Genomic DNA, 57,311 nt, shown 5'->3' with positions numbered 1-57,311 from the left:
GCTGGAGGCAGCGGGCGTAGAAGCCGGAGCCCTCGACCCGGATCGGGTTGCCGTCCTTGTCCTGGCCGGTGACGGCGGCGTAGTCGGGGCGGGCCAGCTCCATGTAGGCGGTGGGCACCGAGAGGCAGCCCTCCGGGGAGTCGTCCAGCTGCCGCTGCCCGGCCGGCAGGTCCTCCAGCACGGGGTTGATCACGTGGCCGACGTGCCGGACACCGTCGTCGTCCGGGCAGTCGTAGACGAACACCTTGGCGTCCACGCCGATCTGGTTGGCCGCCAGGCCGACGCCCTCGGCCGCGTACATCGACACGAACATGTCGTCGATCAGCGAGGCCAGCTCCGCGTCGAACTCGGTGACCGTCTTGACCTCACGGTGCAGCACGGGGTTGCCGACCACGGTGATCGGGCGGGCGGTGCCCTTGGAGAGGTCGGGCAGCTCGCCGACCACCTTCGGCTCCGCGGCCTCCTCGGGCGCGTGGTCGTGCGCGTGGTCGTGGTCGTGCGCGTGGTCGTGCTGATCCGCCATCGTTGCTTCCGCTTTCTGGGTCTGCCGAAGATCTACCGGGTAAAGAGTACGGCGCCCGGCATACCGCAGGCCCTTACTAGCAGACCTCTTCGAGGTCCCGGTAGGCCCGGGTGGCGGGTGAGACGGCCACCCAGCGGTCCAGCAGGCTGCCGACCAGCTGGGCCGGGGCGGCGATCCCGCACTCCCGTTCGGTCAGCCAGGACAGGCCGGAGCCCGCCTGGCTCAGGTGGCTGAGGTGGCCCGGGTGGGCCGCGTCGCCGTCGTCGTGCGGGTCGTGGTGCACGGTGCGGCCGTCGTCGGCCGCCATCCGGCTCTCCGAACAGGTCCGGCAGAGCAACCGGACCGAGGAGGTCCAGTCCTCGGCCGCGTACCCCGCGTCGGCGACCAGCCGCTCCAGCGCGTCTCGGTCGGCCGCGGTGGCCGCCTGCAGCAGCACCACGTAGGTCGGCACCGGTGAGGGCGCCCAGAGCTCGATCTCGTCGAAGACCGGGTACGCCACCCCGTCCGCGACCCGCTCACCGTGCGGGGCGCCGTCGTGCAGCACCACCTCGCCCCAGCGGCGGCCCGAGGAGGGCAGCGGGATGGAGAGCACCTCGATCCGGGCCGGGTCGAGCCGCCGGCCCCAGACCACCTCGGCCTCGCCCTCCGGGGAGAGCCGGACGGGGGTGGTGCCCAGGTCGAGCTGGACGGTGCCGTCCTGGGCGCCGCCGGGCAGCCGCAGGCCGTACGCCTGCCAGGCCCGCCGGGCCAGCGCCCAGTCCTGCAGGGCGGTCGCGGTGATGCCGAGGTTCCACCAGTCCGGGGCGCCCTGTTCGCGGTCCAGCAGCGCCACCGCGCGCAGGCCGGCCGCTCTGGCCTGGTCCCAGTCCCGGCGGAACTTGTGCAGCAGGGCAAGGTTGAACCAGGAGTCGGAGAGCCAGGGCTCCAGGTCGGCGGCCATCACCAGCAGCGGCCCGGCGTCCTCGTAGCGGCCGTCACCGATCAGGGTGAAGGCGCGGTCGGTGGTCTGCCGCCAGGTCGCCGACGGCCGGTGTCGTGCGCGGTGGAAGATCCTCACGTTCCGTCCCTGCCGTAGTCGTCCGCCGGTGTGCCGTTCCCGGTCCGTCGGGGCTTCATCCCCGGCTTTCCACGCTATGACCGCATCCAACCACGCCGCCCGTCGGCCGCGCTCCTCGCACCCAAGACCGACCGGCCATTGGGGGGTGGGTCTGGGTTCAGTCGGGTCGGGCGACGACTGCGGCGGATCGGGCCAGTACGTCCAGCACCCGGGGGTCGTAGAGCCGGCCGGACTCCGACCGGAGCAGTTCGAACACCTCCTGCCGACCGGCCTGCTCGGTCAGGCCCCGGCGGCGGGCGGCAGCCGACAGGTCGTCAAAAGCGTTCGCCACCCGGATGATCCGGGCCGCCAGCGGCAGCGTCCGGTCCGCGTCGCCGTCCGGGCCGCGGCAGGGATCGGCCAGCCTGGCCACCTGTCCGGCCACCTGCCGGGGCACGCCCGTCCGGCTGATCACCTCGCTGCCGAGCCGGGCGATCCGCTGCTGCTCCGGCTGGGGCAACAGGGCGGTGGCCCCGTCCGGGACCGGCTCCACCAGCGAGAGCTGACCGATGTCGTGCATCAGCGCGGCGTACTCCAGCAGGGCGAGGTCCCGGCTGCCCAGGCCCAGCTCGCGGCCGAGCGCGCAGGCGGTGTCGGCCACCCGGCGGGCATGGCCCGGCGGGGTGTACCCGGCCACCTCGGTGGCCCTGGCCAGCGTCTCGATGGTCTGCCCGGTGGTGGCCCGGACGGCCGCCGCCCGCCGGAACGCGGCCTGGGCCAGCAGCAGCGGGGCGCAGAACAGCGGCAGCGCCCAGAGCCCCACCTCCCCCGCCAGCAGGCTGATCAGCATCCCGGTGGCGACGATCGCCGAACCGATCCCGAGCAGCGAGCGCAGCTCGTCCTCCAGCGCGGCGGCGAACCGCAGCCCTGTCCTGGCCCGCCGCTGGACCGCCGCCAGGGTGGCGTCGCAGAGCGCGGCCAGCGCCGCCACCCCCGTCAGGAACACCCCGTACGCGGGTCCGGCCAGCGGCAGCTGGTCCAGCGCGCCGCTGTTGTAGAGCGGCTGGAACAGCAGCGCCGCGAACCCCACCGTGAGCAGCCGCCGGACCGCCCCGTCCACCCGGCCCGGCTCCGGGCGGCACCGCCGGTGCCGGTGGCGACTGTGCAGCGGCGCGAGCCCGGCCAGCGTGCCGATCCCGGCCACCGCCACCACCTGCGAGACACCGTGCGTGGTGGGCAGCCCGTGCAGCGGCCCGAGCAGCGCGTACGCCAGCGCGACGGCGGTACCGATCGGGGCCTGCTCGCGATCGCCCGGGAGAGTGACCCGGACCCGCTCGCCGACCGCGATCACCGCCCCGAAGGCCGCCGCCACCAGCGGCGCGGAGATGCCGTGGGAGAGCGCGTCGGCGCAGCCGAGCAGCAGGAGCAGGGCCGCGGTGACCCGGAGTGCCCTGGTCACGGCGCACCGGGCAGCAGGTCGCCGGCCGGGCGGCGGGCCGGTTCGGGGACGCCGAGCGGGATGTCCGGGACCTCCCCGGCCCAGCCGCCGGGCGGCGGCAGCGCGGGCTCCCAGCCGTGCAGCCGGACCGCCTCGACCAGAGCCAGCACCATCGCCGGGTCGAACTGGCTGCCCGCGCAGCGCTGCAGCTCGGTCACCGCCTCGGCCACCGGCCGGCCGCGCCGGTAGGAGCGGGTGGAGGTCATCGAGTCGAAGGCGTCCGCGACCGAGATGATCCGGGCGAACTCCGGGATCCGCTCCCCCGCCAGGCCCTTCGGGTAGCCGCGCCCGTCCAGCCGCTCGTGGTGGTGCAGGATGCCGTCCCTGGCCTCGCCGAGGAAGTCGATCCCCCGGACCAGCTCGAAGCCGAACACCGGGTGCACCTCGACCGCCCGCCGCTCGGCCTCGGTCAGCGGCCCGTTCCGCCGCAGCAGTTCGGTGGCCACCCCGAGCTTGCCCACGTCGTGCAGGGTGCCCGCGAAGTGCAGGGTGCGCAGCCGGTCCTCCGCCATCCCGAGCTGACGGGCGATCAGCACGGCGGCCCGGCCGACCCGTTCGCTGTGGCCCCGGGTGTACGCGTCCTTGATCTCCACCGCCTGCACCAGCGCCTGGACGGTGGCCTGGTGGGCCGTCCGCTCCCGGTGCCCCTGGGCGGAGACCCAGGCCGAGATGGAGAACGGCAGCAGCGCCAGCACCGCGGCGAAGGCGCCGTACGGGCCCTGCCAGAGCACCGCGACCATCAGCCCGCCGGCCCCGTGCAGCAGCGCCGGCAGCACCGCACCGACCGGCGGGGCGCTCGGCCGGCCGGGCTCGGCCAGCCGCCGCATCCCGCCCACCAGCGCGGAGTTGACCAGACAGAACAGCAGTACGGCCGCCAGCGCGGGCAGCACCGCGACCGGGAACCGGGAGCCGAGCAGCAGCTCGGGCCCGGGCAGCAGCCGGAACAGCACGGCCGCGGCGAACGCGGAGAGCGCCAGCTGGGCGGCGTTCCAGACCCGGCGGGCGGCCTTCGGCGCGGCGGCCGGGGCGGTCAGTGCGGCGGGCAGCGCGACCAGCGCGGCAGCGGCCGGCGGGAGCATCAGCACCCCGGCGAACAGCACCGGCAGGAAGACCGGCCCGGCCCGCTCCGGAGCCGACGGCTGCCCGGATGCCCGCCGCCGCCCGAGCACTACCGCCCGGAGCAGCCGCAGACACGGGGTCGGGCCGCCCTGGGCGAGCGAGCCCCAGCAGACGTTCAGCACGGCCAGCAGTCCGACCCGGGGCCAGTCCACCGGACCGGCCAGCCAGCCGGGGCCGGTCAGCACCAGCGGCAGCAGGGCGCCGACCGCGCCGAGCAGCACCACGGCGCCGTATCGCAGCGCCGCTCCCGGCAGGGCCGGGCCCGGGTCCTCGTCAGCGATCTCCGCCTCCCCGCCACGGCCACAGTTCCCCTGGGGCACCCAAGGGCTGAGTGCTCGTCAGGAGAATAGGGCCCGTCCCGGCGGAGCGGACGCCCGATCACGGAATGCCCCGGTCGGCGCAGTGCCAACTCACTCGAACGAGTGATGACCGACCGGACGGCGAACCATTACGGGAGGGACGGAGGGTCCTACTCGGCGGCCTCGGCCACCGTCAGCGACTCGGTCAGCGACTCGCCGGCCCGCTGCCCCGCCCGGATCGAGTCGATCCGGGCCAGCACCTTGCCACGCAGGTCGGCCGGGGAGTGCTCGCTGCTGCAGGAACGCTTGACCAGCGCCTTGATGGCCTGCTCCAGGCCGTACTCCGCCAGGCACGGGGAGCACTCCTCGAAGTGCACCTTCAGCTTGGCGCAGTCGCCCTCGGCCATCTCGTTGTCGAGCAGCTCGTAGAGGTGGTCGAGTACCTCTCCACAGTCGGTGTCGTGCGGATCGCCGCAGCTCATGAGCCCGAGCCCTTCGCTTCCTGCCCTGCCCCGCTGCCGGCCGGGACGAGCCCGCGCTCACGGGCGTAGTCCTCCAGCATGCCGCGCAACTGACGACGGCCACGGTGCAGACGGGACATCACCGTGCCGATGGGAGTACCCATGATGTCCGCGATCTCCTTGTACGCAAAGCCCTCGACGTCCGCGAGGTAGACCGCGATGCGGAACTCCTCCGGGATCGCCTGCAGGGCGTCCTTCACGTCACTGTCCGGCAGGTGGTCGAGCGCCTGGGTCTCGGCCGACCGCAGGCCGGTCGACATGTGCGACTCGGCCCTGGCCAGCTGCCAGTCCTCGATCTCCTCGGCGGCGGTGCGCTGGGGCTCCCGCTGCTTCTTCCGGTACGAGTTGATGAAGGTGTTGGTGAGAATCCGGTACAGCCAGGCCTTGAGGTTGGTGCCCTCGCGGAACTGGTGGAAGGAGGCGTACGCCTTGGCGAAGGCCTCCTGGAGCAGGTCCTCGGCATCGGCCGGGTTCCGGGTCATCCGCAGCGCCGCTGAGTACATCTGGTCCAGGTAACCCAGGGCGTCCCGCTCGAAGCGGTCGCGTCTGGCGTCGTCGGTCTCGTCGACCGACACCCGGAAGGTGTCCTCACCGATCGCCTCGGCCAGCTCGTCACCGGTCAGCATCTCGCTGCCCGGCTCCGTCTCGACCGGCTCGGCCTCGTGCTCCGCTCCGACGACCGGACCCACCTCCTCGGCTTTACGAGCCGGCACCTGAGTGGGCCGACCCGACAGCGAGGATATCGGGCTGACGGGCTTCTCGCCCGCGACCAGCCACTCGGACCAGTCGGGCACTGCGGCACTGGCCGCCGCCCGCTCGTCCGGCCGTTCGGGGCACGCGATCGAACCCATCCTGCCCTGCCTTCCACCGGTACACCTTGCTGACGTCAGGTGTAAACCCGGCCGGGTGTCAGGGAATTCCCGGTGCGTCGAATGCCCGGGCGTTCAGAGCTCCAGAATCCAGTCCCCGACCGCGGCGGTGACCAGATCCAACGCCTCCTCCTGCCCGAGCGGGGCCCGCTTGGGCACGGCGAAACCGTGGCTCCCGTACGGGACCGCCACCAGCCGGTGGCCGACCGGGAGTTCAGGGAACTCCTCGGGTGTGCCGAAGGTGTCCTGCCCGGCCTGCACCACCAGGGTCGGGCAGCCGGTGCCGAGCAGCTCCTCGGCCCGGCTCCGCTCCGGCTTGCCCGGCGGGTGCAGCGGGAAGGCCAGCGCGACCACGCCGACGGCACCGGTCGGCCCGGCGGTCCGGCAGGCCACCCGGGCGCCCGCGCTGCGGCCGCCGACCACCAACGGGAGCCGCTGCCCGGCCAGTTGGGCCATCACTGGCAACCAGGCCCGGTCCAAGGTCTTCGGGGCCGGGCCGATCTTCTTCCCGGCCACCCGCCAGGGCTGTTCGACCAGCGCCACGGTGATCCCGCGCGCGGGCAGCGCGGCGGCCAGCGCCTGCAGGTCGCGGGCCTCGACCCCGCCGCCCGCGCCGTGACCGAGCGCCAGCAGGGCGTGGGCCTGGCCGTCGGCGGGGTACAGGGTGATCCGGGCGTCGCCGACAGGGGTGGGGACAAGCATGGCGCTCCGTCAGAAGAGTCCGTCAGAAGAGGGTGCTGCCGTCCGGCTCGAGCTCGCTGAGCGGTCGCAGCAGTTCGGGGCCGTTGTTACGGATGTTGCCGACCGCCGGACCTATCGGCCGGGCCAGCAGCGCGCCGGGCGGCGGCGGGACCAGCAGGCCGCGCAGCTCGTCCGGGTCGCTCAGCGCCGGGTCGAGCCAGGCGTCGAAGGACTCCGGGTCGAGGAAGAGCGGCATCCGGTGGTGGATCGGGGCCAGCGCGGGCTCGGCGTCGGTGGTGACCACCGTGCAGGTGACCAGCCACGCCTCGGGGTGGTCGGCCGGGAAGCGGCGGTCCCGCCAGAACTCGTACAGGCCGGCCAGCGCCAGCACGGTGCCGTCGGCCCGGTGCACGAAGAACGGCTGCTTGCGCGGCTTGCCCTTCTCGCTGGGTATGGTCTCCCACTCGTAGTAGCCGTCCACCGGCAGCAGGCAGCGCCGGGACGCGAACGCCTGCCGGTAGGCGGGCTTCTCGTGCACGGTGTCCGCCCGGGCATTGATCATCTTCACCGCCGTCTCCGGCGACTTCGACCAGGCCGGCACCAGACCCCAGCGCACCACCCGCAGCTGCCGGACCGGCGCCCCGCCGCCCTTCGGCGGCCGGTCCAGCACCACGAAGCCGGGGTCGGTCGGCGCCACGTTCCAGCTCGGCGCGATGGTCTCGGTCGGGTCCCACTGCTCGACCCCGAAGACCTCGACCAGGTCCTGGGGCGCGGTGGTGGAGGCGAAACGTCCGCACATGGTGATCAGCTTGCCACGGGCCTTCTCATCCGATCCGCAGAACCGGGCGGTTCCCTCCCGCCGTCCTGGCATGGGAGGGTGCTGGTCCGAACGCGGCAAGGAGGTACGGAATGGACTTCGCGGGACTGTGGGACACCGTCACCGCCACCCAGCCGGGGCCACCGCACTGGCTGGTGCTCGGCAGCGCGGCGGTCGCCCTGCTGGCGATCCTGCCGCACCCGGTCTGGCGGCTCAGCCGCAACGTGGTGACCATCGCCCACGAGGGCGGCCACGGCCTGGTCGCCCTGCTGACCAAGCGTCGGCTGGCCGGCATCCGCCTGCACTCCGACACCTCCGGCCTCACCATCTCCTCGGGCCCGCCCACCGGCCCCGGCATGATCCTCACCGCGGCGGCCGGGTACACCGCTCCGCCCCTGCTCGGCCTCGGCGGGGCCGCCCTGCTGGCCGGGCAGCACGTCACCCAGCTGCTCTGGATCGCCATCGTGCTGCTGGCCGGGCTGCTGATCATGATCCGGAACGCCTTCGGCCTGCTCTCGGTGGTGGTCACCGGAGCCGCCTTCTTCCTGATCTCCTGGTACGGCAGCAGCCAGCTCCAGGCCGCCTTCGCCTACCTGGGCGTCTGGTTCCTGCTGCTCGCGGGCGTCCGCCCGGTGCTGGAGCTCCAGGGCAAGCGACGCCGCGAGGGCGCCCGCAGCACCGACGCCGACCAACTCGCCCGCCTCACCCGGATCGGCCCGCTCTTCTGGGTCGGCCTCTTCCTCCTGGTCGCCCTCGCCTCCCTCACCGTGGGCGGCACCTGGCTGCTCGCTCTCTAGCGAGGGAGAGCCCCGTCAGGGGCTCGGGGAACTGCGACGCCATTCTCAAAAAAGGTCGCCCTTACATAAATGGTCAGGCACTTTGCCGTTCGACCCCTGCACCGGACCTCCTCACCGCTCCCCGACAGCGCAACCGGGCCGGAGGCCGACCGGCACCTAGACTGACCCCATGACCGAAGCCCTGTGGCCCGCCCCCGTTGCGACCGGCGCCGTCGACGCCACCGTGACCATCCCCGGATCGAAGTCGGCGACCAACCGTGCGTTGGTGCTGGCCGCGCTGGCGGACGGCCCGGGCTGGATCCGCCGGCCGCTCCGCAGCCGGGACTCCCAGCTGATGGCCGACGGCCTGCGCGCCCTGGGCGTCGGCATCGAGGAGACCGTCAACAACGCCAGCGGCGGCACCGGCGGCGGCGAGGCGTGGCGGATCATCCCGGCCGGCCAGCTCCGCGGCCCGGCCCAGGTGGACGTCGGCAACGCGGGCACCGTGATGCGCTTCCTCCCCCCGCTCGCCGTCCTCGCCGACGGCCCGGTGCACTTCGACGGCGACCCGCGCAGCTACGAGCGACCCCAGCACGGCGTGATCGACGCGCTGCGCGCCCTCGGCGCCCGGATCGACGACGGCGGCCGCGGCGGCTTCCCGCTCACCGTGCACGGCACGGGCGCGCTGGACGGCGGCCCGGTCGAGCTCGACGCCTCGTCCTCCTCACAGTTCGTCAGTGCCCTGCTGCTCTCCGGCGCCCGCTACAACAACGGCGTGGAAATCCGGAACATCGGCGGCACCGTCCCCTCTCTTCCGCACATCCGGATGACGGTCGACATGCTCCGCAAGGCCGGCGTCCAGGTGGACGCGCCGGAGGACGGTGGCGAGAAGGACGTCTGGCGGGTCACCCCGGGCGCGCTGATCGGCCGTGACCTGGTGGTCGAGCCTGACCTCTCCAACGCCGCGCCGTTCTTCGCCGCCGCGCTGGTGACCGGCGGCCGGGTCACCGTCCGGGACTGGCCCAAGCACACCTACCAGCCGGGCGACCAGCTCCGCGACCTGTACACCCGGATGGGCGGCAGCTGCGAACTGACCGACGAGGGCCTGGAGTTCACTGGTACCGGCAAGATCCACGGGATCGACGCCGACCTGCACGACGTGGGCGAGCTGACCCCGGTGATCGCGGCCGTCGCCGCGCTCGCCGACTCCGAGTCGCACCTGTACGGCATCGCGCACCTGCGGCTGCACGAGACCGACCGGCTGGCCGCGCTGGTCAAGGAGATCAACGACCTGGGCGGCGACGCCGCCGAGACCGAGGACGGTCTGCGGATCAGGCCGCGCCCGCTGCACGGCGGCGTCTTCCACACCTACGAGGACCACCGGCTGGCCACCGCCGCCGCGGTGATCGGTCTGGCCGTACCCGGGGTGCAGGTGGAGAACGTGGCGACCACCGCGAAGACCCTGCCGGACTTCCCGCAGATGTGGGCCGACCTGCTCGGCCAGGGCTGACGGGGAGTCGGGAGATGCGCCGTTACGGCAAGGACGCCGACGAGGACGACATCCGCAACCGCCCGGGCCGCAAGGGCTCCAAGCCGCGGACCAGGATCAGGCCCAAGCACGAGGACGCCGCCGAGGCGATGATCCTGACCGTCGACCGCGGCCGGCTGACCTGCCTGGTCGAGGCGGGCACCAAGCAGGAGCGCCAGGTGATGGCGATGAAGTCGCGCGAGCTGGGGCGCAAGGGCGTGGTGGTCGGCGACGTGGTGCACGTGATCGGCGACCTCTCGGGTGAAGTGGACACGCTGGCCCGGATCGTCCGGGTCGAGGAGCGCCGCTCGGTCCTGCGCCGCACGGCGGACGACGACGACCCGTTCGAGCGGATCGTGGTGGCCAACGCCCAGCAGCTGGCGATCGTCACCGCGCTGGCCGACCCGGAGCCCCGGCCCCGGCTGATCGACCGCTGCCTGGTGGCGGCGTACGACGCCGGGATGCGGCCGCTGCTGGTGCTCACCAAGGCGGACCTGGCCTCGGCCGAGCCGCTGCTGGAGGCGTACGCGCCGCTCGGCATCGACTACGTGGTGACCCGGCGGGACGAGCTGGAGACCGCCGGGGCGGAGGCGGTCCGGGAGCACCTGCGCGGGCTCTCCACCGTCTTCATCGGGCACTCGGGGGTCGGCAAGACCACCCTGGTGAACGCCCTGGTGCCGCTGCACCAGCGGTCCACCGGTGTGGTCAACGCGGTCACCGGCCGGGGGCGGCACACCACCGTCTCGGCACTGGCGCTCCGGCTGCCGCCGCCGCCCGGGGCGAAGCCGGGATCCAAGAAGGCCCTCGATCCCGGCTGGGTGATCGACACCCCCGGCTTCCGCTCCTTCGGCCTCTCCCACATCGACCCGTCCCGGGTCATCCTGGCCTTCCCCGACCTGGAGCCCGGCACCGAGGGCTGCCCCCGCGCGTGCAGCCACGACGAGCCCGACTGCGCCCTGGACGCCTGGGTCGCCGACGGCCACGCCGAACAGGCCAGGCTGTACTCGCTCCGTCGCCTGCTCTCCTCCAAGGAGGCGCGGGAAGGTGACTGACGGAAGTCTTTCGGCCCGTCAGAAGTGTTGGAAGCCCCTCGCGCGGTGATCATAGGAAGGTCGGACCGGTCGGTCCGGCCTTGCGAGGGGAGTCGGCTCCGATGGCATGGGCCCTGGTGATCATCGCCGGACTGTTGGAGACCGGTTTCGCGATCAACCTGAAACTCAGCGACGGCTTCACCAAGCTCTGGCCCACCGTCAGCTTCTGCGTCTTCGCCCTGGGCAGCTTCGGACTGCTCACCCTCTCGCTCAAGACCCTCCCGGTCGGCCCGGCCTACGCGGTGTGGACCGGGCTCGGCGCCGCCGGGACGGCCATCTACGGGATGATCTACATGGACGAGACCACCTCCACCCTCAAGCTGGTCTCGATCTCGCTCGTGATCGCGGGCGTGATCGGTCTCCAGCTGAGCGGCTCCGGGCACTGACGGACCGTCCAGTTCGCGAGCCGAACTGTCCAGATCCGTGGACACTCGCTTAATCTTTCGGGCATGGCCGACTATCACGACGATCTCCGACTCGCCCACGTCCTCGCCGACTCGGCCGACTCGATCACCATGGAGCGCTTCAAGGCGCTGGACCTCAAGGTCGAGACCAAGCCCGACCTGACCCCGGTGAGCGACGCGGACAAGGCCGCCGAGGAGCTGGTGCGCAGCGTGCTGCAGCGCGCCCGGCCGCGCGACGCGGTGCTCGGCGAGGAGTTCGGCCTCAAGGGCTCCGGGCCGCGCCGCTGGGTGATCGACCCGATCGACGGCACCAAGAACTACGTCCGCGGCGTCCCGGTCTGGGCCACCCTGATCTCGCTGCTGGAGGTCGGCCCGGACGGTGAGCAGCACCCGGTGGTCGGCATCGTCTCCGCCCCGGCACTGCAGCGCCGCTGGTGGGCCGCCAAGGGCCTGGGCGCGTACGCCGGCCGCAGCCTGGCCAAGGCGAGCCGGATCCACGTCTCCTCGGTCTCCCGCCTCGAGGACGCCTCGCTCTCCTACTCCTCGCTCACCGGCTGGGAGGAGCGGGCCCGCCTGGACGCCTTCCTCGACCTCTCCCGGTCCTGCTGGCGCACCCGCGCGTACGGCGACTTCTGGTCGTACATGATGGTCGCCGAGGGCGCGGTGGACATCGCCGCCGAGCCCGAGCTGAGCCTGTGGGACATGGCCGCGCCGTGCATCGTGGTGCAGGAGGCGGGCGGCCGGTTCACCGGCCTGGACGGCTTCGAGGGCGCGAACGGCGCCGACGCGGTGGCCTCGAACGGTCTGCTGCACGAGGAGACCCTGCGCAAGCTCACGGTCTGACACATGGTTGCGGGCYCCGGTGACGATCGAACGTCTCCGGGGCCCGCGGTCTGAGGTGCCGTTACCTCTGCTCGCGCCTACTTCTGCTTGCGCAGCTCGCGGACGGCGTCCTCCAGGCGCTGACCGTAGTCGGCGTCGGCCTGGCGGAAGTTGTTGATCGCACGCTCGACGATGTCGTCGCGGTCGGCCGAGACCTTGGCGATGAAGCCGGAGAGGTTGGCGATCAGGCGGGCCTTCTCGTCCTCGGAGAACAGCCGGTAGAGGTTGCCGGCCTGCACGAAGTCGGTGTCCTCGCTGTGCGAGGGCGCCTCGTGATTGCCCGTCAGGCCGTTCACCGGCACCGCGGCCCAGAGCGGGCGGCCGGTCTCGACGGCACCGCCGAAGCTGTTCGGCTCGTAGTTCTTCGAGCGGCCGTGGCGGCCGTCGTAGAGGTGGCCGTCCCGGCTGTTGGTGCGCGCCTCGGTGGCGTGCGGGCGGTTCACAGGCAGGTGGTCGGCGTTGATGCCGACCCGGTAGCGGTGCGCGTCCGCGTAGGCGAACAGACGGCCCTGGAGCATCTTGTCCGGCGACGGGCCGATGCCCGGCACGAAGTGACCCGGGGAGAAGATCGACTGCTCGACCTCGGCGAAGACGTTGTCGGGGTTCCGGTTGAGCTCCAGCTTGCCGATCTCGATCGGCGGGTAGTCCGCGTGCGGCCAGACCTTGGTCAGGTCGAACGGGTTGAAGCGGTAGTTCGCGGCGTCGGCGGCGGGCATGATCTGCACCTGCACCGTCCAGCTCGGGAAGTCGCCGTTCTCGATCGAGGTGCGCAGGTCCCGCTGGTGGCTGTCCGGGTCCTCGCCGGCGAGCTTGTTGGCCTCGTCCACCGGCAGGTTCTTGATGCCCTGGTCGGTCTTGAAGTGGTACTTCACCCAGAAGTACTCGCCGGCCTCGTTCTGCCACTGGTACGTGTGGCTGCCGTAGCCGTTCATGTGGCGGTAGGACGCCGGGATGCCGCGGTCACCGAACAGCCAGGTCACCTGGTGGGTCGACTCGGGCGAGAGGCCCCAGAAGTCCCAGACGTTGTCCGCCTCCTGCGAGCCGGTGTACGGGTCGCGCTTCTGGGTGTGGATGAAGTCCGGGAACTTGATGGCGTCCTTGATGAAGAACACCGGGGTGTTGTTGCCGACGAGGTCGTAGTTCCCCTCCTCGGTGTAGAACTTCAGCGCCCAGCCACGCGGGTCGCGCACCGCGTCGGCCGAACCGAGGTTGCCCGCCACGGTGGAGAACCGCAGGAAGGTCTCGGTCTGCTTGCCGACCTCGGACAGGAACGCGGCCCGGGTGTACGCGGAGACGTCGGCCGTCAGCGTGAAGGTGCCGTACGCGGCGGCGCCACGGGCGTGCACCACGCGCTCCGGGATGCGCTCCCGGTTGAAGTGGGCGAGCTTCTCGAACAGCGTCTGATCCTGGATCAGCGCCGGACCGCCTATGCCCGCGGTCTCGGTGTTCTGGTTGTCGGCGACCGGGGCGCCGGCCTCCGTCGTCAGCGTGGGCCGCAGCTCGTCCTGGGTGGTCATGTCGGGATGCCTCCGCGTATCCGGTCGTACCGTGCCTAAGTATTGGATCGATCCTAGCTTGGACTTTGTCTAAGTCAACACTGGAACCAAGTCGAGAACGTGGCTTACCCTGTCCCCATGAGTGACCTGCTGGAACGACTTCGCGGACGCGGCTGGCGTCTCACCTCGCAGCGGCGTGTCGTGGCCGAGGTCCTCGACGGCGAGCACGTCCACCTCACCGCCGACGAGGTGCACGCCAGGGCGGTCTCCGTGCTGCCCGAGATCAGCCGCGCCACGGTCTACAACACGCTCGGCGAAATGGTCTCCCTCGGCGAGGTCATGGAGGTCGCCACCGACGGCCGCGCCAAGCGGTACGACCCCAACGCCCGCCACGCCCACCAGCACCTCATCTGCTCCGGCTGCGGCTCCATCCGCGACGTCCACCCCCAGGGTGACCTGATCGCCGCTCTCCCGGCAGGCGAACGCTTCGGCTTTGTCATCTCCGGCGCCGAAGTCACCTACCGGGGGCTCTGCCCGGACTGCAGCTGAACTTTTGGCAGGCGCTCAGCCAGGCACGGTCCAGGGGCTCGGGGAACTGCGAGGAGATCTGGCGCCGGGGTCACATGCAAAAGTGCCTGACCACTGACGCACGGATCACCTTGCACGAGGTCGGCGTCGCAGTTCCCCGAGCCCCTGGTGGTGAACCGTGTGCCGAAGGGCTAGGCGCTGAGCTCCGAGTGCAGGGCACCCAAGAGCCGCGAGGCCCGCTCGGTGACCTCGGCGGGGCCGTAGTCGGCCGCGCGACGGCACCAGTTCTCCGCCTGCACCGGCTCGCCCCTGCGCAGGGCGAGCAGCGCGAGCCGCAGCGCGGCCCGCCCGTGCCCGGCGTCGGCGGCCCGGGTGTACCAGACCATCGCCTCCGCCTCCTCGTCCTGACGGGCCAACAGCAGGCCCAGGTTGAACGCGGCGCTGCGGCTGCCCGCCTCCGCCGCCCGGCGGTACCAGCTCTCGGCGATCTCCAGGGCGCCCCGCTCGGCGGCCCGCACGCCCATCCGGACCTGGGCACGGCGGTGCCCGGCGTCGGCCGCGACCGCGTACCAGTGCTCGGCCTCGTCGTCCGCGTCACCACGGCGGTCCAGCAGCGAGGCCAGCCGGAACGCGCCCTCCGCCGAACTGCCCGCCGCCGCCTGCCGGTAGCGCTCCAGCGCACCCGTCAGCTGCCCACGCTGCTCCAGGGCCACGGCCAGCTGCAGCGCAGCCTCACCGTGCCCCTCCGCCGCAGCGCGCGCGTACCACTCGTGCGCCTGCTGCAGCTCCCCGCGCCCGGCGTGCAGCACCCCGAGGTTGAAGGCACCGTCCACACTCCCGGCCTCGGCGGCCTTGGAGAACCACGGCTCGGCGCCCGACTCGTCGCCGCGCTGCAGCAGCACGACGGCCAGCGCGTTGCAGGCCTCCCGGTGCCCGGCGTACGCCGCGCGCCGGTACCACTGCTCGGCCTGGGCCTCGCGCCCGGCGCCCGCGCAGAGCAGACCGAGGTTGAAGGCGCCGTTCTGGTCGCCCGCCTCCAGGGCGGCGCGGTACCAGCGCTCGGCGTCAACTGCCTCTCCCCGCCCGGCATGCAGCGCACCGAGCGCGTTGGCGGCGTTGCCGTCGCCCGCCTCGGCAGCCTCCTGCCACCACTCGGCGGCGGAGGTCAGGTCACCGGCGTCGCGGAGCAGGAAGCCGAGCGCGCAGGCCGCGCGCGGCTCGCCGTTCTGCGCCGCCTGCCGGTACCAGCGCGCCGCCTCGTCGAGGTCGTGGCGCTCCTCCAGCAGCACGCCGAGCCGCAGCCCCGCGCGGGCGTGGCTGCGCGCGGCGGCGGTCCGGTACCAGGTCTCGGCGGTCTCCTTGTCCCCCGCCGCCTCGCGCATCCGGGCCAGCCGGTAGGCGGCCTCCCGGTGCCCCGCGTCGGCGGACACCTTGAACCAGCGCTCGGCACGCACGTCGCGCCGATGCTCCATCAGATCGCCCAGGGCGTACGCCCCGAGCGGGTGGCCGTGCTCGGCGGCGAAGTGCAGCCAGTACTCGGCGGCCTCCTCCTCGCCCTGGTCGCGCAGTTGCAGTCCGAGCGCGTGCGCGGCCGGGGCCGAGCCGGCCACCGCGGCGTGCCGCCACCACTGGGCGGCCTCGGACCGGTGGCCGCGCTGGTGCAGCAGGACACCCAGGTTGTTGGCGGCGGCCCGCAGACCGGCGGCGGCCGCGGTGCGCAGGTACGGCTCGGCGTCCGCCAGGTCGCCCCGGCGGAGCAGCAGCGCGCCGAGCTGGCTGGCGGCGTTCGGATCGCCCTGGTCGGCGGCCTGACGGTGCCTCGACTCCAGCGCGGCCTGCTCGCGGGCGGCCAGCGCGGTCTCGAAGCTGTCCTGGTCGGGCGCGGGGTCGACGGCGGACTGCGGACCGTAGCTGCCGGCGGCGGGCGCGAACTGGCGTGCGGAGACCCGGACCAGGCTGTCCGGGCCGTACCCGGTCTCCCGAGGGACCGTCAGTCCACTGGTGCGCTGGGCGGGCAGGGCCGCGGCGGTTTCCTCGCTCTGCGCCCATGCCTCGGTGTCGGCCGCCCCCGCGGCCGCCTTGCCCCCACTGCCCGGATCGTTCCTGCCGATCAGCTTCATGCCGACTCCCGCTTCCCCCGAGTGCTGCGGCACCCGCCGGGGACGTGTCGGATTCGGCGCTGTCGACTCCCCATGGCCGAGGGAGTCAACTGCCGTACGGCGTCCCCCATGTGGTCCATCGTCGCATCACCCGCAACCCGCGTACACCTGCCCCGGCCAGGTTTTGGCGGGGCGGGCCGAAGCCCGGCGAGATTGCTTCAGCGCTTTGTCGATTTCCCGACACTTGACCCCCACAAACCCCGGGCACGCATCGTACCGGAGTGCACCACGGGTGAGCGCCCTCAATAAGGAAGCACCGAAGGCCCGGAGAAGAATCTCCAGGCCTTCGGTTCAGAGTAGCGGGGACAGGATTTGAACCTGCGACCTCTGGGTTATGAGCCCAGCGAGCTACCGAGCTGCTCCACCCCGCGTCGTTGTGTCCCAACCATAACACGGGGGTGGAGCAGCTCGTTAACCGCCGTTGGTCAGCCGGTCTTCTGCTGGCTCGCCGCGGCTGCGGCATCCAGCGCGGCCTTGAGCGCCTTCTGGGCCTCGCCGTACTTGGCCCAGTCGCCGGCCTTCTGGGCCGCCTCGCCGTCGTTGAACGCCTTCTGGGCGTCCGCGATGGCCTTGGCCTGCTCGGTGTTGACCGTCCCCGGCGTGGTCGGGGTGGTGCCCGGGGCCGGCGTGGTGCCCGGGGTGGTGGGTGCCGTCGGGGTGGTCGGCGCACCCGTGGTGGCGTTGCCGAGCACCTTCGTCAGCGCCTCCCCCAGGGTGTTCTCGAAGGCCACGTTGTCGTTGCCGTACACCGCCAGCACCTTCTGCAGCACCGGGTAGTCGGCGCCGCGCCCGCGTACGTAGACCGGCTCGACGTTGAGCAGGCCGCCGCCGACCGGGAGGGTCAGCAGGTTGCCGTACTCGATGTCGGAGTCGCCACCGATCTTCAGGGTGTTGAGCTTGTTGGCCACGTCGGTGTTCGAGTTGAACTGCGACTGCACCAACTTGGGGCCGAGCGTGTTGGAGTCACCCGGCACCTTGAGGATGCGGATCTTCCCGTACTCGGGCCCCGGGTCCGCGCTGACCGCCATGAAGGCCGCCAGGTTGTCCCGCTTGCTGGGCACGAAGGTGGTGGTCAGCGAGAAGCTCGCCTGGGTCACCGCCGGGTCGGGCATCCGGACCGTCATGTAGTACGGCGGCTGCACCGCACCGGTGTTGGTGGTCGGGTCGACCGGGACCTGCCAGATGTCGGTGCCGTTGAAGAAGGAGTTGGCGTCCGTCATGTGGTACTGGCCGAGCAGGTCGCGCTGCACCTTGAACATGTCCTGCGGGTAGCGCAGGTGCGGCATCAGGCTGCTCGGGATGTCGCCCTTGACCTTGACGGTGCCGGGGAAGGCCTTCATCCAGGTCTTCAGCACCGGGTCGGCGTCGTCCCACTGATAGAGCGTCACGTCACCGGTGTAGGCGTCCACGGTCGCCTTCACCGAGTTCCGGATGTAGTTGACCTTGTTGACCGAGGTGAGCGTGCGCCCGCGCTGGTCGGTCAGCGAGTCCTTGGTGACGTCGCCCAGGGTGGTCTTGGAGGCGAACGGGTAGCCGTCCGAGGTGGTGTAGCCGTCCAGCACCCAGACCAGCTTGCCGTCCTGCACCACCGGGTACGGGTCGGCGTCGATCGAGAGCCAGGGGGCGACCTTCTCCACCCGCTCCTTGGGCGTCCGGTCGTAGATCACCTTGGCGCCGTCGGTGATGGCACCCGCGTAGAGGATCTGCGGCTCGGCGAACCGCACCGCGTAGGCGGCCCGGGTGAACACGTTGTTCAGCGAGACACCGCTCGCGCCGGAGTACTGGTACTGCTTGTCCCCGGCGTCGGTGGAGTAGTCGATCTCCTGGTTGGAGCCGCCGACGATGGAGTAGGTCTTGGTCTCCTCGCCGTAGTAGATCCGCTGCTGGTAGTCGCCCAGCGCACCGGTGGACGGCAGGCCCGACTCGGTGAAGACCGGCTGGCCCTTGTCGTTGACCTGGTTGCCCTTGGCCGAGACGACGCCGTAGCCGTGGGTGTACTTGAAGTGGTCGTTGATCCAGTTCCGCTGCTGCACCCCGGCGAGGTTCAGCTCACGCAGACCGATCACGGTGTCCTGGCCGCCGATCTGGCCGTTGACGTACCGGTCCACGTCCAGCGTCTTCGGGAACTTGTAGTACGAGCGCTGCTGCTCGATCTGCTGGAAGGTCGGCGAGACCACGTTCGGGTCCAGCAGACGGATGTCGGCGATGGTCTGCGCGTCCGCCTTGAGCGCCTCGTTGTCGGTCGTCGCCTTCGGCGCGTACGGCTGGGTCTGGCTGTCCGCGATGCCGTACGCCTGCCTGGTGGCGTCGATGTTCTTCTGGATGTACGGCGTCTCCTTGGCCTGCTCGTTCGGCTTGACCTGGAACTGCTGCACGATCGCCGGGTAGAGCCCGCCGATCAGCACCGCCGAGAGCGCCATCAGCCCGAAGCCGATCAGGGCCGGGGCCCAGGTCTTGCGGATCGGGGTGAGGAAGAACAGCGCCGCACAGATGATCGCGACGAAGAACAGGATGGTCTTGGCCGGCAGGAACGCGTTGGCGTCCACGTAGCGCAGGCCGGTCCAGCCGTCCACGCCCTTGTAGGAACCGGACTTGACCGCCAGCGCGTACCGGTCCAGCCAGTACGCGGCCGCCTTCAGCAGCACGAACACGCCCAGCAGCACGGCCAGATGGCCCTGCGCTCCGGTGCTCACCTTCCGGCCCGGGCCCTGCAGCCGCAGGCCGCCGTACAGGTAGTGCACGACCACCGAGGCCAGCAGCGAGACGATCACCGCGCTGAACGCGAAGCCGAGCAGGAACTCGTACCAGGGCAGCTCGAAGGCGTAGAACGAGACGTCCAGGTGGAACTGACTGTCCTTCACCCCGAACGACGTCTGGTTGGTCCAGAGCATCCAGGTCCGCCACTGCCCGGACGCCGCCGCCCCGGCCACCAGGCCGACCAGCAGCGAGACCGCGATCAGCAGCCACTTCTTGTACGGGGCGACGCCCATCCGGTAGCGGTCCAGGCTCTGCTGCTCGACCGACATCGCGGCCAGCGGCGGCCGCAGCCGGTACGCCAGCCAGACGTTGAGGCCGACCACCAGCGCCATCGCCAGGCCGAAGACGGCGAACAGGCCGACCTTGGTCCAGAGCTGGGCGGAGAAGACGGAGGAGTAGCGGACCGACTTGAACCAGAGCCAGTCGGTCCACAGCCCCGCGAACATCACGAACAGCAGGAAGAGCACCGCCAACACCCCTGCGGTCAGCAGGAGTACTCGGGTGCGCCGGGAGGGCGGGCCGACTCTGGCACGGAAGCCCGGGCCTCCCGGGCGGTCCGGCATCTGGAATACCAAGGTGGCACCTCTGCTGTGTCGTGTGGGTCGATCTGGTCCGGTCTCCTGTGCAACTTAATCGGTCTTTACCTGAGTTCCCACGGTTCACCACGAGTTAGGCCCGCCGACGGGCCCGCCGACTCGCCGACCGTGCGGGCGGGCCGAGCCGGGTGTGGCGCCGCGCATGTGAGGATTGGGGCATGTCCGATGCACTTGATGCCCTGGCCGGCGGTAAGCCGCCCGCCGCCTCCCCGCTCACCCGCGCCGCGCTGGAGATCGACGAGTACGCCGCCACCCTCGGTTGGGACCTGCCGACCCGGCTGTTCGCCCTGGTGGACAGCGCCGCGCTGCGCAAGCAGGACCCGAAGCTCGCCAAGCAGCTGGGTCTGGCCGACGAGAAGCCCGGCGACCTCACCGTGATCGAGCAGGACGAACTGCCCGCCGGGATGGAGCTGGACAAGTTCCTCGGCACCATCGCCTGGCCCGACCAGGTGGTCGGCTGCGCGCTGGTGGTGGAGCGTCAGATGCTGCCGCCGGGCGCCGAGCACAGCCGCCCGAAGAACGCCACGGAGTCCCAGCTCGCCGACTGGGCGGCCAACCACCCGGCCCGCGAGGAGGTCCGGATCACCGCCGCCGTACTGCGCGACGGGAAGAAGGAGATCGCGCTCCGGCTGCGCTCCAAGGACGTCGCCCGCGAGGTGCTGACCGGCCCGGACCTGGTGCCCGGCCTCACCGAGGCGCTGCTCGCCACCTTCTCCTGATTCTCCTGACCGGCTGAGCGCCCGTCAGCTCGTGGCGCAGGCCGGCAGCGCCTCGCCCTGCCCGGCCCGGATCAGGTCCAGCGACTTGAGCGCACCGTCCAGGGTCTCCGCCTTCACCAGGCGGAGGCCCTCCGGCGTGTCCTTGGTCGCCTCGGCACAGTTGTCGGCCGGGGTGAAGAAGTACTCGGCGCCCTTGTCCCTGGCCGCGATCAGCTTCATCGCGATGCCGCCGATCGGGCCGACCTTGCCGTCGTCGGTAATGGTCCCGGTGCCCGCGACGAACTTCCCTGCGGTCAGGTCGGTCGGGGTCAGCTTGTCCACGATGCCGAGCGAGAACATCAGGCCGGCGCTCGGGCCGCCGACGTCCTGCAGCCCGATGTCGATCTTGAACGGGTAGGTGTGCTCGACGTCCGGCCGGATGCCGACCACGGCGCGACTCCCGTCCGCCGCCTTGCCGGTCACCACCGGCACCTGGACCTCGTCGGCCGCGGTCGCGGCGGCCCCGCCGCGGTCCTTCGGGACGATCGTGAAGACCACCGTCTCGCCCGGCTGGTGCTTGGTCACCAGCTCGGCCACCTGCTCGGCCGTGGTCACCTTGGTGCCGTCCACCGCGACGATCCGGTCCCCCGCGTGCAGCTTGCCCTCGGACGGGCCGCCGGCCACCACGGACTTGACCACCACCTGGGTGCCGACCGGGATGCCGAGCTGGTTGAGCGCGGCGGTCTTGGCACTGTCCTCGGAGGAGGCGAACTCCTCCGCGTTCTGCTGCTGCGCCTCCTGGTCGGTCTGACCCTCGGGGTAGACGTTGCCGTGCGGAACCACCAGCACGTCACCCCGCAGCCAGCCGATCACCGCCGACACCAGGCTCGGCTCGTACTTGGCGCCGGTCACCTGAACGGTCGTCATGTTGAGATGGCCGCTGGTCGGATAGGTCTCGTGCCCGGTGATCTGGATCACCGGCTTCCCGTCCTCCTCCTGCGTCCCGAGCGTGTTGTACGTCGGGCCCGGGCTCATCTCCGTGTACGGCACCTTCATCAGGACCGACGCACAGAGCAGTGCTATGAGCAGCAGGGTGGCGGCGAGCATCGTCGCGGAGCGGCGTGGCATGGGACCGACAGTACGGGACGGAGCCGTTACCGCGCCGCCCGGGTCATCGCTTCCCGGGCTCCGCCGGGGAGCCCGTGCTGCGCTCCATCGCGGCCCGGAACCGCTGGTGTTCGGCCAGTGAGGCCGGGTCGCCGGTGGCCCTCGGCGTGCGGGCGGCCCAGCCGGCCCAGAGCATCGCAACGAGTGCCGCCACCACAGGAATGATCAACCAGGCGAGCGCAGCCATGTCCGTACTCCCAGCTCGTCGTTCGTATGAGCAGATTAACCACCCGGCAGCCCAACGGCTGCACCGCCGTTCGGGTTACGGCGCGACGATTGCGCTCATCACTGAGAAGTATTCGTATGACCGGATGCGACCGAACGAGTCTGAACGGGCCTGAACGGGCCTGACGGCGGGTCAGCAGGAGCCCGCGCCGACCCACTCCTCCTCGCCGTCGGTGAAGACCTGGTGCTTCCAGATCGGCACCTCGTGCTTGAGGTCGTCGATCAGCCGACGGGCCGCCGCAAAGGCCTCGCCCCGGTGCGGACAGGAGACCGCGACGATCACCGCCTTGTCGGTGATGTCCAGCCGGCCGATCCGGTGCACCGCTGCCAGCGCCCGGACCGGGAACTCGGAGACGATCTTCTCGGCGATCCGCCGCATCTCCTGCTCGGCCGTCGGATGGGCGCTGTACTCCAGCGCGGTGACGGACTTGCCGCCGTCGTGGTCGCGCACCGTGCCGACGAAGACCGTGGTGCCGCCGGCCGCGTCGTCGCCGACCGCCTCGTACACCTCGTCCAGCGAGAGCGGGGTCTCGCGGATGGCCAGCAGGCGGATGGGGTCGTGGTTCTCGGACATGGTCACCATGATTCCTCATCCCCCGGGGTCCGCGACAAGAGGCTTCCGCATCACGATTGGGCTATTCCGCCAGGCGGAACGAATCCGCTCCACTCCGGGCGCAGCAAGCGCGGAGCAACAGGCGCACGGCCCCTGCCGCGCGCCCCGTAGACCGCCCGGCAAATTGGGGGGCGGTCTTAAGCGGTCAGATCCGACGGCTCTTCCGGGCCCGCCGGACCAGTGCCGCCGTACCGATCAGCGCCACCGTGGCACCCGCCGCGCCCAGGCTGGTCGCGGCCTCCTTGCCGCCCAGCCGGCGCCCGGCCACCGCGTGCTTGCCCGCAACCTGCGCCAACAGCTCACCGAGCACCTGCTCGTTGGTGTACGCGGGCCGCCAACCCGCCTCGTACAACCGGCTGCCGGAGACCACCCACGGGTACATCGTGTAGGCCAGGTCACCCGCCGGAGCCGGGGTCAGGCCCAGCCGGTGCAGCCGGGCCGCCGTGCCCAGTGCGAGCGCGGCGGGCAGCTCCATCCGGCGGATGCCGGACAGCTGCTCCACGTCCTCCTGTTCCAGCCAGCCGTCGCAACCGACCGTCATCTCGCCCTCGACCAGGCCGAGCGTCGCGTACTCCAGCGCCACCGCCAGGTCGTCCACGTGACAGAACTGCCAGCACGGCCTGGACCCGGCCACCACCAGCAGCCGGGGCGCCTCGAAGTGCCTGGTCAGCACGGTGTCCACGCCAGGGCCCACCACCACGGCCGGGCGCAGCACGGTGACCTGCAGCCCGGGGTGCGCCCGGGGCGCGCGGCGGGCCAGCCGCTCGATCTCCAGCAGGTCGCCGACCAGCGAGGCCTCCTCGGTGGCCCGCAGCTCGGCCGACTCGGCCAGCGGCACCTCGTTGTCCGGCAGCGCGCCGTAGACCATCGCCGAGGTGCAGAGCACCACCCGGCTCACCCCGGCCGCCGCGGCGGCCGTCAGCACGGTCTGCGCCCCCCGCACGTTGTACGCGCTGCGCGCCCGGGGGTCGGTCTCCATGCCGAGGTCCATCGCGAGGTGCACCACCACGTCCACCCCGGTCAGCCGTTCGGCCACGGCGGGGTCGCGGATGTCCAGCACCCGCCACTGCACGCCGGGCACCTCACCGCGCCGGTCGTCCAGCGCGAGCACCTTGCGCACTCCGGGTGAGCCGACCAGGCGGGCCGCGACCCGTTCGCCGAGCACCCCCGCAGCGCCGGTGACGGCCACGGTCAGTGGCTTGCCGCCGTAGGCTGGAGACGGCGAACCCGCGGCAGCTGGGGCGTCCTCACCTCCGGTCAGCCCAGAGCGAACGTCCGAAGGCGGGGAACTCACCGGCCATCCTCCACGGTTAGCTTATGTGCGTACGTACGAGTGTCACGTACCGACCATCCTGCCCGAGGCGCGGCCCCGGCGGTGCACCCGGCGCGATCGGGCCGCGCGGCCGACGCCCGTCCCGGGCGCGCAGACCCCCGCCACACCACGCGCGTGACGGCCGACCAGATCGAGGACCCCGTGAGCGACCTCCCCTTCGGATTCGGCGTTCCTCCCGAGGAGCCCGAGGACGGCAAGGCCAAGCGCGACAAGGACGACAAGGACGAGAGCGCCGAGCCCACACCGCCGCAGCCGTTCGGTTTCGGCGGGGCCAACCCGTTCGGCGCGCTGTTCGGGATGGGCGGTCCCGGCGCTCCTGGCGGGGCGTCAGGTGACAATCCGTTCGGGGCGATGTTGGGCGGTCTGAATCCGGGCGACCTCGGCGCGGCGTTCCAGCAACTCGGTCAGATGCTGTCCTTCGACGGCGGCCCGGTCAACTGGGACCTGGCCCGCGACATCGCGCGGCAGACCGTGGTCGCCGAGCAGCCCGAGGGGAAGGCCAAGGACCGCTCGGTGAGCGCCACCGAGCGTTCGGCCGTCGCCGAGGCGGTCCGGCTGGCCGACCTCTGGCTGGACTCCGCCACCGAGTTCCCGTCCGGTGCGGGTACCGCCGTGGCGTGGAGCCGGGCCGAGTGGATCGAGGCCACCCTGCCGGTCTGGAAGGACCTGGTCGACCCGGTCGCCGAGCGGGTCGGCAACGCCATGGGCGGCGTGCTGCCCGAGGAGATGCAGGCGATGGCCGGGCCGCTGATGGGCATGATGCGCTCGATGGGCGGCGCGATGTTCGGCACCCAGATCGGCCAGGCGCTGGGGGCGCTGGCCGCCGAGGTGGTCGGCTCCACCGACGTCGGCCTGCCGCTCGCCCCGGCCGGCAAGGCCGCCCTGCTGCCGCAGAACGTCGCCGAGTTCGGCGAGGGCCTGAGCATCCCGGTCGACGAGGTCCGGCTCTACCTGGCCCTGCGCGAAGCCGCCCACCAGCGGCTGTTCGCCCATGTGCCGTGGCTGCGGGCGCACCTGTTCGGCGCGGTCGAGGCGTACGCGCGTGGCATCAAGGTGGACACCACGCGGATGGAGGAGCTGGTCGGCCAGCTCGACCCGGCCAACCCCGAGGCGCTCCAGGAGGCCCTCGCCAACGGCCTGCTCCAGCCCGAGGACACCCCGGAGCAGAAGGCCGCGCTGGCCCGCCTGGAGACCGCGCTCGCGCTGGTCGAGGGCTGGGTGGACGCGGTCGTGCACGCCGCCGCCGAACCGCACCTGCCGCAGGCCGGCGCGGGCGCCCCGGCCGAGCAGACCTTCGCCACCCTGGTCGGCCTGGAGCTCCGCCCGCGCCGCCTCCGGGACGCCTCCCGACTCTGGGCCTCGCTGGCCGACGCCCGGGGCGTCGAGGGCCGGGACGCGCTCTGGGAGCACCCCGACATGCTGCCCACCGCCGCCGACCTGGACGACCCGGACGGCTTCGTGCACCGGGGCTCCGGCGACGGCGCCGAGGGCGGCATCGACTTCACCGAGCTGGACAAGCTGCTCGGCGAGGCTGCCAAGGGCTCGGAGCCGGGCTCTGCTCCGGACAGCGACGACAAGGACACTACGGGCGACGACAAGGAGCCCGGCAAGTGACCGAGCTGCACGCCGACGCCGTCCGGACGCTGCGGACCTGGTCGGTGGCCGATCCGGGCCAGGACCGGCTCCGGCTCGACTACCTCGACCACCTGGCCGACCGCCCCGACGGGATGTGGCGGTCCTCGCTGCCCGCCCACATCACCGCCAGCGCGGTGGTGGTCGACCCGTCGGCCGGGCGGGTGCTGCTGACCCTCCATCCCAAGGTCGGCCTCTGGCTGCAGATGGGCGGGCACTGCGAGCCCGGCGACGGGACGCTGGCCGCCGCCGCACTGCGCGAGGCCACCGAGGAGTCCGGCATCGCGGATCTGGAGCTGCTCACCGTCGACGGCACGCCCGTCCCGGTCAAGCTGGACCGGCACCAGGTCCGCTGCACCGGCAAGGACCGGCCGGAGAACACCCACCTGGACGTCCAGTACGTCGCCCTCGCACCGGCCGGAGCGCAGGAGCTGATCAGCGAGGAGTCGCTGGACCTGCGCTGGTTCGACTACGACCAGCTGCCGGAGCCGACCGACGACTCGCTACGCGAACTCGTCGCGCTGGCCCGCAAGCTGACCGAGGGTCGGTAACCCCGGCGCTCGCGCCGCCGCAGCGGTCAGTCGCAGCTCCGGGCGTGCGGCAGGCTCGCTGCGGCGGCCACGCCCTCCAGGTAGCCGCGGGCCCGCTCGGTGCGCGGGTAGGCCGCCAGCAGGGCCCAGAAGCTCGGGCCGTGGCTCGGCTCCAGCAGGTGCGCCAGCTCGTGCAGCAGCACGTAGTCCACGACGTACTCGGGCATGCCCTGCAGCCGGTGCGAGAGGCGGATGCTGCCCTCGCTCGGGGTGCAGGAGCCCCAGCGGGAGTTCTGGTTGGTCACCCAGCGGACCACCTCAGGACGGGCCCGGCCGCCCAGGTACTCGGCGGACAGCTCGGCGGCGCGCCGGACCAGCGCGTCGTCGCCGAGCACCTTGCGGCTCTCCTGGGCGGCCAGCTTTTCGAGCATCCGGGCCACCCATCGCTGCTCCTCGGCCTGCGACATCCGGGCCGGGATCAGCACCACCGTCCGGTCGCCCTCGCGGTAGGCGGAGACGGTGCGCTTGCGGCGGGCGCTGCGGCGGACCTCGACCGCGGAGTCCAGTTCGGCTGCCATGCCAGGGACGTTACCCGGCGCCGCCGACATCCCGCCGGGGGCCGGCGTTGTCCACAGGCTGTGCAGAACGATGGTCGGACAAGTGCCCTGGGGCTGTGGACAACGAGGAGCACGAGGGCGGCGGGATGGGGCATGCTTCCCTCAGTTCACCGTTACCCACCGTGATCGGAGGTCCACCGTGCGTCTGATGGTGAAGCCTGCACTGTCCCGCCTCTGGCGCGACAACGACACTCTGCAGTTCGGCACCGTCCGACAGCACGCCCGAGTGGTGGACCAGGTCAGTCAACCGGTCGCCGCCTTCCTCGAGCTGCTCGACGGCAGCCGGGACCGGCCCGCCCTGCTGGAGGCGGGCGAGCGGCTCGGGCTCGGCCGGGAGGTCGCCGAGCAGCTGCTCGGCTCCCTGGAGGAGGGCGGCCTGCTGGACGACGCCGAGGCCGGCCGGGCCCTGCTCGACGGCTACCCGAAGGCCCGGCAGGAGCTGCTCGGGCCTGACCTGGCGTCACTCTCCCTGGTGCATCCGGACCCTGGCGAGGCCCCCGCCGTGCTCCGTGGCCGGGCCACCGCCCGGGTGGAGATCCACGGCGCCGGGCGGGTCGGCGCCGCCGTCGGTGCGGTGCTGGCCGCCGGGGGCGTCGGCGGCGTCACGCTGGCCGACCAGGGCCGGGTCACCGCCCGGGACTGCTCCCCCGCCGGGTACCCGCCGACCGACATCGGCCGGCTCCGGGCCACCGCCGCCCGGGAGGTGGTGCACCGTGCCTCCGGCGCCGCCGCCGGGGAGCGGCAGCACCCCCGACGGCCCGAGGAGGCCGCACCGCCCGCCCTGGTGGTGCTGGCGCCCCGGGACGGCGCCGGGGCCTTCACCGGGGTCGCCGCCGAGGCCCACCGGCTGATGCGGGCCGGCGTGCCGCACCTCTACGTCGGGGTGCTAGAGCACCTCGGCATCGTCGGGCCGCTGGTGCTGCCCGGGGCCTCGGCCTGCGGCTCCTGCGCCACCCTCACCCGCCGCGACGAGGACGAGGCCTGGCCCCGGCTGCTCGCCCAGCTCGGTGCCGACGGCCCCGGCCGCCCCCGCACCCCCGCCTGCGACAGCGCCCTGGCCACCACCGTCGCCGGGCTGGCCGCCCTGCACGTCGAGCTCTACCTGGACGGCGTCCGGCCCCCCAGCGTGGACGGCTGGTGCGAGGTCTCCGCCGCCGACGGAATGACCCGCCGCCTCCGCCTGCCCACCCACCCCGCCTGCGGCTGCACCTGGCCCTCCGGGCCGCCCGAGCAGCGGCAGGAGGTCTAGGAGTTGCCAAGGTCGGGGCAACCCCGGCGGAGCCGGATCGGGGAGCGGGCACAATGGCCAGTGACACGTCCTGCGGGTGGGACTCGGAGCTGGGAGGCCCTGGGGTGAGCGATCGTCCGCGCAAGGCAGTTACCCGAACCACGACACGAGCTGTGGGCTGCGGCGACGCCGGCCGCACCGCTCGAGGGGCAGCTCATGTCTGAGATTCCGCGCAAGGCCGTCTCCCGCACCGCCCGGCTCGCCGCTCTTCCGCTGAGCTTCGCCGGTCGGGCAACTCTCGGCCTGGGCAAGCGCCTTGGCGGACGTCCTGCGGACGAGGTCACGGCGGAGCTGCAGCAGCAGACCGCGGACCAGCTCTTCGCCACCCTGGGGAAGCTGAAGGGCGGGGCGATGAAGTTCGGGCAGGTGCTGTCCGTCTTCGAGGCCGCGCTGCCCGAGGAGGTGGCCGGCCCCTACCGGGCCGCCCTGACGAAGCTTCAGGACGCCGCCCCGCCGATGCCCGCCGCCAAGGTGCACACCGTGCTGGCCGAGCGGCTCGGCCCGAACTGGCGGAAGAAGTTCCGCAGCTTCGACGACCGCCCGGCGGCCGCCGCCTCGATCGGGCAGGTGCACCGCGCGGTCTGGCACGACGGCCGCGCGGTCGCCGTCAAGATCCAGTACCCCGGCGCGGGTGACGCGCTGCTCTCCGACCTGGCCCAGCTCAGCCGGGTGGCCTGGCTGCTCGGCCCGCTGATCCCGGGCCTCGACATCAAGCCGCTGATCACCGAGCTGCGCTCGCGGGTCGCCGAGGAGCTGGACTACGCGCTGGAGGCGGAGGCCCAGCGGCGGCACGCCGAGGAGTTCGCCGACGACCCGGACATCACCGTGCCCGGTGTGATCGCCCAGGCCGACCAGATCCTGGTCAGTGAGTGGCTGGACGGCACCCCGCTGTCCGAGGTGATCACCGACGGCACCCAGCCGGAGCGCGACCGGGCCGGCCAGCTGCTCGCCCGCTTCCTGTTCGCGGGCCCGTCCCGGACGGGTCTGCTGCACGCCGACCCGCACCCCGGTAACTTCCGGCTGATCAAGGACGAAGGCCCGGTCGAGGGCTGGCGGCTCGGCGTGCTGGACTTCGGCACCGTCGACCGGCTGCCCGAGGGCCTGCCCGCCCCGATCGGCGACTCGCTCCGGATGGCGCTGGCCGGGGACGCCGACGGCGTACTGGACATGCTCCGCGAGGAGGGCTTCGTCAAGCCCTCGGTCTCGCTGGACCCGGCGGCCGTACTCGACTACCTGCTGCCGATCATCGAGCCGACCACGGTGGAGACCTTCCACTTCACCCGGGCCTGGATGCGGGCCCAGGCGGTCCGGATCGCCGACCCCCGCTCCCCCGCGTACAACCTCGGCAAGCAGCTCAACCTGCCGCCGGCCTACCTGCTGATCCACCGGGTCACGCTGAGCACCATCGGCGTGCTCTGCCAGCTCGGGGCCAACGCGCCGTTCCGGGCCGAGATGCTGGAGTGGCTGCCCGGCTTCGCCCAGCCGGTGGACGAGCCGGCCGGGAGCTGACGCCCCACCAGACCCACCAGACCCGCCAGGCAGCACGCAGCACGCAGCACGCAGCACGCGACGATGGCCGCCCCACAGCAGTGGGGCGGCCATCGTCGTCACGGGGGTGTTGCTGTTACTTCGTCAGGTCTCACATCAGGGCGACGGCGAGCGCCTTGCGGGCTCGCAGCGAAGCACGTTCGGCCCGCCGCACCAGCTTGGCGGCCCGAGCGACTCGCTCGCCCACCCGTTGGTGCTCAGCCTCCTGGAGGCGTTCTTGCATATGGGCGCGGGCCAGGGTTTCTTGCATGAGTTGCATCTCGCGGGTCCTGTTCTGGATCAAAAGTTCTTTGGTCTGCTCGAGGCGGACGGTCTGCTTGGCGGCGGTGGCGGTCATGTGGTGGTCCTGCTCGTGCTGCGTGCTCGGAAACGGACGGGAGTGGGCTGCATCGGCCTTGGCGGCGGCGATGCGGACCGAGTTGCGCAGTGCACTGTCCAGCGGGGGCTGCTCACCCCGACGGACGGTCACCGCACCGGACGCGGGGTTCACGCCGCGACCTCGGTCTTACGCGGACGGCCACGCGGCCGCTTCCGGGCAACCACAACGCCCTGCACGAAGAGCTCGCCGCCCCAGACGCCCCACGGCTCGCGCCGCTCCAGCGCACCCGTCAGGCACGCGTCCTTGACCGGGCAGGTGCCGCACAGCGACTTCGCGTACTCGACGTCCGCCGGGGTCTCGGCGAAGAAGACCTCCGGGTCGAAGGCACGGCACGGGATGGGCTGGCCGTTGACCTCGGCCTGGTCGGTCGCGGTGAGCTGCATAAGAGAAACCTCCGGTGGGTCGGCCTGGTCGGCCTTGGTGATGTCTGTCGGTACGGACGGGAGTGGCGGTGTGATGACCGTGGACACTGTGGCGTCTTCCTCGTCTTCTGCTGTGGATCCGGCCAGCTGACTGGTGGGGCTGGCCGGAGGTCCCGGAGGACCTGGGTGGTTCTGACGTACCGGACAAAACAAGAGGGCCGCGAATCCCGGTGTAGACGGGTTCCGCGGCCCTGGAGGCTCGACCTGAGACTGACTCAGGTTTGATCTCTCCAGGGTTCAGGGCCGCGGAAGGCCCACATCCGGACGGCCTTGGCTCCCATCAGGGCGGCCATGGCCTTCATCTGCTTCTCGTCGTGCTGCTTGGCGGCTCCGGCATCGCCGGCCTGCTGCGCATAGTCGCCATGCTTGGCGGCTGCTACTGCTGCCTTCGATGCCTGGAGCGGTCGCTCGTTGCGAATCCGGCGGCTGCCGCCGAGCGTCGCCCCGGTGAGGGACAGAACCGTCTCGACGGAGGCGCCAAAGGTGCCGTTGCCCAGCCCATTAATCCCGAGGCCACTGACAACGCCGGAGACACCGGTGCCGTTGAGACCCAGACCGTTCAGGCTGCCAACCTGCGAGGGAGCGCACGAGGGCATGGCGATGACGGTCTGGCCAGTCAGGTTGGTGATCATCTTGGTTTCCACTGTCTTCGCCTCCTCTCGGCGCTCGCGGTGCCTGGTCTCCCGGGCCCCGAATTCGGATGTTGGTCGGTGGTGCAGATGGTGCAGGTGGTGCGGTAGTACCGGCAGGCGCGCGAAAGTGAGACCCTCACGGCCTTGCGATCTCGTCCCCTTGACCGCTCCGGCAGGCTATTGCGCAGTGTGTACGGCGCGCAAACTATTTTTCCGGCGAGTTTCGAAGAGCGCCTCGGGCGGCTCTCGGGAGCGGCTCAGGCCAGCTCCTCCGACTCCCCCTGAGTCTCGTCGAGGGGTTCGTCCGTGGACTCGTCCACGGGCTCCTCCCCGGCACACATAGCCAACACGGCAGCCCCGTATTTGTCCAGCTTCATCGCGCCGACACCCGAGATCACCGCGAGCTCACGCTCGTTGGCCGGGACGTCCTCGGCGATCGCCATCAGGGTCGCGTCGGTGAACACCACGTACGCCGGAGCGCCCTGCTTCTTCGCCTGCACCGAGCGCCACTCGCGCAGCCGCTCGTACAGCGCCTCGTCCATGTTGGACGGGCAGCTCTCGCAGCGGCGGAGCTTGCGGTCGACGGCGTCGGTCAGCGTCTTGTCGCAGACCCGGCACTTGACCGGGCCGCGCACCTTGCGGGCGGCGGACCGCTCGGCGCCGAACTCGACCCCGCCGCGGCCGCCCTTGCTGCGCGGCCCGGAGGCGCTGGAGCCGGGCCGCAGGCCGTCCAGGAAGCGGGTGGGCTTCCGGCTGGCCCGGCCGCCCGGGGAGCGGGAGAGCGCCCAGGAGAGCGAGAGGTGCAGCCGGGCCCGGGTGACGCCGACGTAGAGCAGCCGGCGCTCCTCCTCGATCTGCTCGTCGGTCTTGGCGTAGATGATCGGCAGGGTGCCCTCGGTCAGGCCGACCAGGAAGACCGCGTCCCACTCCAGGCCCTTGGCGGCGTGCAGCGAGGCGAGCGTGACGCCCTCGACGGCGGGGGCGTGCTGGGCCGCCGCGCGCGCGTCCAGTTCACTCACGTACGCCGCCAGGTCGGTGTCCTGACCGACCGTCAGCCGGGCTGCCGCGAACTCCTCGGCCAGCCGGACCAGCGCGGCCAGCGACTCCCAGCGCTCGCGCACGGTGCCCGAACCGGCCGGCGGCGCGGACGTGAACCCCCGGCTGGCCAGCACCGCGCGGACCTGGCCCGCCATGTCGGGCGCGTCGGCGGTGAGCGGGTCGGACCCGGCCCGGGCGGCGCCGCGCAGCAGCATCACCGCGTCCCGCACCTCGGGGCGCTCGAAGAACCGCTCGGCGCCCTTGAGCTGGTACGAGATGCCCAGGTCGGCGAGCGCCTGCTCGTAGACCTCGGACTGGCTGTTGATCCGGAACAGCACCGCGATCTCGCTGGCCCGGACGCCCTTGGCGAGCAGCGCCTTGATCTCCCGGGCGGTGGTCTCGGCCTCGGTCGGCTCGTCGACGTACTCGGCGTAGACCGGCTCGGGGCCCGCCTCGCGCTGCGAGATCAGCTCCAGCCGGTGCTGGGCGGCCTGGCCGCGCGCCTTGGCCAGCAGGCCGTTGGCCAGGTGCACCACCTGGGGGGTGGAGCGGTAGTCCCGGACCAGCTTGACCACGGTGGCCTCGGGGTGCCGGGCCCGGAAGTTGAGCAGGTAGTCGGGGGTGGCGCCGGTGAAGGAGTAGATCGTCTGGCTGGCGTCGCCGACCACGCAGAGGCTGGCGCCGCCGCCCGTCCACTGGTCCAGCAGGCGCTGCTGGAGCGGGGAGACGTCCTGGTACTCGTCCACCGTGAAGTGCCGGTACTGGGCGCGGACCTGGCCGGCGATCTCCGGCCGGTCCTCCAGGATCGCGGCGGTGAGCAGCAGCACGTCCTCGAAGTCGATCACGCCGCGGTCGCGCTTGGACTGCTCGTAGGTGGCGTAGACCCGGGCGATCTCGGCCGGGTCGCGCGGGGCCTCGCGGCCGGTCTTGAGCACGGCGGCGGGGTAGTCGTCGGGCACGATCTGGGTGACCTTGGCCCACTCGATCTCGCTGGTCAGGTCGCGCAGCTCGGTGCGCTGGACCCGCAGGCCGCTGCGCCCGGCGGCCTCGGCGACCAGCTGGACCTTGCGCTCCAGCAGCCGGGGCACCTCGCCGCCGATCGCGCGCGGCCAGAAGTACTGGAGCTGGCGGAGCGCGGCGGAGTGGAACGTCCGCGCCTGCACGCCCTCGGCGCCGAGCTGGCGGAGCCGCCCGCGCATCTCCCCGGCGGCGCGGGCGGTGAAGGTCACCGCGAGCACCTGCTGCGGCTGGTAGACGCCGCTGCGCACGCCGTACGCGATCCGGTGGGTGATCGCCCTGGTCTTGCCGGTGCCGGCGCCCGCGAGCACGCAGACCGGGCCGTGCAGGGCCGTGGCGACGGCGCGCTGCTCCGGGTCGAGACCGGCGAGCACCGCGTCGGCGCCGCTGGGCGCCGGGTCGCCGTAGGCGGTGCCGTAAGGGGTGTCGGACCGGTCGGGGAGACCCAAGAGCTCTTCCTGCATGCTGTCCATCCTCGCAGGGTGGACCGACGTTCCAGCCCGGGTTGTCCACAGGCCCCGGCCACTCAACGGATAATCAGCCCGCCGACCGGCGCGCGTGCTACATCGCGCTCCGGTCCACACACCGATGGCGCGCGCGGAATGTTCCGCCGCCCGCCGGACGTTGTCGGCACAGTCCGTACGCCCCCTCCCGAAGGAGTCCACCGCCATGTCCGGCAGCGTCACGATGTACAGCACGACCTGGTGCGGGTACTGCAACCGGCTGAAGAGCCAGCTGGACCGCGAGGGCATCGGCTACGACGTGATCAACATCGAGGAGGACCCGGCCTCGGCCTCCTACGTCGAGTCGGTCAACAACGGCAACCAGGTGGTGCCGACCGTGATCGTCAAGCCGGCCAACGGCGGCGAGCAGGTCGTGATGACCAACCCGAGCCTCCGGCAGGTGCAGGCCGCACTGGTCGGCTGACCGGCTGACTGACCCCGCGTCAGAACCCGTGGCTCCGCTCCACCTGGGGCGGGGCCACCGGTGTCTCCGGCATCGGCCTGGCAGCCAGCTCGCCCAGCCCGTAGACCAGCCGGCAGCGGTCCGCCGAGTACCTGGTCTCGATCACCCGGACCGGGCCGCGTGCGTCGTAGCCGACCCGGGTCTGCACCAGCAGCGGAGCGCCGGGGCCGCCCTGGAACCAGGCCGCCTCCTCCGGGCCCGGCATCCGGGAGACCAGGTGGTCCACCGCGCCGATCTCGGTCCGGCCGAGCGCCGCGAGCACCGCCTCGTCCCCGCCGGGCACCGGGTCCGGCTCCATCAGCGGGGTGCCGGCCGCCAGCCCGGCCCGGTAGTGGCTCTCCTCGATCGAGTAGGGCTCGCGGTCCAGCAGCCGGAGCTGACGGCGCACCACCACCGCCTCGCCCGGCCGCAGTCCGAGCCGCTCGGCGACGTCCACCCGGGCCCGGACGATCAGCATCTCGAAGTCGACCGTGAGCCGGCGCCCGGCCGCCCTGGCCTCCCTGGCGTAGACCTCGGTCGGCGCGGCCAGGCAGTCCCGCTGCCCCGGCAGCTGCCCGGGCAGCAGGGGCGGGCCGTACACCCGGTGGTCCAGCACCGGGTGCTCCTTGAGGTAGGTGCCCTTGCCCTGGACGCGGACCAGGCGGCCTTCGTTGACCAGCACGTCGACCGCGAGCCGGACGGTGTTCCGCGCGACGCCGTACTGCTGCTCCAGCTCGGTCTCGACCGGCAGCGGTGAGTCGCCCCGCCACTCTCCGGCGGCGATCCGGCGGCGCAGGTCGGCGGCGAGTCGTTGGTACTTCGGTGATTGGGTACTGCCCCGAGGGATTGTCACCCGAGTGAATGTAGCGATCCGGCTTGCGCCATTTCAGCGAAACCGGCCAATATTGGCCGAGATCGGGGATCTCGGTATTGACCCCGACCAGGTCGTTCGCAGTCGCCCGGCGGCTCTCCGGTCCTGACGAAAGTCAAGACGACGAGTGTCGCATCCAGCCACGTACACCCGGGGGCGGAGCCATGCCCGTGACCAGTACCGCGCGCCACTTCAAGGCGCGGCCGATCAATCTTCCACACACCGGGGCCGCCGGTGCCGACCATCGCCCGGGGCGGGCCCTGGAGGCGGCCGACCGGGGCGCCTGGTCCGCCACCGCGAGCTTCCCGCCGCAGCCGCACAACGTGGCCAGGGCCCGGCAGCTGACCCGGACGGCACTGGCCGCCTGGGGTGCCGCCGAACTCACCGACAGCGCCGAGCTGCTGATGTCCGAGCTGGTCACCAACGCGCTGCGGCACGGCCGGGGCGCGGTCTCGATCACGCTCGCGCTGACCGACCGCACGCTGCAGATCTCGGTGGCCGACTTCGGCCGGAGCCTGCCGGAGGCCAGGGAGGCGGCCGAGGAGGACGCCCACGGCCGCGGCCTGGCCATCGTCGGGGCGCTCTGCAGCGACTGGTCGGTCACCACCCGGCTGACCGGAAAGACCGTCAGCTGCTGGCTGGAAGTCGACCGGAAGAACGACTGAGCAGGGAATTTCGAATTCGGTCGAAAATAGCCGGTCGGCGGAATCGTGAGAGCAGAAAGGGGCGTACGGCAATCAGCCGCACGCCCCTTTTTCACTCCAACCGGTGGGCTACCAGCGAGCCGCACTCGGCAACGGTTCTCCGTACCAGAGTTCGACCAGATGACGGGCGATCGAAATACCGGACGGCGGCAGGATCTCCCCCGCCTCCATCCCGGCCCGCAGCTCGTCCCGGGAGATCCAGCGCGCCTCCGCCAGCTCCTCGCCGTCCACCGTGATCGCGGTGCCGCTCGGATCGGCCTTGCCCAGGAAGCCGAGCATCAGGCTGGACGGGAACGGCCATGGCTGGCTCGCCACGTACTCGACCTCGGCGACCTTGACCCCGGCCTCCTCCAGCACCTCGCGGGCCACCGCCTGCTCGATCGACTCGCCCGGCTCGACGAACCCGGCCAGGGTGGACCAGCGGCCCTCCGGCCAGAGCGCCTGACGGCCCAGCAGACAGCGGTCCTGCTCGTCGGTGATCAGCATGATCACCGCCGGGTCGGTCCGCGGGTAGTGCTCGGCGGCGCAGGAGGTGCAGCGCCGGACGTGCCCGGCCCCGGCCTTCTCGGTCGGCTGGCCGCAGCGCGAGCAGAAGCTGTGCAGCCGGTGCCAGTGCTCCAGCGCGACGGCGTGCACCAGCAGCCCGGCGTCCCGGGCCGAGAGCAGCGCGCCGACCTCGCGCAGACCGGCCGGCCGGGCGTCGCCGTCCAGCCGTCCCGGCAGGCTGGAGCCCGCCATCGCGAAGTACGAGGTGCCGTCCTCGTCGGTGCCGAGGAAGTACCGGTCACCGGTCTGCGGCGCCTCGAACGAGGGCATCAGCACCAGCTCGGTGCCCTGCTCGGTGTCCACCACGAAGACCTCGCCGCCGGCGATCGGCAGCACCTTCGTGCTCGGGTGGCTCCAGGCCGCGGCCAGCCAGGGTTCGTCGAAGCGGTGCTGGGCGGCCCGGTCGACCCCGGCCCTGGCCAGCGCGAGCTGCTTGGTGTCAGGCGCGGTGCTCAAGTCGGTCCATCCCCGTTCGATCGGAAGCTTCGTGAAGGTTCATGCCTGCGGCCAGCTCTCGGCCAGCTCGCTCCACAGGTGGGCGGCGGTCTCCACGCCCTTGCTGAGCAGGTCCAGTTCGACCTTCTCGTTCACCGAGTGCCAGCCGTCCGAGGGCACCGAGATGCCCAGGAAGAGCACCGGTGCGCCGAGCACGTCCTGCAGGTCGGCGGCCGGACCCGAACCGCCCTCGCGGGTGAACAGGATCTCCTGCTCGAAGGCGCGGCCCATCGCCCGGACGGTGGCCTGCAGCGCCGGGTGGTCCAGCGGGGTCAGGCACGGGCGGGTGGCACCGGGGAAGGTCAGCTCGTACCGGATGCCCTCCGGCACCTGCTCGGCCACCCAGCTGCGGACGGCCTCGCGGACCTTCTCGATCTCCTGCCCGGCGACCAGCCGGAAGGACAGCTTGAGGTGCGCCTCGGACGGCACGATGGTCTTGCCGCCCGGGCCGGTGTAGCCGCCCCAGATGCCGTTCACCTCGGCGGTCGGACGGGCCCAGACCCGCTCCAGGGTGGAGTACCCGGCCTCGCCCCGGGTGCCGTACGACTTGGCGACCCGCAGCCACTGCGCCTCGTCGAACGGCAGCGCGGCGAACAGCTCGCGCTCACGGTCCGTCAGTTCCACCACGCCGTCGTAGAACCCGGGGACGGCGACCCGGCGGTCCTCGTCGTGCAGCGCGGCGACCAGCTCGGCGGCCACCTCGGCGGGGTTGGGCACCGCGCCGCCGAAGGAGCCCGAGTGGATGTCGGTGTCCGGGCCGTACAGGTCGAGCTGGGCGTCGGCCAGGCCGCGCATGCCGGTGCAGACCGTCGGGGTGGTCTCGGACCACATCCCGGTGTCGGAGACGAAGACCACGTCGGCGGCCAGCCGTTCGGCCTCCCGGCGGACCAGCGCCTCGAAGTTCGGCGAGCCCGACTCCTCCTCGCCCTCGACCAGCAGCTTGAGGTTGACCGCGGGCGCCGTCCGGCCGGTGGCGTCCAGGTGGGCCCGCAGGCCCAGGGTGTGGAAGAAGACCTGCCCCTTGTCGTCGGCCGCACCCCGGGCGTACAGCCGGCGGCCGATCACGGTCGGCTCGAACGGCTCGGTGTCCCAGCCGTCCGCCTTCGCCGCCGGCTGCACGTCGTGGTGGCCGTAGACCAGCGCGGTGGGCGCGGCCGAATCCCCGGACGGCCACTCCGCGAACACCGCGGGCAGCCCGTCGGTCTCCCAGACCTCGACCACGGGGAAGCCGGTCGCCCGCAGCTGCTCCGCCAGCCACTCGGCGGACCGACGGACCTCGCCGGCCAGGGCCGGGTCGGCGGAGACGGAGGGGATACGCAGCCAGTCGGCGAGATCGCGCAGGAACTCGTCCTGGTGCCGGTCGATGAAGGAACGGACGACGCTGTCCGGGGTTTTCGTCATACGGACGACTTTAGTTCGCCGCCCGGACTCGGTGAACCGTGCTCCCAAGGAGCGGACCCGTTACCTGCGTCACCCCCGGGAAGGGAGTGACGCAGGTGACGAGGGCTCAGGCGCTCGGGCTCAGACTCTCGGGCTCAGACCGAGCGGCGCAGCAGAGCCGGCCTCGACCGGGTGAACAGCATCGCCAGCAGCACCGCCACGACGGGCAGCACCAGCAGGGTCAGCCCCAGCGTCGGCCACGGGACGGCGATCACGGCGTCCCTGCCCGCGTCCCCCGGGTACTGCGGCGTGCTCTCGATGATCCGCAGCGCGATCGCGGGCACCACCCCGCTGATGGTGCCGAGCACCGTACCCATCGCCGCGATCACCCCGCACTGGAAGCCGGACAGCCTGCGCCGGATACCACTGGTCGCACCGACCGCCGCGAGCGTGCCGAGGTCGCGCTGGGAGTCGGCCGCGGCCAGGCCGGTGGCGATGCCCGCCGCGCCCAGGGCCACGATCGCGGCGAAGGCGGTCAGGCCGAGGATGATCAGGCTGTCCTGCTCCTGGTAACCGCGCTCGACGGTGAACCGACCGTCGCCACCGAGTTTGGCCAGCGCGGCCTCGGTCTGCTGCTCGTTCTCGCTGCTCGGCATCGCCGAGGGTTGCCAGACCGTGCCGGCCTCGGCCACCGTCAGGCCGAGCCGCCGGGCGGTCTCCGGTGTGGCGAAGGCACCGGCGTTGCGCAGCTCCGGCTCGAACAGCACCGCCTCCACCGAGATGTCGTGCTGCTTCGGCCTGGTCGAGACTGCCCTGACGTTGGCGAACTCACCCTGGTCGGCCATGGACGGATCGTCCGGCAGCTCGGGCGGGGCATCGGTCAGGGTGAAGGTGGCCTTGCCGTTGCGCAGGTGGTCCGGGTTGAAGACGAGCACCTTGCCCTCGGCCAGCGCCGCGGCGGCGGCCGGGTCGCGCACCCCCGTGAGGTTGCCCAACGCGGTGGTGTCCCCGACCAGCAGCGGGCCGCTGAAGGCGCTCGAGTAGCTGCCCGCCGGGTGGAGACAGCGCGGGTCGTTCCGGAACCGCTGGTACTCGGCCTCGGTGGGCTCCTCGGTCCGCTCCGGGCCGTACAGCGGGCAGCGGAGATCCGCGGGCACCTGCAGCTGCATGTACCCGCCCGGACCGCCCCTGCTGGACGCGGCGTACCTGGCCTCGAAGATCTCGCCGCGCGGCCCGAGGTTGGGCATGATCCGCTCCAACGCGTCCCGGCGGGCCGGGAACTGGGCCGCGTCGCTCTCGCCGTATCCCAGGTCGAGCAGCACCGCGCCGCTGCGCAGCGTGGCCTGGTAGTCCTGACGGTGTTCCAGGTTCTGACTGGCCGCGTAGATGCCGACCGCGACCGAACCGGCCACCGCCGCCATCACGGCGGCCACCGCCGGAGCGGTCCGCCCCCGGTGCCGGACCGAGTCGCGCAGGGCGAGCCGGGGGCTGAGCGGCAGCCAGCGGCCGAGCCGGCCGAACAGGCCGACCAGCATCGGGGTGCAGGCGACCATGCCCAGCTCGGCGATCACCGAGCCGCCGAGCACGGCCAGTGCCCCGCGCTTGCCCTGCTGCCCGCCGAGGGTCGGGGCGAGCAGCGCGATCGCGGCACCGCCGCCGAGCATCAGCAGGCCGAGCAGGGCCAGCTTGCGGTTCGGCGGTTTGATCGAGCCGCGGCCGGTCAGGGCGCTCACCACGTCCTGCCGGGACGCCTGGACGGCCGGGACGACCGCCGCCAGCAGGCCGGTGACCAGGCCGATCGCGGCCACCCCGGCCAGGTCCAGCGGGGCCAGGTCGAAGCTGCCGAAGCGGCTGCCCGCCAGGTCCTCCAGCCAGGGCCGGGCCACCGCGACGGCGAGCACCGCGAGCACCACACCGGTGACCGCACCGGCCAGGCCGAGCACCACACCACCGCCGAGCACCACCGAGCGGACGTGCGAACGGTCGCCACCGCCGGCGGCCAGCAGTCCGAGCTGCCGCCGCGAACGGCGGGCACCGACGGCGAAGGCCGGTCCGGCCAGCAGCACGATCTCCAGCAGGGCCATGCCGGCCACCGTGGCCACGACCGCCAGTGCGGCCATGTTCGGCGTGAAGCCGCCGCTGTACTGCTCCTGGTCGGCGAAGAACGGCACCTCGGAGCGCGGCGGCGGGTCGAGCAGCACCGCGCGCGAGGCGATGGCGAAGCCGTACTTGTTGAGCTCCAGCACCTTCGGCCAGTCCAGCACGGCCCCGGCGGGCAGCTTGACCAGCCAGTAGTCGCCGCCCCTGCTGCCCTTGCCCCTGGGGTGGTTCTGCTCGGCCGGCGGCGCGGGCAGCGAGCCGGGCCGGACCAGCAGCTGACTCTCCTTCAGCTGGTCGGGGTACTCCACCGAGGCGGTGATGGTGAAGGGCTTGCCCTCAAGACCGCGCAACGTCGTGGTGTCACCGATCCGGAGACCCGCGGTCCGCAGGAACTCGTCGGTGGCCGCCAGCTCCTGCGCGGCGGCCGGCGCGCGCCCGCCGGTCAGGTTGATCCGGCCGTGCCAGATCGAATCGGTCAGATCGGCCTCGAGCGCTCCCACCTTGAGCTGGCCGCTCGCGGTGGTGGCCGTGGTGCCCTCGGTGCTGCCGAGCGGGACCAACCTGGCACCGGCGGGCAGCAGTTGGGTGATCAGCTCGCCCGGCATGGTGGCCTTGCTCCGGGTCTGCTCCGCGGTGGGCTGCTGTCCCTTCGCCGCCGGCCTGCTCATGGAGCCGTCGTCCGGATTCGGCGCCTGGGACACGATGATGCCCTGTCCCCTGCCGGACACCGTCGCGTCGGCCTCGCCCATGGTTCTGGTGATCCGCTGCTCCGGCTCCAGCTGGGCACTGCGAAAAACCACGTCGATCCCGGCCACGCCGAGCACCGGCAGGGCGATCATCGCGATCACCAGAGCACTGCGGCCCTTGGCCCGCAGGGCGTCCCGGCGGGCGATCCGCAGGGCCACCCGCCATGCGGTGAGCCTCACTCCGCCACCGGTCCGGTGCTGTTGGTGGCGGCCGAGACCAGCAGGCTGGCGGCGTCCCGGCTGACGCTCTCGTCCACCACCCGGCCGTCCCGGATGAACACCACCCGGTCCGCCCAGGCGGCGTGCCTGGCCTCGTGGGTGACCAGCATGGCCGCCGCACCGGCGTCACAGCGGGCCCGCAGGACGGAGAGCACCGCCTCGCCGGTGGTGGAGTCCAGCGCGCCGGTCGGCTCGTCGGCGAGCACCAGGCGGCGTTCGCCGATCAGCGCCCGGGCGATCGCCACCCGCTGCTGCTGGCCACCTGACATGTCGTCGGGGAAGCGGTCGGCCAGCTCCTCGATGCCGAGCTCGGTGAGCGCGGCGTACGCCTCCCGGCGCGCGGCCCGGGTCGAGATGCCGTCCAGCTCGCGGGGCAGCGCGATGTTCTCGGCGGCGGTCAGCGCGGGTATCAGGTTGTAGTCCTGGAAGACGTAGCCGATCGCCCGGCGGCGGATCTGCGCCTGCTGCTTGCGGGACAGGTCGCCGAGGCTCTGCCCCTCGACCAGCACCCGGCCCGTGGTCGGGCTGTCCAGCCCGCCCGCCAGGGTCAGCAGGGTGGACTTGCCGGAGCCGGACGGGCCCATCACCGCGACCAGTTCGCCGGGGTGCACCTTCAACTCGACGCCGCGCAGGGCGTGCACCTCGGCTGCGCCGTGGCCGTGGACTCGGGTGACGTTCTCCAGGTGCAGCACCGCATCGGTACCGGACCGGACTTGCTGAGTGGTCAACTCTCCCCCTGCTGTGACGTTTGCTCGAATGACGGTGGGTCAGAAACGGCTGCGCCGACGGGCGCGGGGCGTCTCTGCGGCCGAGACTGCCGAGGCGGCCGGGGCAGGCGCGGGCGGCGGGGCGGGCTCAGGAGCGGGCACGGGGGCGGGCCCGTACTGCGCGATCCGGGTCTCGCAGTGGTCCAGCCAGCGGATCTCGGCCTCGGTCTGGAAGATCAGCTGCTCCAGCACCAGCAGCCAGGCCAGGTCCGAGCGGCCGTCCCGTTCGGCCGTCAGCGCCTGGCCCTTGAGCCGGGTGTAGTCCTGCAGCGCCTTCATGCTGTGCCTGCGCTGGCCCTGGACCACCGCCTCGACGTCCACCCCGGGCACCGTGACCGCCATCGCCAGCTTTATCGCCAGCTCGTCCCGGGGCGGGTTGGTCCGGGGCACCGGGGTGTCGAACCAGTTGCGCAGTTCCGCGCGGCCCTGTTCGGTGACGGCGTAGTAGACGTGCCCCTCGGCGTCCTCACCGTGCGGGGCGACCAGGCCGTCCCGCTCCAGGCGGCCGAGCGTGGTGTAGACCTGACCGACGTTGAGCGGCCAGGTGGCACCGGTACGGGCTTCGAACTCGGTTCTCAGCTGGTAGCCGTAGCGCGGGCCCTGATCGAGCAGGGCGAGCAGACCGTGACGGATGGACATACCGAGTATGTATACCCGGTATGCTCCACGGCCTCAAGCTCTGCGGGTACCGTCACTTGGTGTGAGCCCGCTGCGCATCGCCACCTTCAACCTGCTGCACGGCCGGCCGCTGGCCGCCGACGGCAGCCCGCTACCCTACCCCGCCGAGCCGGGTGACCCGCTGGCCGAGGCGGTCGCCGCGCTGGCTCCGGACGTGCTCGCGCTCCAGGAGGTGGACCGCCACCAGGAACGCTCCGGCTTCACCGACCAGGCCGCGGTGGCCGCCAAGGCGATGGGCGCGGGCGACTGGCGGTTCGCCGCCGCCCTGCACGGCCGCCCGGCGCCGTCCACCGGCTGGATTCTCGACCCCGCCGTGCCGGGGCTCCAGGTGTACGGCCCCGACGAGGTCGGCGACTCCCCGCACCCGTCCTACGGCACCGCCCTGCTCACCCGACTGCCCGTCAGCCAGTGGCGGGCCCGGCGGTTCGCCCCGGCGCCGTTCGGCCTGCCGCTCCGGGTGGCCGGCCGACGCGGGCTCACCCCCGTGCCGGACGAACCGCGGGCCGCCCTGGCCGCCGTACTCCAGGGCGAGCGGGGCGAGTTCACCGTGGTCGCCACCCACCTGTCCTTCGTACCCGGGTGGAACATGGCCCAACTCGCGGCGATCCGGCGGTGGATCGCGGACCTGCCGAAGCCGCACCTGGTGCTCGGCGACTTCAACCTGATCGGGGCGGTGCCGCGGACCGTGCTCGGCGGTGCCACCGCACTCGGGCGGCGGCCGCAGCGGCAGCTGCCCCGGCGGCGCAGCCGGTCGCCCCGGCCCCGCCTCCAGGGGTGGCACGACCTCGCCAAGACGCCCACCTACCCGTCGCACCGGCCGGCCGTCCAGTTCGACCACGTCCTGGCCACCGGGGTGCCCCGCACCGCAGTGGGCTCCGCGATCGCTCCCCGCACGGGGATCTCCGACCACCGGCCGCTCCTGGTCGAGGTCGACCTCTAGAACTGCGAGGAGATCTGGCGCCGGGGTCACCTGCGAAAGTGCCTGGCTGAGCACCTGCCTAGAGCAGCTGCCTGGTCACGGCCGGCTGGTGCGGGAGCTGCGGGAGGATCGGCTCGTACTGGAGCAGGAGCATCGCGGCGTCGTCGCCGAGCTTGCGGCCGACGTGGCGGACCACGTCGTCGTGCAGGCGGCGGAGGACCTCGACCGGGCCGCCGACCGCGCAGTAGGGGAGGCGTTCGGCGAGGGGGTAGAAGGCGCCGCGGTGGTCACGGGCCTCGATCACGCCGTCGGTGAAGAGCAGCACCCGGTCGCCGGGCTCGACCCGGATCCGCTGGACGGGCGGGCGGACGTCGGCCGGGTCCAGGACGCCGAGCGGCGGTACGGTCTCGGGCAGTTCGAGCGGGCGCGGGGTCTGGCCGGCCCGGAGCAGCAGCGGGGCGGGGTGGCCGCAGTTGACGATCTCGGCGGTGCCGTCGGGGCAGACCCCGATCAGCAGCAGGGTGACGAACTCCTCCTCCACCCCGGGGTGGTCGTTCTCGTGCAGGGCCCGGTCGAGGCTGACGGCCAGCCAGGCCGCCACCCGGTCGAGGGCGGGCTCCTGGTGGGCGGCCTCGCGGAAGGCGCCGAGGACGGCGGCGGCGGTCTCGACGGCGGCCAGGCCCTTGCCCCGGACGTCGCCGATCACCGCGCGGACGCCGTGCCGGGTGTTCACCACCTCGTACAGGTCACCGCCGATCGAGGCGTGCTCGGCTGCGGCGGCGTAGTGCACGGCGGCCCGGACGCTGCCGACCCGGTCGGGGACGGAGCGCAGCAGGACCCGGCGGGCGATCTCGGCGACCAGCTGGGCGTCGGCGAGGGCCTGCTCCTGACGGACTCTCAGGTTGGCGCTGACCCAGCCGATCCCGGCCACCAGGGCGATCGCGAAGACGGTGGCACTGTGCACGGACTGGCCGAGCACCTCGTGGTAGCCGGCCAGCGCGAAGGCGGCGATCTCGGTGAACAGGCCGATCAGCAGCGGGTACCAGGTGCGTCGGCTGACCACCGCGGCCAGCGCGGGGACGGCGGTGAGGGCGGGCTCGACGGTGACCGCCGAGTTGCTGAAGAAGTCGAGGGCGAGCACCAGCAGCATGCCGATGAAAGGCAGCGCCATCGAGGTTTTCGGCCAGGTCCCGGTGACCGTGCCTGGAACAGCCCCCGGGGTCGGCCCCGCGAGCCGGTCTCTGATCCATCCGGTCGCGCTCAACTTCGGTCTCTCCAGCAGAAGGTGGCCGGTGCCTGGGACACCTGCGGTGATGACAGAGGGTCAGGTCGTGGAGCCCTGACGGGTGGCCGGAGTTCGGGAGTGACCGGTTACCGACCCCACAATAGGCGCGAATAGTGCACAGCGCACAGGTTTCGCACGATGCCGTGACGAAATGGATGCTCTGCGTGACTCAACTTGTGTCATTCCCGATCAGAAGCCGGGTCAACTCTTTTCGGTCGGGAAGTTCGGCCGGTCTTTCGACCCGGCCACTACGGACGTACAGGAACGAAGCGGTGACCTGCTCCGGCTCGACACCCATCAGTTCGGCCCAGGCCAGCCGGTAGACGGCCAGCTGGAGCGGGTCGGCGGTCTCCTCCCGGTGGGTCTTCCAGTCCACCACCTCCCAGCGGGGGGCTGCTGGTGACCCTGAGCCACCGTCACTCTCCTGGTAGACCGCGTCGATCCGGCCGCGCACCACCCGGCCCCCCAGCACCAGCTGGAACGGGGCCTCCACCCGGTACGGCCGCCGGCTCGCGTACGGGCTGCGCAGGAACGCCTCCTTGAGCCGCTCCAGGTCGTGCTCGTCCTCGATGCCGTCGTCGTCCACCCCGGGCAGCGCGTCGGGATCGACCAGCAGCAGCGGTTCGATCCGGGCCTGCACCCAGGCGTGGAAGCGGGTGCCCCGGCGCGCGGCGGGCTGCGGCGGGCGCGGCATCGGGCGGGCCAGCTCCCGGGCGAAGCCGTCCGGGTCGGCGGCGAGCTTCAGCAGCTGGGTGGCGGAGAGCGAGGCGGGCAGCGGGACCTCCCGGACGGCCCGGCGGGACCGCTCCAGTTCGCCCAGCAGGGCCGTCAGGTCACGGTCCCAGGAGGCGACCTGACGCTCCGACTCCGGTGCCATCCGCTCCGGCTCCGGCGCGGGCTCCCCGGCCAGCCGGCGGTGCACCACCTCCGCCACCCGGCGGCGGGCGAGCTGGGCGGCAGGATCCAGCGGCAGCGGCCAGGGCGTCTCCACCGAGCTGTCCAGGGCCGGGTTCTCGGCGTCCGGCAGCGGCGGCTCGGCCCAGATCTCGACCTCGCCGTTGCCGGGCTGCGCGGCGTGCTCGTACAGCGCCGTGAGGAAGGCGGAAGGGCCCCGGCGGCGCTTCTGGCTCGGCCCCCACCAGTGGCCGGAGACGAGCAGCAGCTCCCTGGGCCGGGTGAAGGCGACGTAGCCGAGCCGGAGCTCCTCGGTGGCCGAGTGCTCGGCCATCTCGGCCTTGAAGAGCTTCATCTCCTTGGGCGTCAGATCGCCGAGCACCGGCAGGGTGGCGGCGTCCCCGCGCAGTTCGTGCGGCAGGACCTTCTTGGTGCTGGTCCAGCGCTCCCGGCCCTTGGCGCTCGGGAACGCCTCCCGGACCAGTCCGGGGACGGCCACCACGTCCCACTCCAGGCCCTTGGACTTGTGCGCGGTGAGCACCTTCACGGTGTCCTCGCCGCCGGGCAGGCTGCTGTCCAGACCGCGTTCGTACTCCTGCGCCGCGCGCAGGAAGGCCAGGAAGGCGGACAGCCCCGGGTCGCCGTCCAGGTCGGCGAAACCGGCGGCCACGTCCAGGAAGGAGTGCAGGGTCTCCCGGCGGCGGGCGGCCAACGCGGTCGGGGAGGCGGAGAGTTCGACCTCCAGGCCGGTGACCGCCAGCACCCGGTGCAGCACGTCCATCAGCGGCTCCGCCAGCGAGCGGCGCAACTCCCGGGTCTCCCGGGCCAGCTGGGAGAACCGGACCCGGGCCTCCGGCGAGAACGGCAGCTCGTCCGGCTGCGACCCCTCCCCGCCATACAGAGGTGTCAGGAAGCTCTCCAACGCGTCGGCCAGCGACACCACTTCGGTCGGATCGGTCTCCGCCACCGCGGCCGACAGCGCGTCGCCGCTCTCGGCCCGTCCGGTCCGCACCAGCGCGGCGGCCCGGCGGCCGAGCAGCGCCAGGTCGCGCGGGCCGATCCGCCAGCGCGGACCGATCAGCAGACGGACCAGTGAGGCGTTCGCGGTCGGGTCCTGCAGCACCTCACAGACCGCCACCAGGTCGGCCACCTCGGGGAGTTGGAGCAGCCCGCCGAGCCCGACCACCTCGACCGGAACCTCCCGGGCGACCAGCGCGGCGTGGATGTCCGGGAAGGCCGAACCGCTGCGGCAGAGCACCGCGATCCGGCCCGGCGCCGTGCCCGTGGCGGTCAGATGGGCGATCCGGTCGGCCAGCCACTCCACCTCGTCCGCGTGGGTGGGCAGCAGTGCACAGCGGACGAAGCCGTCCGGCTCGGCCCCCGGCGCGGGCCGCAGCGCCTCCACGCCCGCGTGCATCTCCCGTAGCGGGGCGGCCAGTTGGTTGGCGAAGGCGAGCAGGCGGCCGCCACTGCGCCGGTTCTCGCTGAGCGAGTAGCGGTGCGCGGGGGTGCCGGCCCGGCGTGGGAAGTGCCGGGGGAAGTCGTCCAGGTTGGCCACCGAGGCGCCGCGCCAGCCGTAGATCGCCTGGCAGGGGTCGCCGACCGCCGTCACCGGATGACCGCTGCCCGCGCCGAACAGCCCGGCCAGCATGAGGCGTTGGGCCACCGAAGTGTCCTGGTACTCGTCCAGCAGCACCACCTGGAACTGCTCCCGCAGCAGCACCCCGACCTCAGGACGCTGCTGGGCCAGCCGGGCGGAGGCGGCGATCTGATCGCCGAAGTCCATCAGGTTGCCGGACTGCTTGCGGCGGCGGTACTCCTCCACCAGCTCCAGCAGCTCCAGCCGGGCCCGCGACGTCACCGGGATCGCCCGGAGGTCGTCGTTGCTCAGCTTCACGGTGGCCGCGTGGTCCAGCAGCTCCCGGTCGAAGTCGCGCAGCCGGGCGGGCTCCACCAGGTGCTCGGCCAGCTCGGAGTCCAGCGCGATCAGCTCGGCGACCAGGCCGGAGAACGCACCGGTCAGCGCCGGGTACGGGCCACGCGAGTGCCGCAGCACCCTGGCCGCCAGCTGGAACCGGGTGGCGTCGGCGAGCAGCCGGACGTCCGGCTCGATGCCCAGCCGTAGGCCGTGCTCCTTGAGCAGGCGTCCGGCGAAGGCGTGATAGGTGGAGATCTCCGGTTCGCCGAGCGAGTCCTCGTCGTCCTCCAGCACCCCGGCCCGCAGCAGCGCCGTCCTGACCCGCTCGGCCAGCTCGCCGGCCGCCTTGTTGGTGAAGGTCAGCCCGAGCACCTGCTCCGGCCGCACCGCCCCCGACCCGACCAGCCACACCACCCGGGCCGCCATCACCGTGGTCTTCCCCGAACCGGCCCCCGCCACGATCACCGCAGGCTCCAGCGGCGCCCCGATCGCGGCCATCTGCTCCCGGTTGAACGGGACGCCGAGCAGCTCCTTGAGCTGTTCCGGGTCACTGAGCAGGGGGCGCATCCACCAACCCTAACGTCGGCAGCGCTCTGGGCAGGCGCTCGAGCATCTACGGTCCAGGGGCTCGGGGAACTGCGAGGAGATCTGGCGTGCGGGTCACTGCGAAAGTGCCTGACCACCCACGCAGGGATCAACTTGTACGAGGTCGGCGTCGCAGTTCCCCGAGCCCCTGGCGTGTGCCACCTCAGGCCCTGCGAAAGGTCACTCCAGCAGCTGGCGCCCGTCCCGCTGGGCGGTGCAGCTGCCGCGGAAGCTGCACCGGGCGCAGGAGTCACTCGTCCGCGGGCTGAACCGTTCCGCCAGCACCTTGCCCGCCGTGTCCGCGAGCAGGTTCTCGATCCACGGTTCCTCCGGCGGTCCCTGGTGCTGGACCTTGGGGGCCTCCGGCTCCGCCTTGGAGGCCTCCGCCCGCAGGTGCACCAGCTCCGCGCCGCCGACCTCGGGGCGGTGCTCGAAGAGCTCGTCCAACGCGCCCGCCCGGGCGGCGAGCTGGTAGACCGCCAGCTGCTTGTGCTCGGGCAGCGACTTGTCCGTCGGCAGCTGCTTGCCGGTCTTGAAGTCGACCACGTACGCGCGGCCGGCCTCGTCCCGTTCGACCCGGTCCATCGAGCCCCGGATCCGGACGCTGACCTCCCCGACCGGCAGGGTGAGGTCGAAGTCGTGCTCGGTGGCGACGGTGCTCCGGCCACGTTCCAGCACGTGCCAGTGCAGGAAGCGCTCCAGCGCCGCCCTGGCCTGCTCCTTCTCCTGCTGGGACTTCCACGGTGCGTCGAAGGCCAGCGCGTCCCAGACCGTGTCGAGCCGCTCCATCAGCACCGCGAGGTCGGCCGGGGTCCGCCCGGAGCCGACCTCGTCGGCCAGCGCGTGCACCACGTTGCCGAAGCCCTGGGCGGCCGTGGTGGTGCTGCCCGCCTTGACGTCCTTCTCCAGGAACCACTGCAGCGAGCAGCTCTCCAGCTGTTCCAGACCACTTCCCGACAGCCGCACCGGCAGCTCCGCGTCCCGCAGCGGCTCGGCCGACTCGGTCCGGTCCACCAGCCCCCACCAACGGTCGGGGTGGGCGGCGGGCACCAGCGGGGCGCCGTCCTCGTCGGTGGCCGCCGCCAGCACGGCCAGCCGTTCGGCGGCGGCCCGGCGCAGCTCGGCCGGACGCGCGGGGTCCACCGTCACCGCCCGCAGCTCGGCGACCAGCGCGGAGACCGCCAGCGGCCGTTTCGGACGGTGCGTCACGTCCTCGACCGTCACCTGCGGGGTACGGCGCAGCACCCGGCCGGTCCTGGGGTCGAGCTCCTCCCGGTACAGCTCGCGCAGGAAACGGGACGGCTCGTCGCCGTCCTCGGCCGGGGCCTTCACCGCCGTGACGATCAGCCGGTCCTTGGCCCGGGTGACGGCCGTGTAGAAGAGGCGTCGCTCCTCCCCCAGCAGCGCAGCGGGCGAGAGCGGCTCGGCCAGCCCGTCCCGCCCGATCCGGTCGGCCTCCAACAGCGACCCACGCCGCCGCAGGTCGGGCCAGAGCCCGTCCTGCACCCCGGCCACCACGACCACCCGCCACTCCAGCCCCTTGGACCGGTGCGCGGTCATCAGCCGGACCGCCTCGGGCCGCACCGTCCGTACGGCCAGCGTGTCGGCGGCGATGTCCTGCGCCTCCAGCTCGGCCAGCAGCTCCTGCGCGCCCCGGTGCCCGGCCACCTGCTCCTCCGAGCGGGCCGCGGTCTCGAACAGCGCGCACAGCGCGTCCAGGTCCCGGTCGGCGTTGCGGCCCGCCGCGCCACCGCGCAGCGCGGCCCGCTCCAGCCGCTCGCGCCAGCGGCGGCTGCCGTCCCAGAGCTCCCAGAGCGCGGCCTCGGCTCCGCCGCCGCCCGCGAGCTGTTCGCGGACCTTGCGCAGCAGCATGGCGAGTTCGCGGGCCCGGCGGGCGTAGCCGGGCTCCATCGCGACCAGCCGCTCCGGTTCGGCCAGCGCCTCCCGGATCAGCTCCTCGGCCGGGCGGACCACGGCGGGCTCCTCGGCCCCGCGCAGTGCCTGCCGTTCCTCCTCGCGCAGCGCCCGGCCGAGCCGGCGCAGGTCGGAACCGTCCAGCCCGCCGAGCGGGCCGGTCAGCAGGGTGTGCGCCTGTTCGGCGGTGCACTGCTCGGCGGGGTGGGCGCAGATCCGAAGGGCCGTCAGCAGCGGGGTGACGGCGGGTTCCTCACGGAGCGGCAGGTCGTCGCCGTCGATCTCCAGCGGCACCCCGGCCGCGCCGAGCGCCCGCCGGACGCCGGGGATGGACCGGCCGCCGGCCCGGACCAGCACCGCCATCTCGCCCCACGGCACGCCGTCCTCCAGGTGCGCCCGGCGCAGCAGGTCGGCGACCGAGTCCAGCTCGGCGCCGGGGGTCGGATAGGTGTACACCTCGACCCGGCCGCCCTCCCGGGAGGGCAGCAGGGCGCGGTGCGCGGCCAGCTTCTCGGCGGGCAGCCGGCCCATCGGCATCCGCCGGGTGAGCTCCCGGGCGGCGGCCAGCAGGACCGCGCCGGAGCGGCGGGAGACCCGGAGCACCTTGACCTCGCCGGGGCTGCCGTCGGCCTTCGGGAAGGTGTCGGGGAAGTCGAGGATGCCGTTGATGTCGGCGCCCCGGAAGGCGTAGATCGACTGGTCCGGGTCGCCGACCGCGACCAGGTCCCGTCCACCGCCCGCGAGTTGGCGCAGCAGCCGGACCTGGGACGGGTCGGTGTCCTGGTACTCGTCCACGAACACCACGTCGTAGCGGGCCCGTAGTGCGTCACCCACCTCCGGCCGTTCGGCCAGCAGCACGGCGCGGTGCACCAGTTCGGCGTAGTCGAGTACGCCGCGCAGGTCGAGCACGTCCAGGTAGTCGGCCAGGAAGTGCGCGGCGGCGGCCCAGTCGGGGCGCTGCACCCCGGTGGCGAACCGGCTCAGCTCGGCCTCGCCGAGGCCCAGCTCCCGGCTGCGGGCGAGCACCGCGCGGACCTCGTCGGCGAAGCCCCGGGTGGTCAGGCAGGCCCGCAGGTCCAGCGGCCAGGCGATGCCGCCCGCGCCGAGCTTCACGTCCTCGGCGTGACCGGCCAGCAGCTCACGGACCATCACGTCCTGCTCGGGCCCGGAGAGCAGCCGGAGCGGTTCGGCGTACGCGGCGGGCTCCTGGTGGACCCGGAGCAGGGCGTAGCAGAACGAGTGGAAGGTGGTGGCCTGCGGAGTCGCCGAGCCGTTGCCCAGCCTCGTGGTCATCCGGTCCCGGAGCTCCATCGCGGCCTTGCGGCTGAAGGTGAGCACCAGGATGCGCTCGGGGTCGGTGCCGCGTTCGATCCGCCGGACCACCGACTCCACCAGCGTGGTGGTCTTGCCCGTGCCGGGCCCGGCGAGCACCAGCAGCGGCCCGTCGGCGTGCTCGGCCACGGCCCGCTGGTACTCGTCCAGCACGGGCGGGGCCGGCTGCGCGAGCGGACTGCGGACCAGACGGAACGGGGAGGACACCCGGTCGAGCCTACCGGCGCAGTTTCTAGATCCCGTCCCAGCGGGCCTGCCGGAGGTCCACCCGGGGCTCGCCGCCGACCAGCCTGAGCGGGGTGCCCTCGGTCCGGTACTCGGGCAGCGCCCGGTGCTCGTGGCCGGGCAGCGGCCGGCCGTCCGCCCTGACCACCCGCCACCAGGGCACGCCCGAGCCGTACAGCGCCATCACCCGGCCGACCTGCCGGGGGCCGCCCCGGCCGAGGTACTCGGCGACGTCCCCGTAGGTCATCACCCGGCCGGGCGGGATCCGCTCGGTCAGCTCGAGCACCGACTCGACGTACGGCGGCAGCTCGTCCTGCGGCTCAAGGTTCGTCACGCCTGGCATCCTGCCAAAACCGGACCGGCTCCGGCACCAACCGGTCGATCAAGGCACTCCCAGGGAGGGATTCGGCGCGCCCGATGTGGCCCCTGTCCCGCATGGGACGACCCGGCGTGCCACCATCTTCGGGGCGGTGAGTGGTGATACGAGGACAAGACCAGATGACCGGGACGGTAGAAGTGGACGTGGACGAGGGCCCGCACGGGTCCGCCACCGTAGCTCCCGGACTGCCTGCACCGTCGTTGACCAAGGGGATCGAGGGGGAAGAAGGAGTGGCCGAGGAGCCACCGAGCGGCGACCATCTCGCCGTGGACGAGCCACTGCTCGCCGCCCGGGCGCACCGCCCGTCCGATCTGCTCCGCTTCCTGGCCGGGCTCTGCGGCATAGTGGCGCTCTTCCTGGTGGCCCGCTTCGCGGTCTCCACCACCTTCGGCCTGCAGAACGACATCTCGGTCAACGCCGAGCGCATCCCCAGCTGGCTGACCACGGTCGCCGGCCTGGTGTCGAGCATCGCGGTGCTGGCCGTCCCGCTCGCCTTCGCGGTCGAGCGGCTGATCAAACGGGACGGCCTGCGGGTCGCCGACGGCGTGCTGGCCTCGGTGCTGGCGTACGGGACCTCGCTCGGGGTGGACTGGTGGGTCGCCGCGGGTGCCCCGATCACCGTCCAGGAGGCGCTCACCCAGGTGTCGTTGGGCAGCGGTCCGGTCCTGACCGATCCGGTGCACGGCTATCTCGCGCCGGTGATCGCCTACATGACGGCGGTCGGCATGTCGAGCCGCCCGCGCTGGCGGGTGGCGCTCTGGACGGTGGTGCTGCTCAGCGGGCTGACCGAGCTGATCAGCGGGTACACCACGGTGCTCTCGCTGCTGCTGACCGTGCTGATCGGCTGGTCGGTGGCGTACGCCACGCTGTACGCGATCGGCTCGCCCAACATCCGCCCGACCGGGCAGCACCTGATGATCGGCCTGCGCAAGGTCGGCTTCGCCCCGGCCGGTGCGCACCGCGCCCCGGACGCCCCGGGCGGCACCCGGCGGTACTACGTCGATCAGCACTCCGGGCCGCCGCTGGACGTGCACATCATCGACCGCGAGCAGCAGGCCTCCGGCTTCTTCTACCGGGCCTGGCGGCGGCTGCGGCTGCGCTCGGTCGCGGTCCGCCGCAGCCCGCAGTCGCTGCGCCAGGCACTGGAGCAGGAAGCCCTGATCGCGTACGCGGCCACCGCCTCCGGCGCCCGCGCCCCGCAGCTGGTGGCCACCTCCGAACTCGGCCCGGACGCCGCCATCCTGGTGTACGAGAAGCTGACGGGCCGTCCGCTGGACGAGCTGACCGACGAGGAGATCACCGACCAGCTGATGACCTCGCTCTGGGAGGCCATCGACGCGCTGCACGAGCGCCGGATCGCCCACCGGCGGCTGACCGGCGAATCCCTGCTGGTGGTCGACGACAAGACCGGCTACCTGGTCAACCTCTCCGGCGGCGACATCGCGGCGGGCGACCTGACACTGCGGATCGACGTCGCCCAGCTGCTCACCACCTTCGCGCTGCGGATCGGCCCGGAGCGCGCGGTGGCGGTCGCCAACGGGGCGCTCAGCGCGGACCGGGTCGCGGCGGCGCTGCCGCTGCTCCAGCCGGTCGGCCTGAACCGGTCCACCCGGATCGACCTGGCCCGGCTGAACAAGGAGCGCAAGTCCGCCGCCCAGGCGCTGGCGCTGGAGCAGGTCGCGGCGGGCGAGCGGACCCAGCAGCAGGCCGAGGAGGACATCGCGGTGGCCAGCGAGGACCTGCTCAGCCGGATCCGCGGCCAGATCCTCCAGGTCGTCCCGGAGGCCCCGCTGGCGCCGGAGAAGCTCGAGCGGCTCAAGCCGAAGACCGTGATCACCGTGGTGGCGCTGGCCTTCGCGGCGTACTTCGCGCTGACCACGATCAAGCCCGAGCAGTTCAACCTGGACCAGATGGACTGGGGCTGGGCGGCCGCCGCGCTGGCCGCCGCCGCCTTCACCTATGTCGCGGCCTCGATGAGCCTGACCGGCTTCGTGCCGGAACGCCTGCCGTTCCGGCGGACGGTGGCGGCCCAGATCGCCGGCTCGTTCGTGAAGCTGGTGGCGCCCGCCGCGATCGGCGGCATCGCGCTGAACACCCGTTACCTGCAGCGCTCCGGCATCCGCTCCGGCCCGGCGGTGGCCAGCGTCGGCGCCTCCCAGCTGGCCGGGCTGGCCGGGCACCTGGGACTGCTCTTCGTCTTCGGCCTGGTGACGGGCAGTCAGAAGGAGGGCGGCGAGGGCGCCGACAAGGCAGTGATCATCGCGATCCTGACCGCGGCGGTGCTGGCCCTGGTGATCGCGGCGGTGAGCCCGCTGCGGCGGTTCGTGGTGACCCGGGTGCGCTCGCTGTTCTTCGGCGTGGTGCCCCGGATGCTCGACCTGATGCGGACCCCGAGCAAGCTGATCACCGGCTTCGGCGGCATCCTGCTGCTCACCCTGAGCTTCACCGCCTGCCTGGACGCCTCGATCCGGGCCTTCGGGTACTCGATGAGCTTCTCCGCCGTCGCGGTGGTCTTCCTGACCGCCAACGCGGCCGGCTCGGCCATCCCGACCCCGGGGGCGGGGGCCCTGGGCCCCCGCGCCCCTCTCGGCGTTGCTCGCGTCCTAGTAGACCGGCTTGTGCGGCTCGATCTGGTTCACCCAGCCGAGCACGCCGCCACCGAGGTGGACCGCGTCCGAGAAGCCCGCCGACTTGAGGACGGCCAGCACCTCGGCCGAGCGGACGCCCGACTTGCAGTGCAGCACGATCTTCTTGTCCTGCGGCAGCGTCTCCAGCGCGTTCCCCATCAGGAACTCGTTCTTCGGGATCAGCACGGCACCCGGGATGTTGACGATCTCGTACTCGCCGGGCTCGCGGACGTCCACGAGGAAGATGTCCTCGTTGTCGTCCTGCCACTCCTTGAGCTGCTTGGAGGTGATGGTCGAGCCCGCGGCCGCGGCCTGGGCCTCCTCCGACACGACGCCGCAGAAGGCCTCGTAGTCGATCAGCTCGGTGACGGTCGGGTTCTCACCGCAGAGCGCGCAGTCAGGGTCCTTGCGGATCTTGACCTGACGGTAGTTCATCTCCAGCGCGTCGTAGATCATCAGACGACCCACCAGCGGCTCGCCGATCCCGGCCAGCAGCTTGATCGCCTCGGTGACCTGGATCGAGCCGATCGAGGCGCAGAGCACGCCCAGCACGCCGCCCTCGGCGCAGGACGGCACCATGCCGGCCGGCGGGGCCTCGGGGTAGAGGCAGCGGTAGCACGGGCCGTGCTCGGCCCAGAACACGCTGGCCTGGCCGTCGAAGCGGTAGATCGAGCCCCACACGTACGGCTTGCCGAGCAGCACCGCGGCGTCGTTCACCAGGTACCGGGTGGCGAAGTTGTCGGTGCCGTCGACGATCAGGTCGTAGCCGGAGAAGATCTCCATCACGTTGTCGTTGTCGAGGCGCTCCTCGTGCAGGATCACGTTGACGTAGGGGTTGATCTCCTGGACCGACTCCCGCGCCGACTCGCCCTTGGAGCGGCCGATGTCGGACTGGCCGTGGATGATCTGCCGCTGCAGGTTCGACTCGTCGACGGTGTCGAACTCGACGATGCCGAGGGTGCCGACACCCGCCGCCGCCAGGTACATCAGGGCGGGCGAGCCGAGGCCGCCGGCGCCGACACAGAGCACCTTGGCGTTCTTCAGCCGCTTCTGCCCGGCCATCCCGACATCGGGGATGATCAGGTGGCGGGAGTACCGGCGGACCTCGTCAACGGTGAGCTCGGCGGCCGGCTCGACCAGGGGTGGCAGCGACACGGGGACTCCGATGGTCGTCAGTTCGGGGCTTGGCATGAGCCACCATCGGTGACTCTGATACGCCAACAGTGTCACTCGGTCGGGGTATTCCGAGACAGCAGGTCCGATGGGTGAGACAGTCGTCGCCGGATGCTGGGACCACCCCCGGAATGCCCAACTCCCCTGGTGGGCGGCGGTCAGACCCGACAGGCGGTCTCCAGCCAGATGTCGCCCAGCGACTCCTCCAGCGGCACCTGTGTCCGCCAGCCGAGACGGTCCCGCGCCGTCCGGACGTCGGCCTGCCGCCACTGCGCCGGCTCGCCGGACGGGCGGTGCGGCGGGTAGTGCGGCGGGTGCTCCAGGCCCGCCCCGGGCTGCACCGGCAGCGCCGCCACCCTGGCATCCTCGCTGATCGAGCCCTCGAACCCGGCCGCCCGCACCAGCAGCTGCGCCGCGTCCCTGGCCCGGACCGCGTGGCCGCTGCCGATGTTGATCACCCCGGTGGCGGCCGAGACCGCGGCCGACTGGATCGCCCGGGCGACGTCCCTGACATCGACGAAATCCCGGTATCCGGACAGGTCCGGCATCCGGACCTGGTGCTCCTCCTGCTCCAGCGCCCGGCGCAGCCCTTCCGCCAGCCGCCCGAACAGCGAGGCCGCCGGCGATCCTGGACCGACCACGTCGAAGACCCGGAGCACCGCCGCATCCAGGCCGGAGGCCAGCACCAGCTCCGTCCCGGCCAGCTTGGAGACCCCGTACGGACCGGCGGGCCGGGGCTCCGCGGTCTCCGGGACCGGCACGCCGCTCGGCATCGGCCCGTACTCGGCGGCCGAGCCGACGTGCACCAGCCTGGCCGGCTCCCGGCTGCGCCGGATCGCCTCGCAGACGGTGGCCACCGCGAGCGTGTTGGACCGGATCAGGGTCCGTGAGCTGCCGTAGGTCGCCCCGGCACAGTTGATCACCGCCTGCGGGGCCACCGCGTCCAGGAACCGGGCCAGCGCGCCGGGGCTGCCCGCCGTCAGGTCGAAGCGGATGTCGGCCGAGTCACGTCGGCCGAGCACGGTGACCTGGAGGTCCGGTTCGACCAGCAGTCGTTCGGCGACCCGACGGCCGATGAAGCCATCGGCGCCCAGCAGCAGCACCCTCATCAGGGGGTGTCCTTCCATGAGATTCGTACGGGGGACAGGGGGTCGGGCAACAGGGGGTTACCGCCGGTGCGCGCCCGGGCGGCCCAGCACCAGCCAGGCGTACGGCAGCAGCAGGGCGGCAGCCGATCCGCAGGCGAGCAGTTGGGCGGTCTCCGGCCGGTACCGGGCCGCCGTCGTGAGCAGCAGGCCGGCCGTGCCGGCCGCCAGCAGCCCGGCCACCGCCGGGGTCGCCCGGCCGCAGCGCAGCAGGACCGTGGCCGGGAGCAGCAGCAGCGCGAGCGCGGCCTGGCCGGCCCACTGCGGGCCGGTCGCCCGGTGCACGGCCTCGTACAGCAGGCCGCCGCCCGGGCGCGGGCCGACGGCGGTGAGCAGCAGCAGGCCGGTCAGGCCGAGCCCGGCCGTCGCCAGCAGGTTCAGGGCGGAGGCCACCGGCAGGGCCGGCCACATCCGAGCCCGGAAGTCGGCCATCGTGCGGGCCGCGCCGAGGTGACCCCAGCCCACCTGCCGCAGCCAGCCGGTGGTCCACTCGACCGCGCCGACGGCCGTCGCGACGGCCACGCCCAGCACGGCTCCGGCCGGCCCGCCGGTCGTCACCGGCAGCGCCACCAGCAGGGCCACTCCAGCGCCGTAACCGGCCCGCTGCAGAACCGTTCCGTCCGGTGCCGACGCTCCGTCAGGACGGGCGGCCGCCCAGGCCAGCCAGCCGCCGCAGAGCACGGCTAGCGGGCCCCGGGCCGCCGGCGGCAGAACTGCCACGCCGCCGGCCAGCGCCGCCGCCGGC

The 57,311-nt window shown here is 72.5% G+C and carries 46 protein-coding genes, 1 tRNA gene and 2 pseudogenes (1 of these 49 running past the window's edge); 15 read left to right on the top strand and 34 right to left on the bottom strand.

Annotated elements, in window-relative coordinates:
* The 8 genes from def to ACXJMZ_RS25700 all read right to left on the bottom strand — a co-directional run.
* Positions 1-523, bottom strand: partial view of a peptide deformylase gene (def, locus tag ACXJMZ_RS25735; RefSeq protein ID WP_457032418.1) — the 5' portion only. Its footprint begins 122 nt before the window's first position; 523 of the gene's 645 nt are visible here — the first part of the coding sequence; the start codon lies at positions 521-523; the stop codon falls past the left edge of the window.
* 76 nt (positions 524-599) lie between these two features.
* A complete protein-coding gene (locus ACXJMZ_RS25730) occupies positions 600-1,580 on the bottom strand; it encodes a tetratricopeptide repeat protein (RefSeq protein WP_457032417.1) in 981 nt (326 codons plus the stop codon).
* A 157-nt stretch (positions 1,581-1,737) separates the two neighbouring features.
* A complete protein-coding gene (locus ACXJMZ_RS25725) occupies positions 1,738-3,018 on the bottom strand; it encodes an HD-GYP domain-containing protein (protein ID WP_457032416.1) in 1,281 nt (426 codons plus the stop codon).
* On the bottom strand, positions 3,015-4,496 hold the full coding sequence (locus tag ACXJMZ_RS25720; RefSeq protein ID WP_457032415.1) for an HD-GYP domain-containing protein: 1,482 nt from the start codon (positions 4,494-4,496) through the stop codon (positions 3,015-3,017). Before ACXJMZ_RS25720 ends, ACXJMZ_RS25725 begins: the two co-directional genes overlap by 4 nt.
* Before the next feature lie 149 nt (positions 4,497-4,645).
* Complete coding sequence (rsrA, locus tag ACXJMZ_RS25715) at positions 4,646-4,957, bottom strand: mycothiol system anti-sigma-R factor (RefSeq protein WP_457032414.1); 312 nt, start codon at positions 4,955-4,957, stop codon at positions 4,646-4,648.
* A complete protein-coding gene (locus ACXJMZ_RS25710; RefSeq protein ID WP_369824306.1) occupies positions 4,954-5,685 on the bottom strand; it encodes a sigma-70 family RNA polymerase sigma factor in 732 nt (243 codons plus the stop codon). Before ACXJMZ_RS25710 ends, rsrA begins: the two co-directional genes overlap by 4 nt.
* A 255-nt stretch (positions 5,686-5,940) precedes the next feature.
* Positions 5,941-6,567 (bottom strand): alpha/beta hydrolase family protein, encoded by a 627-nt coding sequence (locus ACXJMZ_RS25705; RefSeq protein ID WP_457032413.1) that lies wholly within the window; start codon positions 6,565-6,567, stop codon positions 5,941-5,943.
* 22 nt (positions 6,568-6,589) lie between these two features.
* Positions 6,590-7,345, bottom strand: coding sequence for an SOS response-associated peptidase (locus tag ACXJMZ_RS25700; protein ID WP_457032449.1), 756 nt, complete (start codon positions 7,343-7,345; stop codon positions 6,590-6,592).
* 110 nt (positions 7,346-7,455) lie between these two features.
* On the opposite strand from ACXJMZ_RS25700, the gene ACXJMZ_RS25695 reads away from it, so the two are divergent.
* The 5 genes from ACXJMZ_RS25695 (at position 7,456) to hisN (ending at position 12,005) form a co-directional block, all read left to right on the top strand.
* The gene (locus tag ACXJMZ_RS25695) at positions 7,456-8,160 is read left to right on the top strand and encodes a M50 family metallopeptidase (RefSeq protein WP_457032412.1); all 705 of its coding nucleotides are present in this window, start codon (positions 7,456-7,458) and stop codon (positions 8,158-8,160) included.
* A 169-nt stretch (positions 8,161-8,329) separates the two neighbouring features.
* A complete protein-coding gene (aroA, locus tag ACXJMZ_RS25690; protein WP_457032411.1) occupies positions 8,330-9,649 on the top strand; it encodes a 3-phosphoshikimate 1-carboxyvinyltransferase in 1,320 nt (439 codons plus the stop codon).
* Positions 9,650-9,663: 14 nt separating this feature from the next.
* Positions 9,664-10,719 (top strand): ribosome small subunit-dependent GTPase A, encoded by a 1,056-nt coding sequence (rsgA, locus tag ACXJMZ_RS25685; RefSeq protein ID WP_457032410.1) that lies wholly within the window; start codon positions 9,664-9,666, stop codon positions 10,717-10,719.
* 101 nt (positions 10,720-10,820) lie between these two features.
* Entirely contained in the window at positions 10,821-11,144 is a 324-nt protein-coding gene (locus ACXJMZ_RS25680; protein WP_457032409.1) for a DMT family transporter, read from the top strand.
* A 63-nt stretch (positions 11,145-11,207) separates the two neighbouring features.
* Positions 11,208-12,005, top strand: a complete 798-nt coding sequence (gene hisN, locus ACXJMZ_RS25675) for a histidinol-phosphatase (protein ID WP_457032408.1) — start codon at positions 11,208-11,210, stop codon at positions 12,003-12,005.
* Between the two features lie 77 nt (positions 12,006-12,082).
* On the opposite strand, the gene ACXJMZ_RS25670 is transcribed toward hisN, so the two are convergent.
* Complete coding sequence (locus ACXJMZ_RS25670) at positions 12,083-13,561, bottom strand: catalase (RefSeq protein WP_057227040.1); 1,479 nt, start codon at positions 13,559-13,561, stop codon at positions 12,083-12,085.
* A 117-nt stretch (positions 13,562-13,678) separates the two neighbouring features.
* On the opposite strand from ACXJMZ_RS25670, the gene ACXJMZ_RS25665 reads away from it, so the two are divergent.
* Positions 13,679-14,089 carry a Fur family transcriptional regulator gene (locus ACXJMZ_RS25665; RefSeq protein WP_057227042.1) on the top strand — a complete coding sequence of 137 codons (411 nt, stop codon included), beginning with the start codon at positions 13,679-13,681 and terminating at the stop codon, positions 14,087-14,089.
* A gap of 170 nt (positions 14,090-14,259) precedes the next feature.
* Here ACXJMZ_RS25665 and ACXJMZ_RS25660 read toward each other — a convergent pair whose 3' ends face one another.
* The 3 genes from ACXJMZ_RS25660 to ACXJMZ_RS25650 form a co-directional block, all read right to left on the bottom strand.
* Positions 14,260-16,188 carry a tetratricopeptide repeat protein gene (locus ACXJMZ_RS25660; RefSeq protein ID WP_457032407.1) on the bottom strand — a complete coding sequence of 643 codons (1,929 nt, stop codon included), beginning with the start codon at positions 16,186-16,188 and terminating at the stop codon, positions 14,260-14,262.
* A 336-nt stretch (positions 16,189-16,524) separates the two neighbouring features.
* Positions 16,525-16,598 (bottom strand) — tRNA-Met (locus tag ACXJMZ_RS25655).
* 54 nt (positions 16,599-16,652) lie between these two features.
* A complete protein-coding gene (locus tag ACXJMZ_RS25650) occupies positions 16,653-19,547 on the bottom strand; it encodes a UPF0182 family membrane protein (RefSeq protein ID WP_457032448.1) in 2,895 nt (964 codons plus the stop codon).
* 191 nt (positions 19,548-19,738) lie between these two features.
* Here ACXJMZ_RS25650 and ACXJMZ_RS25645 point away from each other — a divergent pair, with 191 nt between their 5' ends.
* A complete protein-coding gene (locus ACXJMZ_RS25645; RefSeq protein WP_457032406.1) occupies positions 19,739-20,299 on the top strand; it encodes a PPA1309 family protein in 561 nt (186 codons plus the stop codon).
* A gap of 24 nt (positions 20,300-20,323) precedes the next feature.
* Here ACXJMZ_RS25645 and ACXJMZ_RS25640 read toward each other — a convergent pair whose 3' ends face one another.
* The 4 genes from ACXJMZ_RS25640 to ACXJMZ_RS25625 all read right to left on the bottom strand — a co-directional run bounded on the left by ACXJMZ_RS25640 (position 20,324) and on the right by ACXJMZ_RS25625 (position 23,577).
* The gene (locus ACXJMZ_RS25640; RefSeq protein ID WP_457032405.1) at positions 20,324-21,406 is read right to left on the bottom strand and encodes a YlbL family protein; all 1,083 of its coding nucleotides are present in this window, start codon (positions 21,404-21,406) and stop codon (positions 20,324-20,326) included.
* Positions 21,407-21,449: 43 nt separating this feature from the next.
* Positions 21,450-21,599: a hypothetical protein gene (locus ACXJMZ_RS25635; RefSeq protein ID WP_457032404.1), complete on the bottom strand. Its 150-nt coding sequence runs from the start codon at positions 21,597-21,599 to the stop codon at positions 21,450-21,452.
* A 204-nt stretch (positions 21,600-21,803) separates the two neighbouring features.
* A complete protein-coding gene (locus tag ACXJMZ_RS25630; RefSeq protein WP_457032403.1) occupies positions 21,804-22,244 on the bottom strand; it encodes a molybdenum cofactor biosynthesis protein MoaE in 441 nt (146 codons plus the stop codon).
* Between the two features lie 184 nt (positions 22,245-22,428).
* Positions 22,429-23,577 carry an NAD-dependent epimerase/dehydratase family protein gene (locus tag ACXJMZ_RS25625; RefSeq protein WP_457032402.1) on the bottom strand — a complete coding sequence of 383 codons (1,149 nt, stop codon included), beginning with the start codon at positions 23,575-23,577 and terminating at the stop codon, positions 22,429-22,431.
* A gap of 180 nt (positions 23,578-23,757) precedes the next feature.
* On the opposite strand from ACXJMZ_RS25625, the gene ACXJMZ_RS25620 reads away from it, so the two are divergent.
* Both ACXJMZ_RS25620 and ACXJMZ_RS25615 read left to right on the top strand, forming a co-directional pair.
* Entirely contained in the window at positions 23,758-25,230 is a 1,473-nt protein-coding gene (locus ACXJMZ_RS25620) for a zinc-dependent metalloprotease (RefSeq protein WP_457032447.1), read from the top strand.
* Positions 25,227-25,799, top strand: coding sequence for an NUDIX hydrolase (locus tag ACXJMZ_RS25615; protein WP_457032401.1), 573 nt, complete (start codon positions 25,227-25,229; stop codon positions 25,797-25,799). The genes ACXJMZ_RS25620 and ACXJMZ_RS25615 overlap by 4 nt, the downstream gene beginning before the upstream one ends.
* Before the next feature lie 26 nt (positions 25,800-25,825).
* On the opposite strand, the gene ACXJMZ_RS25610 is transcribed toward ACXJMZ_RS25615, so the two are convergent.
* Positions 25,826-26,386, bottom strand: a complete 561-nt coding sequence (locus tag ACXJMZ_RS25610) for a M48 metallopeptidase family protein (protein ID WP_457032400.1) — start codon at positions 26,384-26,386, stop codon at positions 25,826-25,828.
* A gap of 157 nt (positions 26,387-26,543) precedes the next feature.
* Between ACXJMZ_RS25610 and ACXJMZ_RS25605 the strand changes: the two genes are divergently transcribed.
* Together ACXJMZ_RS25605 and ACXJMZ_RS25600 are read left to right on the top strand one after the other, a co-directional pair.
* Positions 26,544-27,644, top strand: coding sequence for a ThiF family adenylyltransferase (locus ACXJMZ_RS25605; RefSeq protein ID WP_457032399.1), 1,101 nt, complete (start codon positions 26,544-26,546; stop codon positions 27,642-27,644).
* 195 nt (positions 27,645-27,839) lie between these two features.
* Entirely contained in the window at positions 27,840-29,192 is a 1,353-nt protein-coding gene (locus ACXJMZ_RS25600) for an ABC1 kinase family protein (RefSeq protein ID WP_457032398.1), read from the top strand.
* Positions 29,193-29,322: 130 nt separating this feature from the next.
* Here ACXJMZ_RS25600 and ACXJMZ_RS25595 read toward each other — a convergent pair whose 3' ends face one another.
* From ACXJMZ_RS25595 to ACXJMZ_RS25580, 4 genes are all read right to left on the bottom strand, one after another.
* Positions 29,323-29,568 carry a hypothetical protein gene (locus ACXJMZ_RS25595; protein WP_235502775.1) on the bottom strand — a complete coding sequence of 82 codons (246 nt, stop codon included), beginning with the start codon at positions 29,566-29,568 and terminating at the stop codon, positions 29,323-29,325.
* Positions 29,569-29,717: 149 nt separating this feature from the next.
* On the bottom strand, positions 29,718-30,080 hold the full coding sequence (locus ACXJMZ_RS25590; RefSeq protein ID WP_369824287.1) for a WhiB family transcriptional regulator: 363 nt from the start codon (positions 30,078-30,080) through the stop codon (positions 29,718-29,720).
* Between the two features lie 167 nt (positions 30,081-30,247).
* The gene (locus ACXJMZ_RS25585; protein ID WP_057227059.1) at positions 30,248-30,676 is read right to left on the bottom strand and encodes a hypothetical protein; all 429 of its coding nucleotides are present in this window, start codon (positions 30,674-30,676) and stop codon (positions 30,248-30,250) included.
* A gap of 245 nt (positions 30,677-30,921) precedes the next feature.
* Positions 30,922-33,093 carry an ATP-dependent DNA helicase UvrD2 gene (locus ACXJMZ_RS25580; RefSeq protein WP_457032446.1) on the bottom strand — a complete coding sequence of 724 codons (2,172 nt, stop codon included), beginning with the start codon at positions 33,091-33,093 and terminating at the stop codon, positions 30,922-30,924.
* A gap of 295 nt (positions 33,094-33,388) precedes the next feature.
* Between ACXJMZ_RS25580 and ACXJMZ_RS25575 the strand changes: the two genes are divergently transcribed.
* Positions 33,389-33,646 (top strand): mycoredoxin, encoded by a 258-nt coding sequence (locus ACXJMZ_RS25575; RefSeq protein WP_457032397.1) that lies wholly within the window; start codon positions 33,389-33,391, stop codon positions 33,644-33,646.
* 19 nt (positions 33,647-33,665) lie between these two features.
* Here the strand turns inward: ACXJMZ_RS25575 and ACXJMZ_RS25570 are convergent, their stop codons facing one another.
* On the bottom strand, positions 33,666-34,517 hold the full coding sequence (locus tag ACXJMZ_RS25570) for a GntR family transcriptional regulator (protein ID WP_457032396.1): 852 nt from the start codon (positions 34,515-34,517) through the stop codon (positions 33,666-33,668).
* Between the two features lie 188 nt (positions 34,518-34,705).
* On the opposite strand from ACXJMZ_RS25570, the gene ACXJMZ_RS25565 reads away from it, so the two are divergent.
* Complete coding sequence (locus tag ACXJMZ_RS25565) at positions 34,706-35,200, top strand: ATP-binding protein (RefSeq protein ID WP_057227065.1); 495 nt, start codon at positions 34,706-34,708, stop codon at positions 35,198-35,200.
* Positions 35,201-35,308: 108 nt separating this feature from the next.
* Here the strand turns inward: ACXJMZ_RS25565 and nudC are convergent, their stop codons facing one another.
* The 5 genes from nudC to ACXJMZ_RS25540 all read right to left on the bottom strand — a co-directional run bounded on the left by nudC (position 35,309) and on the right by ACXJMZ_RS25540 (position 42,131).
* Complete coding sequence (gene nudC / locus ACXJMZ_RS25560; protein WP_235502750.1) at positions 35,309-36,241, bottom strand: NAD(+) diphosphatase; 933 nt, start codon at positions 36,239-36,241, stop codon at positions 35,309-35,311.
* 39 nt (positions 36,242-36,280) lie between these two features.
* The gene (locus ACXJMZ_RS25555; RefSeq protein ID WP_457032395.1) at positions 36,281-37,681 is read right to left on the bottom strand and encodes a dipeptidase; all 1,401 of its coding nucleotides are present in this window, start codon (positions 37,679-37,681) and stop codon (positions 36,281-36,283) included.
* Between the two features lie 134 nt (positions 37,682-37,815).
* Positions 37,816-40,686, bottom strand: coding sequence for an FtsX-like permease family protein (locus ACXJMZ_RS25550; RefSeq protein WP_457032394.1), 2,871 nt, complete (start codon positions 40,684-40,686; stop codon positions 37,816-37,818).
* Complete coding sequence (locus ACXJMZ_RS25545; RefSeq protein ID WP_457032393.1) at positions 40,683-41,453, bottom strand: ABC transporter ATP-binding protein; 771 nt, start codon at positions 41,451-41,453, stop codon at positions 40,683-40,685. Before ACXJMZ_RS25545 ends, ACXJMZ_RS25550 begins: the two co-directional genes overlap by 4 nt.
* Before the next feature lie 39 nt (positions 41,454-41,492).
* A complete protein-coding gene (locus tag ACXJMZ_RS25540; RefSeq protein ID WP_457032392.1) occupies positions 41,493-42,131 on the bottom strand; it encodes a PadR family transcriptional regulator in 639 nt (212 codons plus the stop codon).
* A 61-nt stretch (positions 42,132-42,192) separates the two neighbouring features.
* On the opposite strand from ACXJMZ_RS25540, the gene ACXJMZ_RS25535 reads away from it, so the two are divergent.
* Positions 42,193-43,110: an endonuclease/exonuclease/phosphatase family protein gene (locus tag ACXJMZ_RS25535; RefSeq protein WP_457032391.1), complete on the top strand. Its 918-nt coding sequence runs from the start codon at positions 42,193-42,195 to the stop codon at positions 43,108-43,110.
* A gap of 58 nt (positions 43,111-43,168) precedes the next feature.
* Here the strand turns inward: ACXJMZ_RS25535 and ACXJMZ_RS25530 are convergent, their stop codons facing one another.
* The 4 genes from ACXJMZ_RS25530 to ACXJMZ_RS25515 all read right to left on the bottom strand — a co-directional run bounded on the left by ACXJMZ_RS25530 (position 43,169) and on the right by ACXJMZ_RS25515 (position 51,585).
* The gene (locus tag ACXJMZ_RS25530; RefSeq protein WP_457032390.1) at positions 43,169-44,260 is read right to left on the bottom strand and encodes a PP2C family protein-serine/threonine phosphatase; all 1,092 of its coding nucleotides are present in this window, start codon (positions 44,258-44,260) and stop codon (positions 43,169-43,171) included.
* A gap of 283 nt (positions 44,261-44,543) precedes the next feature.
* Positions 44,544-47,753: a UvrD-helicase domain-containing protein gene (locus tag ACXJMZ_RS25525; protein ID WP_457032389.1), complete on the bottom strand. Its 3,210-nt coding sequence runs from the start codon at positions 47,751-47,753 to the stop codon at positions 44,544-44,546.
* Between the two features lie 198 nt (positions 47,754-47,951).
* Complete coding sequence (locus tag ACXJMZ_RS25520) at positions 47,952-51,224, bottom strand: ATP-dependent helicase (RefSeq protein ID WP_457032388.1); 3,273 nt, start codon at positions 51,222-51,224, stop codon at positions 47,952-47,954.
* Positions 51,225-51,249: 25 nt separating this feature from the next.
* Positions 51,250-51,585: an MGMT family protein gene (locus ACXJMZ_RS25515; RefSeq protein ID WP_057227085.1), complete on the bottom strand. Its 336-nt coding sequence runs from the start codon at positions 51,583-51,585 to the stop codon at positions 51,250-51,252.
* Positions 51,586-51,740: 155 nt separating this feature from the next.
* Here ACXJMZ_RS25515 and ACXJMZ_RS25510 point away from each other — a divergent pair.
* Positions 51,741-54,173, top strand: a pseudogene (locus ACXJMZ_RS25510) (lysylphosphatidylglycerol synthase domain-containing protein); the annotation flags it as partial.
* Positions 54,174-54,224: 51 nt separating this feature from the next.
* Here the strand turns inward: ACXJMZ_RS25510 and moeZ are convergent.
* The 3 genes and pseudogenes from moeZ to ACXJMZ_RS25495 all read right to left on the bottom strand — a co-directional run.
* On the bottom strand, positions 54,225-55,403 hold the full coding sequence (gene moeZ, locus ACXJMZ_RS25505) for an adenylyltransferase/sulfurtransferase MoeZ (protein ID WP_457032445.1): 1,179 nt from the start codon (positions 55,401-55,403) through the stop codon (positions 54,225-54,227).
* 176 nt (positions 55,404-55,579) lie between these two features.
* A complete protein-coding gene (locus ACXJMZ_RS25500; protein ID WP_457032387.1) occupies positions 55,580-56,530 on the bottom strand; it encodes an NAD-dependent epimerase/dehydratase family protein in 951 nt (316 codons plus the stop codon).
* 57 nt (positions 56,531-56,587) lie between these two features.
* Positions 56,588-57,311: pseudogene (locus ACXJMZ_RS25495) on the bottom strand (hypothetical protein); the annotation flags it as partial.

The organism is Kitasatospora sp. P5_F3, assembly GCF_054049135.1.
The sequence above is the reverse complement of the archived record's forward strand: the minus strand, read 5'-3'. Positions and strand labels throughout refer to the sequence as shown.

Bases quoted from the DNA above. Each gene is read 5' to 3' on its own strand.
- rsrA (WP_457032414.1), bottom strand. From the start codon at position 4,957: ATGAGCTGCGGCGATCCGCACGACACCGACTGTGGAGAGGTACTCGAC.
- ACXJMZ_RS25705 (WP_457032413.1), bottom strand. From the start codon at position 6,567: ATGCTTGTCCCCACCCCTGTCGGCGACGCCCGGATCACCCTGTACCCC.
- ACXJMZ_RS25700 (WP_457032449.1), bottom strand. From the start codon at position 7,345: ATGTGCGGACGTTTCGCCTCCACCACCGCGCCCCAGGACCTGGTCGAG.
- ACXJMZ_RS25695 (WP_457032412.1), top strand. From the start codon at position 7,456: ATGGACTTCGCGGGACTGTGGGACACCGTCACCGCCACCCAGCCGGGG.
- aroA (WP_457032411.1), top strand. From the start codon at position 8,330: ATGACCGAAGCCCTGTGGCCCGCCCCCGTTGCGACCGGCGCCGTCGAC.
- rsgA (WP_457032410.1), top strand. From the start codon at position 9,664: ATGCGCCGTTACGGCAAGGACGCCGACGAGGACGACATCCGCAACCGC.
- ACXJMZ_RS25680 (WP_457032409.1), top strand. From the start codon at position 10,821: ATGGCATGGGCCCTGGTGATCATCGCCGGACTGTTGGAGACCGGTTTC.
- hisN (WP_457032408.1), top strand. From the start codon at position 11,208: ATGGCCGACTATCACGACGATCTCCGACTCGCCCACGTCCTCGCCGAC.
- ACXJMZ_RS25670 (WP_057227040.1), bottom strand. From the start codon at position 13,561: ATGACCACCCAGGACGAGCTGCGGCCCACGCTGACGACGGAGGCCGGC.
- ACXJMZ_RS25665 (WP_057227042.1), top strand. From the start codon at position 13,679: ATGAGTGACCTGCTGGAACGACTTCGCGGACGCGGCTGGCGTCTCACC.
- ACXJMZ_RS25660 (WP_457032407.1), bottom strand. From the start codon at position 16,188: ATGAAGCTGATCGGCAGGAACGATCCGGGCAGTGGGGGCAAGGCGGCC.
- ACXJMZ_RS25650 (WP_457032448.1), bottom strand. From the start codon at position 19,547: ATGCCGGACCGCCCGGGAGGCCCGGGCTTCCGTGCCAGAGTCGGCCCG.
- ACXJMZ_RS25645 (WP_457032406.1), top strand. From the start codon at position 19,739: ATGTCCGATGCACTTGATGCCCTGGCCGGCGGTAAGCCGCCCGCCGCC.
- ACXJMZ_RS25640 (WP_457032405.1), bottom strand. From the start codon at position 21,406: ATGCCACGCCGCTCCGCGACGATGCTCGCCGCCACCCTGCTGCTCATA.
- ACXJMZ_RS25630 (WP_457032403.1), bottom strand. From the start codon at position 22,244: ATGTCCGAGAACCACGACCCCATCCGCCTGCTGGCCATCCGCGAGACC.
- ACXJMZ_RS25610 (WP_457032400.1), bottom strand. From the start codon at position 26,386: ATGTCGGCGGCGCCGGGTAACGTCCCTGGCATGGCAGCCGAACTGGAC.
- ACXJMZ_RS25605 (WP_457032399.1), top strand. From the start codon at position 26,544: ATGGTGAAGCCTGCACTGTCCCGCCTCTGGCGCGACAACGACACTCTG.
- ACXJMZ_RS25600 (WP_457032398.1), top strand. From the start codon at position 27,840: ATGTCTGAGATTCCGCGCAAGGCCGTCTCCCGCACCGCCCGGCTCGCC.
- ACXJMZ_RS25595 (WP_235502775.1), bottom strand. From the start codon at position 29,568: ATGACCGCCACCGCCGCCAAGCAGACCGTCCGCCTCGAGCAGACCAAA.
- ACXJMZ_RS25575 (WP_457032397.1), top strand. From the start codon at position 33,389: ATGTCCGGCAGCGTCACGATGTACAGCACGACCTGGTGCGGGTACTGC.
- ACXJMZ_RS25555 (WP_457032395.1), bottom strand. From the start codon at position 37,681: ATGACGAAAACCCCGGACAGCGTCGTCCGTTCCTTCATCGACCGGCAC.
- ACXJMZ_RS25540 (WP_457032392.1), bottom strand. From the start codon at position 42,131: ATGTCCATCCGTCACGGTCTGCTCGCCCTGCTCGATCAGGGCCCGCGC.
- ACXJMZ_RS25530 (WP_457032390.1), bottom strand. From the start codon at position 44,260: ATGGCGCTGCCTTTCATCGGCATGCTGCTGGTGCTCGCCCTCGACTTC.
- ACXJMZ_RS25525 (WP_457032389.1), bottom strand. From the start codon at position 47,753: ATGCGCCCCCTGCTCAGTGACCCGGAACAGCTCAAGGAGCTGCTCGGC.
- ACXJMZ_RS25515 (WP_057227085.1), bottom strand. From the start codon at position 51,585: ATGCCAGGCGTGACGAACCTTGAGCCGCAGGACGAGCTGCCGCCGTAC.
- ACXJMZ_RS25500 (WP_457032387.1), bottom strand. From the start codon at position 56,530: ATGAGGGTGCTGCTGCTGGGCGCCGATGGCTTCATCGGCCGTCGGGTC.